The organism is Pseudomonas sp. B21-010, from assembly GCF_024749325.1.
GTDB classification, from domain to species: Bacteria; Pseudomonadota; Gammaproteobacteria; order Pseudomonadales; family Pseudomonadaceae; genus Aquipseudomonas; species Aquipseudomonas kilonensis.
Window position 1 is genome coordinate 1,489,559 of sequence record NZ_CP087198.1, and the last position, 56,490, is coordinate 1,546,048.

The 56,490-nt window shown below is 61.3% G+C and carries 52 protein-coding genes and 1 pseudogene; 32 read left to right on the forward strand and 21 right to left on the reverse strand.

Annotated features, from left to right (window positions below; genetic code table 11):
• Positions 1-38 precede the first annotated feature (38 nt).
• Positions 39-263, reverse strand: coding sequence for a hypothetical protein (locus LOY50_RS06535; protein WP_408980837.1), 225 nt, complete (start codon positions 261-263; stop codon positions 39-41).
• A 149-nt stretch (positions 264-412) separates the two neighbouring features.
• Complete coding sequence (locus LOY50_RS06540; RefSeq protein WP_258690503.1) at positions 413-1,444, reverse strand: LacI family DNA-binding transcriptional regulator; 1,032 nt, start codon at positions 1,442-1,444, stop codon at positions 413-415.
• A 216-nt stretch (positions 1,445-1,660) separates the two neighbouring features.
• Here LOY50_RS06540 and LOY50_RS06545 point away from each other — a divergent pair, with 216 nt between their 5' ends.
• Entirely contained in the window at positions 1,661-2,194 is a 534-nt protein-coding gene (locus LOY50_RS06545) for a gluconokinase (RefSeq protein WP_258690504.1), read from the forward strand.
• A 92-nt stretch (positions 2,195-2,286) separates the two neighbouring features.
• On the forward strand, positions 2,287-3,639 hold the full coding sequence (locus tag LOY50_RS06550; RefSeq protein WP_253472099.1) for a GntP family permease: 1,353 nt from the start codon (positions 2,287-2,289) through the stop codon (positions 3,637-3,639).
• Between the two features lie 152 nt (positions 3,640-3,791).
• On the opposite strand, the gene alaC is transcribed toward LOY50_RS06550, so the two are convergent.
• Complete coding sequence (gene alaC / locus LOY50_RS06555; protein WP_003198594.1) at positions 3,792-5,009, reverse strand: alanine transaminase; 1,218 nt, start codon at positions 5,007-5,009, stop codon at positions 3,792-3,794.
• A gap of 208 nt (positions 5,010-5,217) precedes the next feature.
• Between alaC and LOY50_RS06560 the strand changes: the two genes are divergently transcribed.
• Both LOY50_RS06560 and LOY50_RS06565 read left to right on the forward strand, forming a co-directional pair.
• On the forward strand, positions 5,218-5,880 hold the full coding sequence (locus tag LOY50_RS06560) for a LysE family translocator (RefSeq protein WP_258690505.1): 663 nt from the start codon (positions 5,218-5,220) through the stop codon (positions 5,878-5,880).
• A gap of 80 nt (positions 5,881-5,960) precedes the next feature.
• The gene (locus LOY50_RS06565; protein WP_253472103.1) at positions 5,961-6,449 is read left to right on the forward strand and encodes a GyrI-like domain-containing protein; all 489 of its coding nucleotides are present in this window, start codon (positions 5,961-5,963) and stop codon (positions 6,447-6,449) included.
• A 135-nt stretch (positions 6,450-6,584) separates the two neighbouring features.
• Here the strand turns inward: LOY50_RS06565 and LOY50_RS06570 are convergent, their stop codons facing one another.
• A complete protein-coding gene (locus LOY50_RS06570) occupies positions 6,585-7,070 on the reverse strand; it encodes an N-acetyltransferase (RefSeq protein ID WP_258690506.1) in 486 nt (161 codons plus the stop codon).
• 140 nt (positions 7,071-7,210) lie between these two features.
• Between LOY50_RS06570 and LOY50_RS06575 the strand changes: the two genes are divergently transcribed.
• The 4 genes and pseudogenes from LOY50_RS06575 to LOY50_RS06590 all read left to right on the forward strand — a co-directional run bounded on the left by LOY50_RS06575 (position 7,211) and on the right by LOY50_RS06590 (position 9,454).
• Positions 7,211-7,645 carry an SgcJ/EcaC family oxidoreductase gene (locus LOY50_RS06575; RefSeq protein WP_214511665.1) on the forward strand — a complete coding sequence of 145 codons (435 nt, stop codon included), beginning with the start codon at positions 7,211-7,213 and terminating at the stop codon, positions 7,643-7,645.
• 67 nt (positions 7,646-7,712) lie between these two features.
• Entirely contained in the window at positions 7,713-8,057 is a 345-nt protein-coding gene (locus tag LOY50_RS06580; protein WP_003198606.1) for a YciI family protein, read from the forward strand.
• Between the two features lie 27 nt (positions 8,058-8,084).
• A pseudogene (locus LOY50_RS06585) lies at positions 8,085-8,210 on the forward strand (polyketide cyclase); the annotation flags it as partial.
• 8 nt (positions 8,211-8,218) lie between these two features.
• Complete coding sequence (locus tag LOY50_RS06590; protein ID WP_258690507.1) at positions 8,219-9,454, forward strand: RNA polymerase sigma factor; 1,236 nt, start codon at positions 8,219-8,221, stop codon at positions 9,452-9,454.
• Positions 9,455-10,433: 979 nt separating this feature from the next.
• On the opposite strand, the gene LOY50_RS06600 is transcribed toward LOY50_RS06590, so the two are convergent.
• From LOY50_RS06600 to LOY50_RS06615, 4 genes are all read right to left on the reverse strand, one after another.
• Positions 10,434-11,777 (reverse strand): imelysin family protein, encoded by a 1,344-nt coding sequence (locus LOY50_RS06600; RefSeq protein WP_258690508.1) that lies wholly within the window; start codon positions 11,775-11,777, stop codon positions 10,434-10,436.
• 271 nt (positions 11,778-12,048) lie between these two features.
• Complete coding sequence (locus LOY50_RS06605) at positions 12,049-14,100, reverse strand: bifunctional diguanylate cyclase/phosphodiesterase (RefSeq protein WP_214511668.1); 2,052 nt, start codon at positions 14,098-14,100, stop codon at positions 12,049-12,051.
• Positions 14,101-14,395: 295 nt separating this feature from the next.
• Complete coding sequence (locus LOY50_RS06610; protein ID WP_024619656.1) at positions 14,396-14,992, reverse strand: superoxide dismutase; 597 nt, start codon at positions 14,990-14,992, stop codon at positions 14,396-14,398.
• A gap of 175 nt (positions 14,993-15,167) precedes the next feature.
• Complete coding sequence (locus LOY50_RS06615; RefSeq protein ID WP_253472112.1) at positions 15,168-15,770, reverse strand: LysE/ArgO family amino acid transporter; 603 nt, start codon at positions 15,768-15,770, stop codon at positions 15,168-15,170.
• A 97-nt stretch (positions 15,771-15,867) separates the two neighbouring features.
• Between LOY50_RS06615 and LOY50_RS06620 the strand changes: the two genes are divergently transcribed.
• From LOY50_RS06620 to LOY50_RS06635, 4 genes are all read left to right on the forward strand, one after another.
• Positions 15,868-16,767: a LysR family transcriptional regulator ArgP gene (locus tag LOY50_RS06620; RefSeq protein ID WP_253472114.1), complete on the forward strand. Its 900-nt coding sequence runs from the start codon at positions 15,868-15,870 to the stop codon at positions 16,765-16,767.
• Between the two features lie 85 nt (positions 16,768-16,852).
• Complete coding sequence (locus LOY50_RS06625; RefSeq protein ID WP_258690509.1) at positions 16,853-17,845, forward strand: NAD(P)-dependent oxidoreductase; 993 nt, start codon at positions 16,853-16,855, stop codon at positions 17,843-17,845.
• A 192-nt stretch (positions 17,846-18,037) separates the two neighbouring features.
• On the forward strand, positions 18,038-18,910 hold the full coding sequence (locus LOY50_RS06630; RefSeq protein WP_258690510.1) for an ATPase: 873 nt from the start codon (positions 18,038-18,040) through the stop codon (positions 18,908-18,910).
• 255 nt (positions 18,911-19,165) lie between these two features.
• Positions 19,166-20,008, forward strand: coding sequence for a cache domain-containing protein (locus LOY50_RS06635; protein WP_092144280.1), 843 nt, complete (start codon positions 19,166-19,168; stop codon positions 20,006-20,008).
• 285 nt (positions 20,009-20,293) lie between these two features.
• Here the strand turns inward: LOY50_RS06635 and rapA are convergent, their stop codons facing one another.
• Positions 20,294-23,140: an RNA polymerase-associated protein RapA gene (rapA, locus tag LOY50_RS06640; protein ID WP_253472122.1), complete on the reverse strand. Its 2,847-nt coding sequence runs from the start codon at positions 23,138-23,140 to the stop codon at positions 20,294-20,296.
• 229 nt (positions 23,141-23,369) lie between these two features.
• Here rapA and LOY50_RS06645 point away from each other — a divergent pair, with 229 nt between their 5' ends.
• From LOY50_RS06645 to ccoM, 3 genes are all read left to right on the forward strand, one after another.
• Positions 23,370-23,711 (forward strand): aspartate-semialdehyde dehydrogenase, encoded by a 342-nt coding sequence (locus LOY50_RS06645; RefSeq protein WP_230152715.1) that lies wholly within the window; start codon positions 23,370-23,372, stop codon positions 23,709-23,711.
• 94 nt (positions 23,712-23,805) lie between these two features.
• Positions 23,806-23,967 carry a hypothetical protein gene (locus LOY50_RS06650; RefSeq protein ID WP_003198631.1) on the forward strand — a complete coding sequence of 54 codons (162 nt, stop codon included), beginning with the start codon at positions 23,806-23,808 and terminating at the stop codon, positions 23,965-23,967.
• Between the two features lie 144 nt (positions 23,968-24,111).
• Positions 24,112-24,228 carry a cytochrome c oxidase subunit CcoM gene (gene ccoM / locus LOY50_RS28950; protein ID WP_025212288.1) on the forward strand — a complete coding sequence of 39 codons (117 nt, stop codon included), beginning with the start codon at positions 24,112-24,114 and terminating at the stop codon, positions 24,226-24,228.
• A 254-nt stretch (positions 24,229-24,482) separates the two neighbouring features.
• Here the strand turns inward: ccoM and LOY50_RS06655 are convergent, their stop codons facing one another.
• Both LOY50_RS06655 and LOY50_RS06660 read right to left on the reverse strand, forming a co-directional pair.
• Entirely contained in the window at positions 24,483-25,958 is a 1,476-nt protein-coding gene (locus tag LOY50_RS06655; RefSeq protein ID WP_253472123.1) for an inorganic phosphate transporter, read from the reverse strand.
• A gap of 365 nt (positions 25,959-26,323) precedes the next feature.
• Positions 26,324-26,524 carry a hypothetical protein gene (locus LOY50_RS06660; RefSeq protein ID WP_003184509.1) on the reverse strand — a complete coding sequence of 67 codons (201 nt, stop codon included), beginning with the start codon at positions 26,522-26,524 and terminating at the stop codon, positions 26,324-26,326.
• Between the two features lie 580 nt (positions 26,525-27,104).
• Here LOY50_RS06660 and pcaR point away from each other — a divergent pair.
• The 11 genes from pcaR to pcaC all read left to right on the forward strand — a co-directional run bounded on the left by pcaR (position 27,105) and on the right by pcaC (position 38,136).
• Positions 27,105-27,947: a pca regulon transcriptional regulator PcaR gene (pcaR, locus tag LOY50_RS06665; RefSeq protein ID WP_003184507.1), complete on the forward strand. Its 843-nt coding sequence runs from the start codon at positions 27,105-27,107 to the stop codon at positions 27,945-27,947.
• 140 nt (positions 27,948-28,087) lie between these two features.
• The gene (locus LOY50_RS06670) at positions 28,088-29,434 is read left to right on the forward strand and encodes an MFS transporter (protein WP_253472125.1); all 1,347 of its coding nucleotides are present in this window, start codon (positions 28,088-28,090) and stop codon (positions 29,432-29,434) included.
• 316 nt (positions 29,435-29,750) lie between these two features.
• Positions 29,751-30,611, forward strand: a complete 861-nt coding sequence (locus tag LOY50_RS06675) for a CoA transferase subunit A (protein ID WP_003198638.1) — start codon at positions 29,751-29,753, stop codon at positions 30,609-30,611.
• A complete protein-coding gene (locus tag LOY50_RS06680; protein ID WP_258690511.1) occupies positions 30,608-31,387 on the forward strand; it encodes a CoA-transferase subunit beta in 780 nt (259 codons plus the stop codon). Before LOY50_RS06675 ends, LOY50_RS06680 begins: the two co-directional genes overlap by 4 nt.
• Positions 31,384-32,589: a 3-oxoadipyl-CoA thiolase gene (gene pcaF, locus LOY50_RS06685; RefSeq protein ID WP_258691209.1), complete on the forward strand. Its 1,206-nt coding sequence runs from the start codon at positions 31,384-31,386 to the stop codon at positions 32,587-32,589. The genes LOY50_RS06680 and pcaF overlap by 4 nt, the downstream gene beginning before the upstream one ends.
• Before the next feature lie 37 nt (positions 32,590-32,626).
• Positions 32,627-33,331, forward strand: coding sequence for a protocatechuate 3,4-dioxygenase subunit beta (gene pcaH, locus LOY50_RS06690; RefSeq protein WP_024619588.1), 705 nt, complete (start codon positions 32,627-32,629; stop codon positions 33,329-33,331).
• A 1-nt stretch (position 33,332) separates the two neighbouring features.
• Positions 33,333-33,899, forward strand: coding sequence for a protocatechuate 3,4-dioxygenase subunit alpha (pcaG, locus tag LOY50_RS06695; RefSeq protein WP_024619589.1), 567 nt, complete (start codon positions 33,333-33,335; stop codon positions 33,897-33,899).
• A 316-nt stretch (positions 33,900-34,215) separates the two neighbouring features.
• Entirely contained in the window at positions 34,216-35,511 is a 1,296-nt protein-coding gene (locus LOY50_RS06700; RefSeq protein WP_258690512.1) for an MFS family transporter, read from the forward strand.
• A gap of 44 nt (positions 35,512-35,555) precedes the next feature.
• The gene (locus tag LOY50_RS06705) at positions 35,556-36,920 is read left to right on the forward strand and encodes a 3-carboxy-cis,cis-muconate cycloisomerase (RefSeq protein ID WP_258690513.1); all 1,365 of its coding nucleotides are present in this window, start codon (positions 35,556-35,558) and stop codon (positions 36,918-36,920) included.
• 12 nt (positions 36,921-36,932) lie between these two features.
• Positions 36,933-37,733, forward strand: a complete 801-nt coding sequence (pcaD, locus tag LOY50_RS06710) for a 3-oxoadipate enol-lactonase (RefSeq protein ID WP_253472131.1) — start codon at positions 36,933-36,935, stop codon at positions 37,731-37,733.
• A gap of 10 nt (positions 37,734-37,743) precedes the next feature.
• Entirely contained in the window at positions 37,744-38,136 is a 393-nt protein-coding gene (gene pcaC / locus LOY50_RS06715) for a 4-carboxymuconolactone decarboxylase (protein WP_014336968.1), read from the forward strand.
• 224 nt (positions 38,137-38,360) lie between these two features.
• Here the strand turns inward: pcaC and LOY50_RS06720 are convergent, their stop codons facing one another.
• Positions 38,361-39,614 carry an OprD family porin gene (locus LOY50_RS06720; protein WP_258690514.1) on the reverse strand — a complete coding sequence of 418 codons (1,254 nt, stop codon included), beginning with the start codon at positions 39,612-39,614 and terminating at the stop codon, positions 38,361-38,363.
• Between the two features lie 689 nt (positions 39,615-40,303).
• On the opposite strand from LOY50_RS06720, the gene LOY50_RS06725 reads away from it, so the two are divergent.
• Positions 40,304-40,654 carry a DUF6124 family protein gene (locus LOY50_RS06725; protein ID WP_027911689.1) on the forward strand — a complete coding sequence of 117 codons (351 nt, stop codon included), beginning with the start codon at positions 40,304-40,306 and terminating at the stop codon, positions 40,652-40,654.
• 213 nt (positions 40,655-40,867) lie between these two features.
• Here the strand turns inward: LOY50_RS06725 and adeC are convergent, their stop codons facing one another.
• Genes adeC through LOY50_RS06740 form a run of 3 tightly spaced genes read right to left on the reverse strand, consistent with a single transcriptional unit; the run spans position 40,868 to position 46,647 of the window.
• Positions 40,868-42,325 (reverse strand): AdeC/AdeK/OprM family multidrug efflux complex outer membrane factor, encoded by a 1,458-nt coding sequence (gene adeC / locus LOY50_RS06730; protein WP_258690515.1) that lies wholly within the window; start codon positions 42,323-42,325, stop codon positions 40,868-40,870.
• The gene (emhB, locus tag LOY50_RS06735; RefSeq protein ID WP_214512138.1) at positions 42,322-45,486 is read right to left on the reverse strand and encodes an efflux RND transporter permease subunit EmhB; all 3,165 of its coding nucleotides are present in this window, start codon (positions 45,484-45,486) and stop codon (positions 42,322-42,324) included. Before emhB ends, adeC begins: the two co-directional genes overlap by 4 nt.
• 3 nt (positions 45,487-45,489) lie before the next feature.
• Positions 45,490-46,647, reverse strand: coding sequence for an efflux RND transporter periplasmic adaptor subunit (locus LOY50_RS06740; protein WP_214512137.1), 1,158 nt, complete (start codon positions 46,645-46,647; stop codon positions 45,490-45,492).
• Between the two features lie 287 nt (positions 46,648-46,934).
• On the opposite strand from LOY50_RS06740, the gene LOY50_RS06745 reads away from it, so the two are divergent.
• A complete protein-coding gene (locus LOY50_RS06745) occupies positions 46,935-47,567 on the forward strand; it encodes a TetR family transcriptional regulator (protein ID WP_214512136.1) in 633 nt (210 codons plus the stop codon).
• A 378-nt stretch (positions 47,568-47,945) separates the two neighbouring features.
• Here LOY50_RS06745 and LOY50_RS06750 read toward each other — a convergent pair whose 3' ends face one another.
• The 4 genes from LOY50_RS06750 to LOY50_RS06765 form a co-directional block, all read right to left on the reverse strand.
• Positions 47,946-48,572, reverse strand: coding sequence for a hypothetical protein (locus tag LOY50_RS06750; RefSeq protein WP_258690516.1), 627 nt, complete (start codon positions 48,570-48,572; stop codon positions 47,946-47,948).
• Positions 48,573-48,739: 167 nt separating this feature from the next.
• A complete protein-coding gene (locus LOY50_RS06755) occupies positions 48,740-49,789 on the reverse strand; it encodes an alkene reductase (RefSeq protein WP_253472139.1) in 1,050 nt (349 codons plus the stop codon).
• A gap of 33 nt (positions 49,790-49,822) precedes the next feature.
• Positions 49,823-50,989 (reverse strand): MFS transporter, encoded by a 1,167-nt coding sequence (locus LOY50_RS06760; RefSeq protein WP_214512133.1) that lies wholly within the window; start codon positions 50,987-50,989, stop codon positions 49,823-49,825.
• 18 nt (positions 50,990-51,007) lie between these two features.
• Positions 51,008-51,310: a helix-turn-helix transcriptional regulator gene (locus tag LOY50_RS06765; protein ID WP_003198672.1), complete on the reverse strand. Its 303-nt coding sequence runs from the start codon at positions 51,308-51,310 to the stop codon at positions 51,008-51,010.
• A 157-nt stretch (positions 51,311-51,467) separates the two neighbouring features.
• Between LOY50_RS06765 and LOY50_RS06770 the strand changes: the two genes are divergently transcribed.
• Positions 51,468-52,052 carry an ACP phosphodiesterase gene (locus LOY50_RS06770; RefSeq protein WP_258690517.1) on the forward strand — a complete coding sequence of 195 codons (585 nt, stop codon included), beginning with the start codon at positions 51,468-51,470 and terminating at the stop codon, positions 52,050-52,052.
• A gap of 114 nt (positions 52,053-52,166) precedes the next feature.
• On the opposite strand, the gene LOY50_RS06775 is transcribed toward LOY50_RS06770, so the two are convergent.
• Complete coding sequence (locus LOY50_RS06775; RefSeq protein WP_253472143.1) at positions 52,167-52,961, reverse strand: 1-acyl-sn-glycerol-3-phosphate acyltransferase; 795 nt, start codon at positions 52,959-52,961, stop codon at positions 52,167-52,169.
• On the reverse strand, positions 52,961-53,716 hold the full coding sequence (gene olsB, locus LOY50_RS06780; protein WP_003198679.1) for an L-ornithine N(alpha)-acyltransferase: 756 nt from the start codon (positions 53,714-53,716) through the stop codon (positions 52,961-52,963). Before olsB ends, LOY50_RS06775 begins: the two co-directional genes overlap by 1 nt.
• Positions 53,717-53,860: 144 nt before the next feature.
• On the opposite strand from olsB, the gene LOY50_RS06785 reads away from it, so the two are divergent.
• From LOY50_RS06785 to LOY50_RS06795, 3 genes are all read left to right on the forward strand, one after another.
• Complete coding sequence (locus LOY50_RS06785) at positions 53,861-54,733, forward strand: acyl-CoA dehydrogenase family protein (RefSeq protein WP_253472145.1); 873 nt, start codon at positions 53,861-53,863, stop codon at positions 54,731-54,733.
• A 183-nt stretch (positions 54,734-54,916) separates the two neighbouring features.
• Positions 54,917-56,011 carry a serine hydrolase gene (locus LOY50_RS06790; protein WP_258690518.1) on the forward strand — a complete coding sequence of 365 codons (1,095 nt, stop codon included), beginning with the start codon at positions 54,917-54,919 and terminating at the stop codon, positions 56,009-56,011.
• Positions 56,008-56,319, forward strand: a complete 312-nt coding sequence (locus LOY50_RS06795) for an amidase (RefSeq protein ID WP_258690519.1) — start codon at positions 56,008-56,010, stop codon at positions 56,317-56,319. Before LOY50_RS06790 ends, LOY50_RS06795 begins: the two co-directional genes overlap by 4 nt.
• Positions 56,320-56,490: the final 171 nt, after the last annotated feature.

Sequence of the window (56,490 nt, forward strand, 5' to 3'; positions counted from 1 at the left end):
GCCAGCCCCAGCTCAAACGCTGCGCCATGTGCCGAGGCTCAAAGCGAGGCGAGAAACCTGTCAGTGGCCGAGGCTTTGTCGTCGGTGCGGCTCTGCTGGGCTTTTTCCACTTGTGCCATCGCCGACTTGTCCTGCATGCGCTGGGCAATCTCCTGGCTGACCGCCATCTGCTTCTGGGGCGGCATCGCCTCGAACTCTTCCTCGGTAATGCCCATCTCTTCGAGAATGCTGTCGCGCAGGCGCTCTTCGGGCGTCTTGCTCATGTAGTCCTTGAAATCTGCCGTCGCAGAACCTCCAAGCGTCGTGGTTTCTTCGGGCGCTGGTGAAGCTTGTGGGCAGGAACGCGGCGAGGGCGGCCAACCCTTGCCGGCGGACGGCATGGATCGACCGTATTGGCGTGTGACGGGCAGGCTCAGGTGCTTTCGCGGACCTTGAGCTCAAAGCCCATGTCCACCACCGGCTGCGCGATGCGGTTGCCGGCCATCAAGGTCAGCATTTGCTCGGCGGCGCGGCGGCCGATGGCTTCCCGTGGGGTGCTGATGCTGCTCAGGCGCGGCACAGTGTGGGCCGAGGCGGGCAGGTCGTTGAAGCCCAGCACCGAAACCTGCTCGGGAATCTTGATGCCGCAGCGAAGGGCCTCGAACAAGGCACCGTGTGCCAGGTCGTCGTTGCCGAAAAAGATCGCATCGACGTCCGGGTGGCTGTCCAGCAACTGCAGGAACAACTCGCCGCCCAGGCCTACCGATGACGGGCGTGGGGTCAGCAGTTCCAGGTCCGGGTCATACAGGCCGGCTTTCTGAAGGGCGCGGCGAAAACCTTCGCCACGCAGCAGGGTGCGTTGGTCCAGTTGCGCGCCGATGTAGGCCAGGCGCTTGCGGCCTTTGGAAATCAGGTGCTCAGCCGCCGTTTCGCCGGCCTTGAGCTGGGAAAAGCCGACGCAGTTGAGCCCGGCGCCCGGGTCCAGCTCCATCATGTACACGCAGGGAATGTTGCTGGCCTCGATCATGCGTCGGGCGCTTTCGGTGCGGTCGAAACCGGTCAGCAGCAAACCACGCGGCTGATAGGCCATGTAGTTGCGCAGCAGGTCTTCTTCTTCGTCCCGGGAGTAGTGATAGTTGCCGATCACCACTTCGAAACCCTTGGGTCGCAGCACCCGATGAATGGCTTCCAGGGTGTCGATGAACAACAAGTTGGACAACGACGGCACCAGCACCACCACCGAATGGCTCTGGGCCGAAGCCAGGGCGCGGGCGGCGGGGTTGACGACGTAGTTGAGCTCCACGGCGGCCTGGCGGACTTTTTCCACCAGGTCGACGGCTACGGTGCTGACGCCGCGCAGGGCACGGGAGGCGGTGATGGGGCTGACACCGGCCAGGCGTGCGACTTCGTTGAGCGTAGGGCGACCGGTGGTGCGAGTATTCTTATCGTTTTTAGGGACGGTCATCAGGGTGGCTTGCCAAACAAAAATCAAGGTACTAAGGTAGCGCTGTCTCGACGCGGCTGCAATTGCGTAAGTGGGGTTTGCCTGATCTCCCGTGTGCTGGTGTCGTGAACGAACATGCTGCAACCACAAAAATGACAAGAAGGCGTCGGCAACTTCTGCTTTTGCTGCGGTGTCATAACTGGCAAAGGTAGCGCTGTCTGCGCGCTGAGGTGTTACATGAATAATCCCATCACCGCCCTGGTCATCATGGGCGTTGCCGGTTGCGGCAAAACTTGCGTCAGCCAGGCGCTATGCGAGCTGAGCGGCGCCACTGCCATCGAAGGCGACACTTTCCACCCTGCGGCCAACATCCAGAAGATGAGCGCCGGTATTCCCTTGAACGACGACGACCGTGCCGGCTGGCTCGACAGCCTGTGCGACGAGTTGCGCCGTGTCGACGCCACGGGCGAGCGCCCGGTGCTGACCTGCTCGGCCCTCAAGCACAGTTATCGCGAGCGTCTGCGCAGTGCCTTGCCTGGCCTGGGCTTCGTATTCCTTGAATTGACCCCCGAAGTGGCCGCCGACCGCGTTTCCCATCGTCCCGGCCATTTCATGCCGTCGACCCTGATCGACAGCCAGTTTGCCACCCTGCAATCCCCTGTCGGCGAGCCCCTGACCCTGGCTCTGGATGCGTCCAGCCACAGCGTTGAAGAGTTGGCGCATCAGGCTTACGCCTGGTGGTTGGACCATGGTTTGAAGCTTGCCGGCTGAGTTTCAAAAAGTTTGCGTCAGAAAGATAGCGCTACCCCGACGGCTAACCAATAACTGCTTCAATAACAACAACAAATCAGGAGACACCTCCCATGTTCGGCATGTCCCACGAGACGTTCCTGCTGCTTGATGCAGTGGTCACGGTGATCGGACTCATCATCCTCATCACCAAGTTCAAATTCCACCCATTCATTGCACTGACCATCGCCGCCGCGTTCCTCGGCCTGACGTCGGGCATGCCGACCGGCACCATCATCAAGGCGTTCCAGGACGGCTTCGGTGGCGTGCTGGGCTTTGTCGGCATCATCCTGGCGCTGGGCACGATGCTCGGCAAAATGATGGCCGAGTCGGGCGGGGCCGACCAGATTGCCCAGACCCTGATCCGCGCCTTCGGCAAGGACAAGGTGCAGTGGGCCATGATGTTCGCCGCGTTCCTGGTGGGCATCCCGCTGTTCTTCGAAATCGGCTTCGTGCTGCTGATCCCGCTGGTGTTCATCGTTGCGCGCCGCACCGGTGTGTCGATCATCAAGATCGGTATCCCGCTGCTGGCGGGTCTTTCCGCGGTCCACGGCCTGGTGCCGCCACATCCGGGGCCGCTGCTGGCGATTGGCGTGTTTGGCGCCGACATCGGCAAGACCATTCTCTATGGCCTGATCGTAGCGCTGCCGACGGCCATTATTGCCGGGCCGATCTTCGGTACGTTCATTGCCAAGCACATCCCCGGCCATCCGAACCAGGAGCTGGTGGACCAACTGGCCCGTGAGACGGACTCCGCCGAACTGCCAAGCTTCAGCATCACCCTGATCACCGTGCTGTCGCCGGTATTCCTGATGCTGCTCAAGACCTTCGCTGACGTGGCGCTGCCCGATGGCAACCTCTTCCGCGCCTGGATGGACATGATCGGCCACCCGATCTCCGCGTTGCTGCTGGCGCTGCTGCTGTCGCTGTACACCTTCGGCTACAAGCAGGGCATCGGTTCCAGCCAGATGCTCAAATGGCTGGACGCCAGCCTTGCACCGACCGCCGCGATCATCCTGATCATCGGTGCCGGTGGTGGCTTCAAGCAGATGCTGGTGACCAGTGGCGTGGGCGATGTGATCGGTCACATGGCGGTGAGTGCGCAGATCTCGCCGATTCTGTTGGCGTGGCTGGTGGCTGCGGTGATCCGCATTGCCACAGGCTCGGCGACGGTGGCGACCATTACCGGTGCCGGGATCGTGGTGCCGGTGGTGGGGATGATGCCGGGTGTGAACCGTGAGCTGCTGGTGCTGGCGACCGGTGCCGGTTCGTTGATCCTGTCCCACGTCAACGACGCAGGCTTCTGGCTGGTCAAGCAGTACTTCAACATGACCGTGGCTGAAACCTTCAAGACCTGGACCGCGATGGAAACCATCCTGTCCGTGGTGGGGTTGATCTTTATCCTGCTGCTGTCGCTGGTGGTCTGAACCTGTGGGAGCGAGCTTGCTCGCGATGGCGGACTGACAGTCGACTCTTTCGCTGACTATTATGCCGCTATCGCGAGCAAGCTCGCTCCCACAGTGGTTTCTGGTGATCAGCAGAGCCAGGGTGGGAGCAAACTCCCACCGTTGGTCTTGAGTCAGGCGCCAGGTTTGTTTATCAACCCATCCGCCCGGAACATCCCGCGGATCCCGCGCACGGCCTGACGAATCCGGTCCTGGTTTTCGATCAGCGCGAAGCGCACGTGATCATCCCCATATTCCCCGAACCCCACCCCCGGCGAGACGCAGACCTTGGCTTCGGCCAACAGCTTCTTGGCAAACTCCAGTGAGCCCAGGTGGGCATAGGCTTCGGGAATCTTGGCCCAGACGTACATCGACGCCTTGGGGTTTTCCACCATCCAGCCCAGTTCATGCAGGCCCTTGACCAGTACGTTGCGGCGCTGGCGGTACTGCTCGGCGATGTCGCGCACGCATTGCTGGTCGCCTTCAAGGGCGGCGATGGCGGCCACTTGCAGCGGGGTGAAGGTGCCGTAGTCGTGGTAGCTCTTGATCCGTGCCAGGGCGTTGACCAGTTCCGGGTTACCCACCATGAAACCGATGCGCCAGCCGGCCATGTTGTAGCTCTTGGACAGGGTGAAGAACTCCACCGCGATGTCTTTCGCGCCGGGCACCTGCATGATCGACGGGGCTTTCCAGCCGTCGTAGACGATGTCGGCGTAGGCCAGGTCGTGGATCACCAGGACGTCGTACTGCTTGGCCAGGGCGATGACCCGTTCGAAGAAATCCAGCTCCACGCACTGGGCGGTGGGGTTGGAGGGGAAGCCGAGGATCATCATCTTTGGCTTGGGAATCGAGCCGCGGATGGCCCGCTCCAGTTCAGCGAAGAAATCCACCCCAGGCACCAGCGGCACCGAACGCACCTGGGCGCCGGCGATCACCGCACCGTAGATGTGGATCGGATAGCTGGGGTTGGGCACCAGCACCGTGTCGCCCTGGTCCAGGGTTGCCAGCATCAGGTGGGCCAGGCCTTCCTTGGAACCGATGGTGACGATGGCTTCGGTTTCCGGGTCGATGTCCACCTCATAGCGGTCCTTGTACCAGCGCGAAATGGCGCGGCGCAGGCGCGGGATGCCTTTGGAGGTGGAATAGCCGTGGGTGTCTTCCCGCTGGGCGACGGTGACCAGCTTTTCCACGATGTGCGGGGGCGTGGCGCCGTCGGGGTTACCCATGCTCAAGTCGATGATATCTTCGCCGCGCCGACGCGCAGCCATCTTCAGCTCGGCAGTGATATTGAATACGTAAGGGGGGAGTCGATCGATGCGCGCAAAGCGGCGCGGCGAACCTTGTTCGGCCATTGTTGCCTCGAGATACGTGAGCGCCCGGAACCGTCCGAGCGACGTTGGCCACTGCGGTGGCCTGCGGCGCAAGATAATCGGGCGGATGTGGGATTGTCCAGTAGCCGCGCGCAACTATTTTCGACGACACTGTCGACCTTGCCACGCAGCCATCAACGCCGGCTGTGGGCAGTTGAATTCGCTGTAGCCCAATCGAACGGAATGAACGATGGAATTTTCCAGCGGTTTCCTGCTGAGTCTCTCCCTGTGCCTGGACATTGGCGTGGCCAATATCGCGATGATCACCCTGGCGATGCAGCGTGGTTACTTCCAGGGTTTCGCCCTGGGCCTGGGCACCTGCGTGGGCGACCTGATCTACGCCGTCCTGGCCTTGGCGGGCATGACAGTCCTGCTGCAATACGAGGCGGTGCGTTGGGTGCTTTGGCTCGGTGGTTCGGTGCTGTTGCTGTATTTCGCGGCGAAGATGATCCATTCGGCGATCTATCACAGCGCCGTGCTCGCCGAAGCCGGGGAGGTGCAGGGCAACTCCTCGCGCCAGGAGTTCTTTCGCGGGATTTTCCTGGCCATGTCGTCGCCCAGTGCCATCCTCTGGTTCGCTGCGGTGGGCGGCACACTGATCGCGCGTTCGGGTGGCGGCACCTTGCTCAGCTCGGCGTTGTTCCTCAGTGGTTTTCTCTGCGCCGGGTTGTTGTGGTGCGCGGCCCTGTGCCTGGCGGCAACCCAGGGTGGCAAATTGTTGGGGGATAAACTGCTGCGTTACTCCTATTGGGCATCCGCCGCGATCTTCTGCTATTTCGCGGTGTACGTGATTGTTTCTGGCTACAACGAGTTTGTCGGAAAAGCCGTCACCAGCGCCTTGTCTGGAATCTGACAAGCGAAACGGGCCCGGCAATCACGGTTTGGCTTCTATACTGCCAAATCCAACTTCACGTTTTGCTGGAGTGTTGCCGGATGGAAAAGCCCAAACGCGATTACACCGTCGAACCACGCTTTGAACAGGGACGTTTTCAGCTTATCGCCGGCTTTGGTGCTCGGTTTACCCAGGACACTGCCCAGGACATCCCTTTGCTCTGGGAAAAGTTCCTGCCCTGGCTCGGCAAGGTGCCAGGGGAGAAAGATGAAGTGACCTACGGCGTGTGTTGCAACCCGGACGGGAAGGGTGGGTTCGAATACATCGCTGGTGTGGAAATCAGCCGGCTCGACGATCTGCCGGAGCAATACCGCTGGATCGAAATCCAGCCAGGGTATTACGCCGTCTTCGAACACAAGGGGCCGTTGAAACAACTACCGGACACGTTCCAATACATCTGGAACGAGTGGCTGCCACATTCCGGTCATACAGCCGCCGAGCTGCCGGAGTTCGAGCGCTACAGCGAGGATTTCAACCCCAGGACCGGCGAAGGCACCCTGGAGATCTGGATCCCGCTCAAGCCAAACTGATCGTCGCGGGTCCCTGTGGGAGCGAGCTTGCTCGCGATAGCGGCGGATCAGCCAACGTCGATGGCGACTGATATGCCCTCATCGCGAGCAAGCTCGCTCCCACATTTAGCATCTATTGATCGTTGACTCTGTTTGTCAAAACACCAACCCCATCCGCCGCTCGTAACCGATGCGGCCCTTGTAGGCCTCGCCACTGTCGACCCAGCCCAGCCGGGTGTACAGGCCGATGGCCGAGTCGTTATCGGCGTCAACCGACAGTTCCAGCCCGCGGATTTCCGGCCAGGCGGCTCGCGCCACGACGGGTAGCGCCTGCAGGCAGGCCTTGCCATAACCTTTGCCCTGGACCCGGTGATCGACTTGCAGGGCATGCAGGGTGGCGCTGTGTTCATTGGCCCAGGCGGGCAGTACCGGTGGGCGCTTGAGCAGCAGGAAGGCCACCGGCACCTCTTCAGCCAATAGTGCAAACCCTTTGACCCCCGGGCCGGGCTTGGACAGTAGCGTGTGCAGGGCACCGTGGATATCGCCAGCGAACTTGATCTGTTCGGGGTGGATTTCGATGGCGCTGACCTGTTCGCGTTGCAGCGGGGTCAGGTCTTCATAGGGTACGAGCTGAGCGGTCACAAGAACGTCCGTTGTTTGCCGACAGAATAGGACCTGGATTCTAGCGAATTTTTTCTTTGAATTATTTTTGTTGGGTTGTCGATTCGCTGTTTCTCCAAACGACAAAGGGTGTCTTCAACAAAAACCTGCGGAGAATCACCATGAATACCCAAGCCACTGAAACCGAAATCCAGGCCCTGATCGACACCTATCGCCAAGCGGTCATGGCCAAGGACGTTGAAAAGGTCATGGCACTCTATGACGAAGACATCGTCTCGTTCGATGCCATCCAGGCCTTGCAATTCAAGGGCAAGACCGCTTACCGGGCCCATTGGCAAGCCTGCATGGAAATGTGCCCCGGCCCGCACAAGTTCGACTTTCATCAGGTCAAGATTACCCCGGCAGAGAACATCGCCTTCGCCCACTGGCTGACCTATTGCGGCGGCACCAACGACAAAGGCGAGGAGCAGGCCTGTTGGATGCGTGTGACGGCCTGCTACCGGCGTGTAGCCGGGCAATGGCGGATCGTCCATGAACATTGGTCCGCGCCGTTCGACCCGATGGCCGGTACGACGCTGTTCGACCTGCAACCCTGATCGTCGGTTTTTTTGCTGAGCCTCATTCTGCCGTCCATAGTTGATCAGTCCGATCACGGAGCCTTCCATGAAGTACCTATGCCTGGTGTATAGCAACGAACACACGCTGCACAACTCGCCCGACAGCCCGGAGGACGCCGAGTGCATGGCCTATGCCGAGTCGATCCAGGGCAGTGGGCGGATGCTGGCCGCCGAGGCCCTGGAGTCGGTGCAGACCGCCACCACGGTGCGCATGCGCGGCGGCAAGCTGTCGATCACCGACGGCCCATTCGCCGAAACCAAGGAGCAACTGGCGGGCTTCTACCTGATCGATGCCAAGGACCTCAACGAAGCCATCCAGGTCGCCGGCAATATCCCGGCGGCCCGGGTCGGCTGCGTCGAAGTACGACCGGTACGCCAACTGAACCCCTGAACAACAAATACAAACAGGACTTCATTCATGAACCTTGCAACTGCTCCTTACGCGTTATCCATCAGCCGAATGATCGACGCCCCGCGTCAGAAGATTTTCTGCGCCTGGAATGAGCCGGCCTTGCTGGTCCAAGGGTGGGGCTTCCAAGGCATGCCCGACTGATGTCGGTCGAAGCGGTCAAGGCGCGGGTCGAGCAGGTTTATCGGCAAGACTCGCGGCGGATCCTGGCGACGTTGATTCGCCTGCTGGGGGACTTCGACCTCGCCGAAGAAGCCATGCACGAGGCCTTCTTCATTGCGGTCGAGCGCTGGCAGCGCGACGGGGTACCGGATAACCCGCGGGCCTGGCTGGTATCTGCCGGCCGTTTCAAAGCCATCGACAGTTTGCGCCGGCGCGCGCGTTTCGCCGCGTCCCGGCCGATGTTGATCGCCCAGCTCGAAGCGCTGGAGCAGGGCCAGTGGAGTGACGAAGACGTGGAAGACGATCGCCTGCGGCTGATTTTCACCTGTTGCCACCCGGCCCTGGCGGCGGACGCCCAGGTGCCCCTGACGCTGCGGGAAGTCTGTGACCTGACCACCGAGCAAATCGCCCGGGCGTTCCTCGCCGCCCCGGCAGCCATTGCCCAGCGTATCGTGCGGGCCAAGGCGAAAATCCGCGATGCCAGGATCCCCTACCAAGTACCGTCCCGCGCGGAACTGCCGGAACGGCTGGACAGCGTGCTGCGGGTGATCTACCTGGTGTTCAACGAAGGTTATTCGGCCTCGATGGGCGCCGAGCTGACCCGCGAAGACCTGACGCGCGAAGCCATCCGCCTCGGGCGTCTGCTGATGGAGTTGCTGCCCGAGGCTGAGGTCATGGGGTTGCTGGCGTTGATGCTGCTGCACGAATCCCGGCGCCCGGCGCGAACGTCATCGACCGGTGAGCTGATCCTGCTGGATGAACAGGCGCGATCCTTATGGGATGCCGAGCTGATCGCCGAGGGCTGTGCGTTGGTGGAAGCCGCGCTGAAAACCCGGCGGTTCGGGCCGTACTGCCTGCAAGCGGCGATTGCGGCGGTGCATGCCGAAGCCCCGACGGCGCAGGAGACCGACTGGCCGCAGATCGTCGGGCTTTATGATGTGCTGTTGCGGACCGTGCCGTCACCGGTGATCGAACTCAACCGCGCCGCCGCTCTGGCCAAGCGCGATGGGCCGGAAGTCGGCTTGCGCCTGGTCGAGGCGATCCTGGGGCGTGGGGAATTACTCGACTATCACCTGGCCTACTCGGCGAAGGCGGAGTTCTGTCGTCAACTGGGACGATTGGACGAGGCGAGGGCGGCGTATCGACGCGCGCTTGAGTTGACGCAGCAATTGCCGGAACGGCGGTTTATCGAAGGGCGGCTGGCGGGGTTGCGGTGATGACCACGAGCGACGAAATTCCTGTGGGAGCGAGCTTGCTCGCGAAAGCGTCGGCACAGTCAGCATCGCTGTTGCTTGACCCACCGCCATCGCGAGCAAGCTCGCTCCCACAAGGGAAGTGATGACTGACCACGCATTTTCGAACCACCGGAAACCACTGTGGGAGCGAGCTTGCTCGCGATAGCGGCGGATCAGCCAACATCAATGTCGACCGATAGACCCCAATCGCGAGCAAGCCCGCTCCTACAAGGGAAGTGATGACTGACCACGCATTTTCGAACCACCGGAAACCACTGTGGGAGCGAGCTTGCTCGCGATAGCGGTAGACCAGCCAACATCAATGTCGACCGATAGACCCCAATCGCGAGCAAGCCCGCTCCCACAAGGGAAGTGATGACTGACCACGCATTTTCGAACCACCGGAAACCACTGTGGGAGCGAGCTTGCTCGCGATAGCGGTAGACCAGCCAACATCAATGTCGACCGATAGACCCCAATCGCGAGCAAGCCCGCTCCTACAAGGGAAGTGATGACTGATCACGCATTTTCGAACCACCGGAAACCACTGTGGGAGCGAGCTTGCTCGCGATAGCGGTAGACCAGCCAACATCAATGTCGACCGATAGACCCCAATCGCGAGCAAGCCCACTCCCACAAGGGAAGTGATGACTGATCACGCATTTTCGAACCACCGGAAACCACTGTGGGAGCGAGCTTGCTCGCGATAGCGGCGGATCAGCCAACATCAATGTCGACCGATAGACCCCAATCGCGAGCAAGCCCGCTCCTACAAGGGAAGTGATGACTGACCACGCATTTTCGAACCACCGGAAACCACTGTGGGAGCGAGCTTGCTCGCGATAGCGGTAGACCAGCCAACATCAATGTCGACCGATAGACCCCAATCGCGAGCAAGCTCGCTCCCACAGGTGTGTGGCTTGGCTGGCTGCGTTAATCCGCTTCAGCCAGCCGGCGTTGATCAGAACTCGTGATCAGCGTTGTCCGGGTTCAGGTCGCTGATGCCCAGTTTGCCCGCAGCCTGTTCGATCGAACCGGTCTGCTTGACCAGTGCGGCGATGGCGTCGCGCACGATCTGGTTGCCCGCGGTGTTGCCGGCGGCGATCAGTTGGTCGTAGTGCTCACCTTTGTTGGCGTGATCGACCATGACCTGGATCTTGGCTTCGGTGTCGGCCAGGTCAGCCTTGAGCGCGGTGTCCGCGGCCGGATCGGCCTTGGCTACCAGGGACGACAGGCTCGCGCCGGTCATCTTGGTGCCGTCGGCGCGGGTGTATTCGCCCAGGTACACGTTACGCACGCCCTTGGCATCGTAGAAGTGCGAGTTGTGGGTGTTGTCGCTGAAGCAATCCTGCTCGTCTTCTGGCGAGTTGGCTTCCAGGGACACCTTCATGCGCTCGCCCGCCAGTTCACCCAGGGACAGGCTGCCCATGCCGAACAGCATCTTGCGCAGGCCGCTTTCGGCTGGCTCGGCTTCCAGGGTGGCGCGGTAGTTGTCGGCCACGTTCGGCTTCCAGTTGCCGACCATCTCTTCGAGGTCGTTGACCAGCAGTTGGGTCACAGACTTGAGGTAGGCACGACGACGGTCGTTGTGACCGCCGGTGGCGCCAGCACCTTGCAGGTAGTCCGACGCAGGGCGGTTGCCCGCACCCGGGCCGGTGCCGTTGAGGTCCTGGCCCCACAGCAGGAATTCGATGGCGTGGTAGCCGGTGGCGACGTTGGCCTCGGAACCGCCCAGCTCGTTCAGGCTGGCGAGTTTTTCCGGGGTGATGTCCTTCACGTCGACCTTGTCTTCGCCGACCTGGACTTCGGTGTTGGCGATGATGTTGGCGGTGGCGCCCGGGTTACCCAAGGCGTGCTCGTAGGATTTGTCGACGTAGTCGATCAGGCCCTCGTCCAGGGGCCAGGCGTTCACCTGGCCTTCCCAGTCGTCGATGATAGTGTTGCCGAAGCGGAACACTTCGCTTTGCAGGTAAGGCACGCGTGCGGCGACCCAGGCAGCCCGGGCGGCCTTCAGGGTCTCGGCGTTCGGCTTGGCCAGGAACGCGTCGACGGCGGTTTGCAGGGTTTTTGCCGTGGATTCGGCATCGCTGTAGACGGCATAGACGATGTCGGCATAGTGCGCGACAACGGCCTTGGCGGCAGCTTCGTCGACTTTGCCGGTGGCAGCAGGGGCGACCGGTGCCGCGGTGCTGGCGGCAGGCGTTGGCGCTTGCGGCGCGGGGGCCTTGTCTTTGCCTTCACCGCAACCGGCGAGGGAAATAGCGATAGCCAGCAGACTGGCGGTAGCCAGGGGCATACGAATCATGGCAAACATCCTGCTTCGATGATGGATGGGACAGGCGCGAGGGTGCGCAAAACTGCGACATAATGCGAAAGATTTGCATTATGTGTAAAGGGTTGCAGGTGTAAATATTTCTTATTTAATGATGGGAGATTGCCGCCTTCGATAGCGTCTGTAGGAGCTGTCGAGCGAAGCGAGGCTGCGATCTTTCCCTGGACGCTTGAGTCTCAAGCGAGCAAACCAAAGATCGCAGGCTTCGCCAGCTCCTACAGGGACGTGGCAGGTGGGGGAGAAATCAGATGATGGAAACCTTGCTGCGCTCGGCCTGCTTCAGGTAAAGGCCTAATTCCCGTGCCGGCAGCGGTTTGCTGTAGTAATACCCCTGACCTTCGTGGCAGCCCTCGGCGATGATGTAGGCTTCCTGCTCGACCGTTTCGACGCCTTCGGCAATGACCTGCATGCCCAGGCTCTTGCCCAACTGGATGATGGCCCGGACGATGGTTGCATCGTCCTCGTCGTCGAGCAGGTCCTGGACGAAGCTCTTGTCGATCTTGATCTTGTCCAGCGGCAGGCTCTTGAGGTAGCTCAGGGACGAATAGCCGGTCCCGAAGTCATCGATGGCAATCAGCGCCCCGGAGCGGCGCAGGCTCAGCAAATGCTGGGCAGCGGTTGTGATGTCCTCCATCAGGCCGGTCTCGGTGACTTCCAGCTCCAGGCTGCGCGGCGGCAGCCGGTACATTTGCAGGAGATTGTTCACCACCCTCGGCAGTTCGGCGTGGTGCAGTTGCACCGTCGACAGGTTGACCGCCATGCGCAGGTCGAGGAAACCCTGGTCGTGCCATTCGCGCAATTGCCTGCACGCCTGGTCCAGCACCCATTCACCAATGGCGATAATGGTGCCGTTCTGCTCGGCCAGGGGAATGAACAGATCCGGCGGCACCAGGCCGTGCTCGGGATGGTGCCAACGGATCAGGGCTTCGGTGCCCACCACCCGCAGGTCGCGGTAGCTGATCTGCGGCTGGTACACCAGGCTGAATTGCTCGCGGGCCAGGGCCTCGCGCAGGTCTTTTTCCAGTTCGCGACGGCGGCGCATCTCGCTGTCGACGCTGGCGATGTAGAACTGGTAGCGATTGCGCGAGCGGCTCTTGGCCAGGGTCATGGTCTGCTCGGCTTTCTGCAACAGTTTCTCGGTGCTGTCGCCGTCTTCGGGGAAGAGGGTGATGCCGATGGTGGCCCGCAGGCGGATTTGTTGATCGTCGATGGCGAACGGCGCTTCCAGGTCGTCGAGGATACTCTGGGCCAGTTCGGCGGCTTCGTAAGGCTGTTCGATGTCGGCCTGGACCAGGGCGAACTGATCGCCCCCCAGCCGCGCCAGTGCGCCGAGCCGGCCGCTGTGGGCCCGCAGCCGATCGGCCAGGGCCAGCAGCAGCTGGTCGCCGGTCTGATAGCTGAACTGTTCGTTGATGCCCTTGAAATCATCCAGCCCCACACACAGCACCGCCACCCGGCGTTGCAGGCGCCCGGCGTCCACCAGGATCTTGTCCAGTTGCTGTTGCAGCTGCTGGCGGTTGGGCAGGCCGGTGAGGAAGTCGTACTGGGCCATGCGCAGCAGGCTGTTTTCCGCTTCATGGCGCAGGTGCGTGTTGCGCTCGATGGATTCGAGCAGTTGGTTGGCCGTATTGATCCACAGGCCCAGCTCGTTTTGTTCGTGGCCGCGCAACTGCGGGATCTTGTGGGCGCTGGGGCGATCGGGGTTGATTTCGGTCAGGTGCTGGATGATCCGCGACAACGGTTTGGTCAGCAGCCAGTGATAGACCAGGTACAGCACCAGGCCCATGGCCAGGGCCCGCAGCATCCCGGAAATGAAAATGATCACCGAGCTGACGATGAAACCCTCGCCGTAGGTGGCGGTGTCGAGGGTAATGCTCAGGTCGCCGTAATATTCGCTATAGGGGCCGCGTCCCACCAGTTGCGTGGTGAAGGTGCGCTCCTTGCCCAGGATCAGGTCGGTCAGCCAGCGGCTTTCGGAGTGCTGCAAGGGCCGGGTTTTTTCGGCGAGCATGGTTTCGCGTGGATGGCCGATGGAAGCCATGCGTACGGCTTCGTCCTGGAACAGCCCCTCGATCACTTGCATGCCCATCTCCCGGTCCAGGCTGTAGACGGCCTGGGTCGAAGGATCGCGGAACATGTCGAGGATCCGTTGGGCGTCACTGGCGACGGCCTGGTTGGTTTTGTAGGCATCGAACACAATCTGGGCGCAGCTCAAGACCATGCCAACGATCAATGCCGAGAGGAGCACGACCCGGAGCAACTTCACAGACAAGCTGTTCTTGAGTTCCAGCTTCAAAGAGTGGTTCCTTGTTCCGTGCGGGTAGCGTCAAGTTGCCATGAGTATTGGCAATCCTGTGATGTCAGTCAAAGGGACAATCAAACACAAGGGTTTTCGCTTGAAACCTGACCGATGTACGTTCTTTCCAGAGTGATTGCTCTACGACCATTGTGTCGGTTGGAAGGGGCCGGAACTTGAGGCCTCCAGGGATTTTTTCTTGGGGTTCCAGACGCGAGGTATTTTGCCTGCGGTCATTTTTTTCCGGCAAAAAAAACCCGGCACGACGCCGGGTTTTCTTGTCTGGCATCGGCGCTTAGGCGGTGAAGGCTTTGCCTTCGAACTGCTCGGCGACGAATTTCCAGTTGACCAGGTTCCAGAACGCTTCGACGTATTTCGGACGAACGTTGCGGTAGTCGATGTAGTAGGCGTGTTCCCACACGTCGCAAGTCAGCAGCGGAGTGTCGCCGCTGGTCAGCGGGTTGCCGGCGCCGATAGTGCTGGCCAGGGCCAGGGAACCGTCAGCCTTTTTCACCAGCCAGCCCCAGCCGGAACCGAAGGTGCCGATGGACGTCTTGCTGAATTCTTCCTTGAACTTGTCGAACGAACCGAAGGCCTTGTTGATGGCTTCAGCCAGCGCGCCGGTTGGTTGACCGCCGGCGTTTGGCGCCAGGCAGTTCCAGTAGAAGGTGTGGTTCCAGACCTGAGCGGCGTTGTTGAAGATACCGCCCGAGGAAGTCTTGACGATTTCTTCCAGGCTCTTGCCTTCGAACTCGGTGCCAGGCACCAGGTTGTTCAGGTTCACGACATAGGTGTTGTGGTGCTTGTCGTGGTGGTATTCCAGAGTTTCTTTGGAGATGTGCGGCTGCAGTGCATCGTGTGGATAGGGCAGCGGCGGCAATTCGAAAGCCATGGTGATTCTCCTAATCAGGTCAGTTGCGGTGAGCGCAAGGCCGATCACGGGCGGCCAGACTAGCGCCGGGGAGTTTGTACTCTTTGCGGCGCAGGAGTCGGATCATAGCACCGGGGGTGCGGCATAACCACGCAACAACTGTGTGGAATAGAGGTTCCAGAGCGGTTTGGAATAATCAGCCGTTGACGATCAATTGCACCGCCACGGTCAACATCATCACTGCCACCAACAGGTCCAGGATCCGCCAGGTGCTTGGACGGGCCAACCAGGGGGCCAGCCATGCCGCGCCGATGGCCAGGGTGAGGAACCACAGCAGCGAGGCACTGGCCGCGCCCACGACATAGGCACCGGGTACGCTCTGCTGGGCACCGAGGGAACCGATCAGCAGCACGGTGTCGAGGTAGACGTGGGGGTTGAGCAGCGTCACCGCCAGGGCGCTGAGCAGCACCGCCCGCAGCGAGCGCACGGCCTGGTTCTCACCTTGCTGCAGGCTTTGTTTCGAACAAGCCCGACGCAACGCCTGGCTGCCGTACCAGAGCAGGAAAACCGCGCCACCCCAGCGGGCAATTGCCAGCAACATCGGGCTCTGGGCCAGCAGCGTTGCCAGTCCGAATACGCCAGCGGCCACCAGCAGTGCATCGCAGGTGATACACAATGCGGCTACCGGCAAGTGATGCTCGCGGCGCAGGCTCTGGGCCAGCACAAACGCGTTCTGCGCGCCGATGGCCATGATCAGCCCGAGGGCCACCAGCAGTCCGTTCACATAACTTTGCCACATGATTTTTACTCCCCATCGATACCTGAATGCTGGCCATTCTCCGGTGGCAAGCTGTATAAGAAAAACCAATCCTGCTGATTGCTCATTAGGAAAACTGATGTTCGATTACAAATTGCTTTCTGCCCTGGCTGCCGTGGTCGAGCAGGCCGGTTTCGAGCGCGCGGCCCAGGTGTTGGGTTTGTCGCAATCGGCCATCTCGCAACGGATCAAGCTGCTGGAGGCTCGGGTCGGCCAGCCGGTGCTGGTGCGTGCCACGCCGCCGGCACCCACGGAAATCGGCCGACGGCTGCTCAACCACGTGCAGCAGGTGCGTCTGCTTGAACGCGACCTGCAAAGCCTGGTGCCGGCGCTGGATGAAGAGGGCCTGCCGGAGCGTTTGCGCATCGCCCTGAACGCCGACAGCCTGGCGACCTGGTGGGCGGCGGCGGTGGGCGATTTCTGCGCCGAGCAGCATCTGTTGCTCGACTTGGTGGTGGAGGACCAGACCGTTGGCCTCAAGCGCATGCGCGCCGGTGAAGTGGCGGCGTGTGTCTGCGCCAGCGAACGCCCGGTGGCGGGCGCCCGCAGTGTTTTGCTGGGGGCGATGCGCTACCGGGCGCTGGCCAGCCCGGCGTTCATCGCCCGGCATTTCCCAGGCGGCGTGCGGGCCGATCAACTGGCCCGTACGCCGGCATTGGTGTTTGGCCCGGATGATTTCCTGCAGCACCGCTACCTCGCGTCCGTGGGCGTGGAGGGCGGTTTCGAGCACCATCTGTGCCCCTCGTCCGAAGGTTTCATTCGTCTTGCTGAAGTCGGGCTCGGCTGGGGGCTCGTGCCGGAGCTGCAAGCGCGCGAACAGCTGGAGCGCGGCGTGCTGGTGGAATTGCTGGCAGATAAACCGATCGATGTGCCGCTGTACTGGCATCATTGGCGCAATGGCGGGCAGTTGCTTGGCTTGTTGACCGAACAGTTGATCCGCGCCTCCCGGCAGTGTCTGGTGCCTTGGGAGGCGCCGTAGACGTCAAGCTGCAGGTAAAAGCGGCGCACAGATAAATTTGCAGGTTGTAGCGCGAGGCTCGTAACCGCATTTCTTAGGAGCATTCATGAAAATTCTGGTCACTGGCGCGAGCGGCTTCATCGGCGGGCGCTTTGCGCGTTTTGCCCTGGAGCAGGGCCTGGATGTACGGGTCAATGGTCGCCGGGCCGAGAGCGTGGAACACCTGGTGCGTCGCGGTGCACAGTTTGTCCAAGGGGATCTGAGCGACCCGCTGCTGGCCCGGGATTTGTGCCTGGATGTCGAGGCCGTGGTGCATTGCGCCGGCTCCGTGGGGCTTTGGGGTCGCTACCAGGATTTCCACCAAGGCAATGTCCAGGTCACGGAAAATGTCGTCGAGGCCTGCCTAAAGCAGAAGGTGCGCCGGCTGGTTCATCTGTCCTCGCCGTCCATCTACTTCGACGGTCGTGACCATCTCGGGTTGACCGAAGAACAAGTGCCCAAGCGTTTCAAGCACCCTTACGCCGCCACCAAGTACCTGGCCGAGCAGAAAGTCTTCGGCGCCCAGGAGTTCGGCCTCGAAGTGCTGGCCCTGCGCCCGCGTTTCGTGACCGGTGCCGGTGACATGAGCATTTTTCCGCGGCTGTTGAAAATGCAGCGCAAGGGGCGCCTGGCGATTGTCGGCAACGGGCTGAACAAGGTGGATTTCACCAGCGTGCAAAACCTCAACGAAGCGCTGCTCAGCAGCCTGCTGGCTACCGATTCGGCCTTGGGCAAGGCCTACAACATCAGCAACGGGGCACCGGTTCCGCTGTGGGATGTGGTCAATTATGTGATGCGCCAGATGGAAGTCCCACAGGTCCGGCGTTATCGTTCCTACGGCTTGGCTTATAGTGTCGCGGCCCTGAATGAAGGTTTCTGCAAATTGTGGCCGGGCCGCCCCGAACCAACGCTGTCGCGCCTGGGCATGCAGGTCATGAACAAGAATTTCACCTTGGACATCAGCCGGGCCCGGCATTATCTCGATTACGACCCGCAGGTCAGCCTGTGGACCGCCCTCGATGAATTTTGTACCTGGTGGAAGGGTCAGTGGCCTGTATGACTCGTCGCAGCGCCTTGGCTATGAATTTCTGGCATCCGAATTTGAACTAACGAACTAGCCATACAGGCCACCGAACACCCGCTGATCGGCCCGTCATGAACCGAGTGCCATGTTTGGGGTCAATCGGTGCGGCGGGCGAGGGGGTTATACTTGCCGTATCAAGCCATCACCGGTTTCCCAAAGGTTGAACCAATGCCCATGCGTAACGATGCCAACGACGACTTCGACGATGTACCGAGCCTGCGGATGCGGGCCGACATTCCCGATGACGATGACTTTCTGCCCAACCGCCAGCCCCCTGCGCAAGCCCGCTCTGCGCCCGCTGCCGCGGCGGCCAAGGTCAAGGGCCCCAGCACCGGGCCGCTGTGGGCATTGGTCGGTGCGTTGTTGTGTGCGTTCGGTTTCCTGGCATGGTGGAGCTTCCAGCAGATTTCCCTGATGGAACAGCAATTGGTGGCGACCCAGGAAAGCTTCGCTCGGATCAGTGAAGATGCGGCGGGGCGCTTACAGGAATTTTCCGGCAAGGTCGTCGCCGGCCAGTCCAATGTGATGAGCGACAGTGAGGCCTTGAAGCTGCAGATCAAGCAGTTGGAAAGCAAGCTGCAGGATCAGGGCAAGCAATTCGACAGCAAACTGCTGGAGCAGTACAAGCAACAGCAAGCTACCTTCGGTCCGTCCGCCGACCTGGACAAGGAACTGGCCCAGCTCATTGCCCAGGCCACTGAACAGCAGAACACCAACACCCAGTTGCAAGCGTCCAACAAGGAGCTCCAAGCCCAGGTCAAGACGCTGGTGGCTGAAGTTACCGCCCTGAAAAGCCAAGGCGAGGGTGGTGCCCTGGATGCTCAACTCAAGAGCATCGGTGCCGACATCACTGCCCTGAAAAGAGCCACCTCCAACTCGGCCATCGACCGCCTGGAGCAAGACGTGATCGTGCTCAAGAGCCAGCAGGACAAGGGCGGCAACACTGCCGAGTTCGACGCCTTCCGTGGCCAGGTCACCCGTAACATCAACACCTTGCAAGCGCAGATCCAGAACTTGCAGCAGCAACTGCGCAGTCAATAAGCCTGTTGGCGTTTGTTCGCGATAGTGGCGTGTCAGTGCGCATCATGCTGAATGTGCCGCCGCTATCGCGAGCAAGCTCGCTCCCACCGGGTAAGCACCTCCAGTGTGGGAGCGAGCTTGCTCGCGATGACGTCCTGTCAGTCAGTATCAATACCCACTGACGCCCCAGGCCTCCCCAGCAATTCCCTGAATACTCCAACATCACCCCACGCCGTCTACGCTCTTGAAACACCAACAAGAACGAGGGGCGCGCATATGGGTTTTTTTCACAGGATGGCCTGGCTGGGCGCAATGCTTGTGCTGGGGCTGGCACCGGTTCATGCAGCGACACCGGATGACGGCCAGGCGGCCCGCTCGCTGCTGGAAAAGGCCTTGGCCTACTACCACGACAACGGCGACAAAGCTTTTGCCGCCTTCAGTCGCCAGGGGGAATTCGTCGACAAGGATCGTTACGTATTCGTGGTGGATACCCAGGGTGTGATGCTCGCCAGCGGCGGGCCTTCCTCAGCGCTGATCGGGCGAGACGTGTCTGAAGTGCTGGGCCCGGACCTGCGCAAAGCCTTCAAGGACGCCTTGAAGACTCCCGAGGCCAGTGGCATCCAGCAAGCCGAGTACCGTTGGCAGAACTGGTCGGACGGCAAGGTCGAGCGCAAGCATGTGTATTTCCAGCGCGTTGGCGAGCGGATCCTGGCCGTCGGCTACTACCTGCCACGGGCTTCCGCCGAACAGGCCAGGGCGTTGCTGGACAAGGCCTCGAGCGACCTGCTGAAAAACGAGAAAGCCACGCTGACGGCGGTCAATTCCCTCAAGGGCGGTTATCTGCAGGATGACCTGTATGTCTTTGTCGTTGATCTCAATACCCGGCGGTATGTCGGCCATGGCACCAACCTGCGCTTGATCAATACCGATTTCGCCAAGGTCAAGGACCCCGATGGCAAGCCGGTGGGGGAGCCGATCCTGGCCATGATCGGCAAGCAGGATGTGGGGGAGTATGAGTATCGCTGGAAGAACCCGGTGACCGGGAAGGTCGAGGACAAGCATGCGTACCTGAAGAAGGTTGGGCATTTTCTGGTGGCGGTGGGGTATTACAGTCCTTGAGGGGGCTTCGTTTGGTGTGTATATCCGTTTCTGCGGTAACGGCGGCTTATGGTTCCGCCCTTACGGCGGGTCACTTTTGGAAGAGCGCCAAAAGTAACCAAAAACGCTCATGCCCCACCACTCGGTGCCTCGCCTAGGCTCGGCACCGAGTGGTGGGGTATGAAGCGTTTTGCTTACTTTTGCGCTTCTCAAAAGTGAGCCGCTGTAAGAGCGGAACCGTCAGCCGCCGTTACCGCAGCAACGGATATACACCCGATAAAACCACCACAACGGCCCCAGCCAAACTCAGCCCGCCACCAACACCCGAATCGCCTCCAAACGCAACGCCGCCTTCTCAAGCATCGCCAGCCCTTGCTCGCGCTGTTGGCGCAGGGCTACCAGTTCGCTGTCGCGCACGGTCGGGTTGACCGCTTGCAGGGCGGTCAGGCGGGCCAGCTCCTCGTCGGTATCGGCGGCCAGGCGACGCTGGGCCTCGGCCACGCGTTCGGAGTGACGCGGGGCGATCTTTTCTTCGCCGGCATTGATCCGTGGCGTGAGCTGGTCGCGCTGGGCCTGGATGAACTTGTTGGCGCTGGCGCGTGGCACGCTTTCGAGCTGGTCGTTCAAGGTTTCGAACGAAACCCGGGCGGCCAGGTCGTTGCCGTTGGCGTCAAGCAGGCAGCGCAGGGCGGCCGGCGGCAGGTAGCGGCCCAGTTGCAGCGAGCGCGGGGCCACTACCTCACTGACGTAGAGCAGCTCCAGCAACACGGTGCCGGGCTTGAGGGCCTTGTTCTTGATCAGCGCCACGGCGGTGTTGCCCATGGAACCGGACAGCACCAGGTCCATGCCGCCTTGCACCATCGGGTGCTCCCAGGTGATGAACTGCATGTCTTCGCGCGACAGCGCCTGGTTGCGGTCGTAGGTGATGGTCACGCCTTCGTCGTCGCCCAGCGGGAAGCTGGCGTCGAGCATTTTTTCGCTCGGCTTGAGGATCAGCGCGTTTTCCGAATGATCCTCGCTGTCGATACCAAAGGCGTCGAACAGGGTTTCCATGTAGATCGGCAGGGCGAACTGGTCGTCCTGCTCGAGAATGGCTTCCACCAGCGCATCGCCTTCACCGGCACCGCCGGAGTTGAGCTCCAGCAAACGGTCGCGACCGGTGTGCAGCTCGGCCTCCAGGCGCTCGCGTTCGGTGCGGGCTTCGTCGATCAGCGCTTGCCACTGGCCATCGTCGGCTTCTTCCAGCAATGGCAGCAGGCGCGGGCCGAACTGATGCTGCAAGGCGTTGCCGGTCGGGCAGGTGTTGAGGAAGGCATTCAGGGCTTCGTGATACCACTGGAACAGCCGCGCCTGTGGGCTGGTTTCCAGGTACGGCGCGTGCAGCTCGATGGTGTGCTTCTGGCCGATCCGGTCCAGACGGCCGATACGTTGCTCGAGCAGGTCCGGGTGCGCTGGCAGATCGAACAGCACCAGGTGATGGGCGAACTGGAAGTTGCGCCCCTCACTGCCGATTTCCGAACAGATCAGCACCTGGGCACCAAACTCTTCGTCGGCGAAATAGGCCGCTGCGCGGTCGCGCTCCAGGATGTTCATGCCTTCGTGGAACACTGTGGCCGGAATGCCGGAACGTACGCGCAGGGCGTCTTCCAGGTCCATGGCGGTTTCGGCGTGGGCACAGATCACCAGTACTTTGGTGCGCTTGAGCATCTTCAGGGTGTCGATCAGCCACTCGACCCGCGGGTCGAAACGCCACCAGCGTTCTTCTTCGCTGGCGTCCGGCTGGGCTTGGAAGCTGACTTCCGGGTACAGCTCGGGGTGATCGCCCAGGGGCAGCTCGAGGTACTCGTCCGGGCACGGCAGCGGGTAGGCGTGCAGCTTGCGCTCGGGGAAGCCCTGCACAGCGGCGCGGGTGTTGCGAAACAGCACGCGGCCGGTCCCGTGGCGGTCCAGCAGTTCACGCACCAGGCGGGCACTGGCTTCGACATCGCCATCATTGACGGCGGTCAGCAAGGCTTCGCCTTCGTTGCCCAAAAAGCCGTGGATGGTCTTGTGGGCCTCAGGCGAGAGACGGCCTTTGTCCAACAACTCCTGCACGGCTTCGGCCACCGGGCGATAGTTTTCGCTCTCGGCGCGGAAGGCCTTGAGGTCGTGGAAGCGATTCGGGTCCAGCAGGCGCAGGCGAGCAAAGTGGCTGTCCTGGCCCAGTTGTTCCGGGGTCGCGGTCAGCAGCAGCACGCCCGGGATCGTCTCGGCGAGTTGTTCGACCAGTGCGTATTGCGGGCTGGCCTGGTCTTCGTGCCACACCAGGTGATGGGCCTCGTCGACCACCATCAGGTCCCAGCCGGCGGCGAACAGCGCGTCCTGGGCCTTCTCGTCGTCCACCAGCCACTCCAGCGCCACCAGGGCCAGTTGAGTGTCTTCGAACGGGTTGCTGGCATCGCTTTCGATGAAGCGCTCTTCGTCGAACAGCGCGACTTGCAGGTTGAAACGTCGACGCATTTCCACCAGCCATTGGTGCTGGAGGTTTTCCGGCACCAGGATCAGGACGCGGTTGGCGCGGCCGGACAACAACTGACGGTGGATGACCAGGCCGGCCTCGATGGTCTTGCCCAGGCCCACTTCGTCCGCCAGCAACACCCGCGGCGCAATGCGGTCGGCTACTTCACGGGCAATGTGCAATTGGTGGGCGATAGGCTGGGCACGGACGCCGCCCAGGCCCCAAAGCGAAGACTGCAACTGGCGGCTGGTGTGTTCCAGGGTGTGGTAGCGCAGGGAGAACCAGGCCAATGGGTCGATCTGGCCGGCGAACAGACGGTCGCTCGCCAGGCGGAACTGGATAAAGTTCGACAGTTGGGTTTCCGGCAGGGTGACGACTTCGTTCTGTCCGTTGAGGCCGTGATAGACCAGCAGCCCGTCGACGTCATCGACTTCGCGCACGGTCATTTTCCAGCCTTCGAAGTGAGTGATCACATCGCCCGGCGAAAACCGTACACGGGTGAGCGGCGCATTCCGTAGCGCGTACTGGCGAGTGTCGCCAGTGGCCGGATAGAGCACGGTCAACAAGCGGCCGTCCTGTGCCAGAACGGTGCCTAAACCCAGCTCGGCTTCGCTGTCACTGATCCAGCGTTGCCCCGGTTGATACTGCTGCGCCATGCTGCCTGACTCCCGCCTTGAAAAAGCCGGTTATCTTAACGGAAGGATCCCTCAGACCAAAGGAATTACGTACGTTGATTAGTGAGCGACGGCACGGAACTTACGCGTGCCCAGCGATCAAACAAGCTCGGCCCTGGGGATCGCTGTAATGCCAACTGGGTCACAAGTTTCAGACCGGCGGTTCAAGCTGCCACTTTACCAGCCGACAACCTGAAGACAGGAGACCTTTATGTTGCCACCCATGCTCCCTTTGAGCGCCGTACCCATCACCGCTCAACAGGATCCGGTTCGCCAGCGACCGGACATACCGCCCGTGGTCCCGGTGCAGCAAAGCTCCAACGAAAGCACCATCGACCTGCAAAACCGCGACCCGGAAGAGGCCGCGCTGCTGTTGCGCGAGGAACAGCGTCGCCGGCAGGAGCGCGACAAGCGCCACCGCGAGGCCAATGAAGATCCTGAAGAACATCTGGCCGTACCGGGTACCGAACTCAACGCCGACAACACCGTGCCGGTGGTGCCGCTGATAGACGAAGAGTCGCGCCAGGGCTTGTGGGTCGATATCCAGATCTGATTCAGGCGTTTGCCGACGTACGCAGGCTGGTCAACGCCGCCGACAGCCCGCATCATGGGCGCATCCGCAATTCACTGCACGATGCCCACACGCCATGAGCCAAGACGACAAGCTGATCGACCTCAGTGCCGAGCGCGCCAAGCGCGTTCACGACCTCAACGAAAAACGCCTCAATGAAGTCCGCCAGGCTTTCGAGCAGGCCATGCCGTTGGGCAAGCCCAAGAAAAAGTCGAAAAACAAACCGAAAAAGCGCTGAACCCCCTCGATCCATTGATGCAGATCAGTTATTTCCCCACCTTTTCGCCCCGTTGCGGGCGTTATTGACCCCGGTCAATTTTCATCCAGGCCTGATTGGTTAACTTGAACCCATCGCAACAGGGGCAAGACCAGGAGGCCAGTCATGTTTTTCGATAATGTGGTGTTTGCCGGGGTGTTGACGGTCGGCCTCATGTTCGTATTTTTCGCAGGCTTTGGATTATTCATCTGGAAAGACGCACACAAGCGGAAAAAACCGTAGGTCTTTCCGGCTAAAACGAGCACGCAAGGCATTTTGGGCGACTTCGGTCGCCCTTTTTTTTGGGGCAAGTTTTCTGTTTTACACAAAGCCATTGTGGGAGCGAGCTTGCTCGCGATAGCGGTATGTCTGTAGATACATGTGTTGACTGACCCACCGCTATCGCGAGCAAGCTCGCTCCCACAGATGTCTGACGTCAGGGCATAAAAAAAGGTGCGAACCGCAAGGATCGCACCTTCTTTTTTGAGCCGCTGGAATCAGCTGCCCAAGGCCTTGGACGCCAGCCAGAACAGCCCGGCCGACAGCGCCACCGTTGCTGGCAGGGTCAGCACCCAGGCCAGCAGGATATTGCGCACGGTGCCACCTTGCAGGCCGCTCTTGTTCGCGACCATGGTACCGGCTACGCCCGAGGACAGTACGTGGGTGGTGGAAACCGGCAGGCTGAAGATGTTCGCCATGCCAATCATGCACGCGGTGGTGATCTGCGCCGACATGCCCTGGGCGTAGGTCATGCCTTGCTTGCCGATCTTCTCGCCGATGGTCAGTACCACACGCTTCCAGCCAACCATGGTGCCCAGGCCCAGTGCCAGTGCGACCGCCAGGATCACCCAGAACGGGGCGTACTCGGTGGTGCCGGTCAGGTCCTTGCGCAGTTTGTTCAGGTCGTCTTTCTCACGAGCTGCCAGGCCTGGCAACTTGCCGACCTTCTTCGCCGTGTCGTCCAGGCAGAGCAGGTAGCGACGCACTTCGATACGGCTTTCCGACGGCAGCGAATGGTAGTCCGCCACGCCCTTGAGGGTGCTGAGCAGGGCATCGATGGTGGGTTCGGTCTGCTGTGGGTTGCAACGGAATTTTTCCGGCAGATCGCCTTCCACGCTCTTGCCCAGTGCCAGGAATTCACCCAGGGATTCGTTGTTGCGCTGGTAGAACTGACTCAGGTGCAGGGTCGCGTCGCGGGTCCGCTCGATCTGATACGTGGTGCTGCTCAGGTCGAGTACGAACTGCGAAGGCACGATACCGATCAGCACCAGCATGATCAGGCCGATGCCTTTCTGGCCATCGTTGGAGCCGTGCACAAAGCTGACGGCCATGGCCGAAATCACCAGCACCAGGCGATTCCAGAACGGTGGGTGCTTCTTGTCATCGATCTTGCGGCGCTGTTCCGGTGTCTTGTGCATCTTCGACAGCGGACGCCACCATTTCAGGCCGATCAGCACCAGGGCAGCGATCAGGAAGCCGGCCATCGGCGAGAACACCAGGGAGGCACCGATATCGATCGCCTTCTGCCAGTTCACCCCATCGGCCAACGGGATATCGTTGATCAACGCGTTGGCCAGGCCCACGCCGAGGATCGAGCCGATCAACGTGTGGGAGCTGGACGCCGGGATACCGAAGTACCAGGTGCCCAGGTTCCAGGTAATGGCCGCTGCGAGCAGCGAAAACACCATGGCGAGCCCGTGTCCGGTGTTCACATTGATCAGCAGCTCTACGGGCAGCAAGTGAACGATGGCGTACGCCACCCCCACACCGCCCAGCAGCACGCCGAGGAAATTGAACACACCGGAAAAGAACACCGCCAGATGGGGCGGCATGGCTTTGGTGTAGATAACAGTGGCAACCGCGTTAGCGGTGTCATGAAAGCCGTTGATGAACTCGAAGGCGAGGACAAAAGCCAGGGCGAGCAAGAGGCTCACAAGCACCCAAGCATCCAGTCCGCTGAATAAATCGATCATGAAGGTTTTCTGACCCGGTCATAAGGGGGCGCGATTATGCCAGAAAACCATGGCAATCGATGCATTGCCTGCTCATCGGCAACATTCTTCAACGAAATAATTTGTAGGAATACCTCTGGCGCGAGGTTTTCCGTGGGGCGCGTAACCCTTTGATTCAGGGGCGCAAAGCCTCCCGGAACCTGATCGCCGCCCGCTGTAGAGCACTTCGAGCGGTTGTATGAAATATCTGAAAAGAAGGTCGGCCATGAGCCTTCCCGGCCGTCGGACGGGAGCGGATGGCGGCCCGCTCATGGCGGGCGTGCGCTGCGGTTTCCGGCCTGGGTGGCGGCCGGAGACCTCTTCACAAGAACATCAGGCCCAGAGCGTCACTGCTCTTCGGCTTTGAGTTCTTTTTCCATTTTCTGGAGTTCCTGGGTGAAGGCCTGGTCCTGAACGGTGGCGCGCTTACGCCAGGGTTTGCGTTCCGGTTCAGGTTGTGCGGCGTAGGTGGTGACTTCCCCGCCGTAAACTTCCTTGTAACGTTGTTCCTGGCGCTCAAGTTCCGCGCGCAGTTCGTCTTTCGTCACAGTTGTACCTAATTAATTGAAATTGAATCTGGTGATACGCACTGCATGTAGGCATGCAGACGGCCACGGCACCAGAGCTGACAGCTGACGTAGCATCAGGGCTTCGTGTTGTTGCCAATACAGGGGAAGCGACCCTAAAGGTGCTTCGGGCACCAGGGTATTAACCAAGGTGCCTGCGTACGGGAGCGGTCGATTGGCCGTACCGTCGCTGAGTTGCATTATAGCGGTCCAGCTGAATAACACTATCGGGAAATATTTAAAGGGGGCCTGTTGTTGTGTGAAACGATGTTTGTATGTGCAAACTTGTGTCAATCAGGTTTCAGAAGATGCTTGCTAGTGCCGATATCCTGATGCCGTTCAAGGCGACAAGTTCAATATCGCCGACGTCTTCACGTCAAATCGCTTGTCACTCTCGCTCAACTTGTTATGGCGCGTTCGACGGCTGGCGAACTCATGATGCCGGGCAGGATTGCGATTATCGGTTGCTGGTTCGATAATCGAACACTGTTGACGGTCCGAGCCTTGTCTGTCCGTCGGACAGCCGCTTGTAATAGCCGTCATTCCCGGGGAAGGATCAGACATGAACGACCAATTGCGCAATGCTTTCACTTCAGTCGCGCCACCGATCGTCGCCTCGCCGGCCAAGCGGATCCAGGCCCTGACCGGCGATCCTGATTTCATGACGTCCCTGGCCCGCGGGTTGGCCGTGGTCCAGGCCTTCCAGGAGCGCAAGCGGCACCTGACCATCGCCCAGATCAGCCATCGTACGGAAATCCCTCGCGCCGCCGTCAGACGTTGCCTGCATACCTTGATCAAGCTTGGCTACGCCACCACGGATGGACGGACCTACTCACTGCTGCCCAAAGTGCTGACCCTGGGGCACGCCTATCTGTCCTCGACGCCTTTGGCCGTTTCTGCCCAGCCGTACCTGGACCGCATGAGCGAGCAACTGCACGAAGCCTGCAACATGGCGACGCTCGAAGGCGACGACATCCTCTATATCGCCCGGTCAGCCACCACCCAGCGCCTGATTTCGGTCGACCTGTCGGTCGGCGGGCGTCTTCCAGCCTATTGCACTTCGATGGGCAGGATTCTCCTGGCGGCCCTGGATGATGCTTCGCTGCGCGACTACCTGGACCATGCCGACCTGCAAGCCAAGACCAGCCGCACCTTGCACACCCCCGAGGCATTGCTTGAATGCCTGCAACAGGTGCGGCAGCAAGGCTGGTGCATCGTCGACCAGGAACTGGAACAGGGCCTGCGTTCGATTGCCGTGCCGGTGTACGACGCTTCCGGTCAAGTGGTGGCCGCGCTCAACGTCAGCACCCATGCCGGGCGGGTCAGCCGCAATGAGCTGGAACAGCGTTTCCTGCCAGGCCTGCTGGGCGCCAGCCGCGACTTGAGCGCGCAACTGTTCACTTAAGCTGTTCGATAAACGCACACAGTCGGCGGCGATGAATTGACGGTATTTGCCTGCCCTCATTAATGTCGCGCAGCGTCATCCGGCGTGTTTCGCCGGTCCCTGATCGTTCGCCTGCGTTTATCGCGTGGAATAAAAATAAAATGAACCAGCCCCAGACCTCCGTAGGCAACTGCCTCGATGTGCAATCCTTCATCAATGCCCAACCCATTTCGCGGTACCAGTGGCGGGTGGTGATTCTCTGTTTCCTGATTGTTTTCCTCGACGGCCTTGATACAGCGGCCATGGGCTTCATCGCCCCGGCGCTGTCCCAGGATTGGGGCATCGATCGCGCCAGCCTTGGCCCGGTGATGAGCGCCGCGCTGATCGGCATGGTGTTCGGCGCGCTGGGCTCAGGGCCACTGGCTGACCGCTTCGGGCGAAAAGTCGTACTGGTGGGCGCGGTCCTGCTGTTCGGCGCGTTCAGCCTGGCGTCGGCCTACAGCACCAATGTCGATCAACTGTTGGTATTGCGTTTCCTGACCGGCCTGGGATTGGGCGCCGGGATGCCGAACGCCACCACCTTGCTCTCGGAATACACCCCGGAACGCAAGAAATCCCTGTTGGTGACCAGCATGTTCTGCGGTTTCAACCTGGGCATGGCCGGCGGTGGGTTCATCTCCGCCAAGCTGATACCGGCGTTCGGTTGGCACAGCCTGCTGCTGATTGGTGGGATCCTGCCGTTGATCCTGACCGTCGTGTTGCTGTTCTGGCTGCCGGAGTCGGCGCGTTACCTCGTGGTGCGCAATCGCGGCACCGACAAGGTGCGCAAGACCCTGGCACCGATCGAACCGAACACGGTGGCCCAAGCGGCGAGCTTCAGTGTGCCGGAACAGAAAACCGTGAAAGCCCGCAATGTGCTGGCGGTGATTTTTTCCGGCACCTACAGCGCTGGCACCTTGCTGCTGTGGCTGACCTATTTCATGGGCCTGGTGATCGTCTACCTGTTGACCAGTTGGCTGCCGACCCTGATGCGCGACAGTGGCGCGAGCATGGAGCAGGCCGCGTTTATCGGTGCGCTGTTCCAATTCGGCGGCGTGTTGAGCGCCGTCGGGGTGGGTTGGGCGATGGACCGGTTCAATCCGCACAAGGTCATCGGCCTTTTCTATCTGATGGCCGGGGTGTTTGCCTACGCGGTGGGGCAGAGCCTGGGCAACATCACCTTGCTCGCCACCCTGGTGCTGGTGGCCGGCATGTGCGTCAACGGCGCGCAATCGGCGATGCCTTCCCTGGCCGCGCGTTTCTACCCGACCCAGGGTAGGGCCACCGGTGTCTCGTGGATGCTGGGCATCGGTCGTTTCGGTGCGATCCTCGGCGCCTGGATGGGCGCGACCCTGTTGGGTCTGGGCTGGAACTTCGAACAGGTCCTGACCGCCTTGGTGATCCCGGCGGCCCTGGCGACCACGGCGGTGGTGATCAAGGGCATGGTCAGTCATGCGGATGCGACCTGAGCCCACGATCTAACTCCAGTGGAAACAAATCTGAGGGCATGCAGGGCACTTGTGGGAGCGAACTTGCTCGCGATAGCGGTGGATCAGACATGCATCCATCGCTGACACATTGCTATCGCGAGCAAGCTCGCTCCCACAGGGGGCTCTGTGTCCTTGGATGAATCGATAGCTCAACAACAATCTGTTCGATAAACGAACACTCAGTCGATTATCGGATTGTTTGGCTTTTCCCCCAGGCTTAATCTTCAGTCACTGCGGCGCTTAACCTCGCGCCTTTTTCTTCATGTCGGTCTACTGGAAAACGGGAGCCTGCCCCATGGCTGAAATCCTTTCGCTGCACGACGCGGTGAAGCAATTCGTCAACGACGGCGATACCGTCGCGCTCGAAGGCTTCACTCACCTGATTCCTACGGCGGCGGGTCATGAAATCATTCGTCAGGGAAAGAAAGATCTGACCTTGGTGCGCATGACACCTGACCTGATCTATGACCAGTTGATCGGCGCCGGTTGTGCTCGCAAGTTGATTTTCTCCTGGGGTGGCAACCCTGGCGTAGGGTCGTTGCACCGCTTGCGCGATGCCGTGGAGAAACAGTGGCCGCACCCGCTGGAGATCGAGGAACACAGCCACGCCGACCTGGCCAACGCCTACGTCGCCGGCGCTTCCGGCCTGCCGTTCGCGGTGCTGCGAGCCTACGCCGGTTCCGACCTGCCGAAGGTCAACCCGCTGATCAAGAGCGTGACCTGTCCCTTCACCGGTGAAGTATTGGCCGCTGTACCATCGGTGCGCCCGGACATCACGGTGATCCACGCCCAGAAAGCCGACCGCAAGGGCAACGTGCTGCTGTGGGGCATCCTCGGTGTGCAGAAAGAAGCCGCCCTGGCCGCCAAACGTTGCATCGTCACCGTGGAAGAAATCGTCGACGACTTGAACGCACCGATGAACGCTTGCGTACTGCCGACCTGGGCATTGAGCGCCGTGTGCCTCGTGCCGGGTGGCGCTCATCCGTCCTACGCCCACGGCTACACCGAGCGTGACAACCGTTTCTACCAGGCGTGGGATCCGATCGCCCGGGACCGTGAGACCTTTACCGCATGGATCAACGAATACATCCATGGCACTAAAGACTTCAGTGAATTCCAGGCCAGACTGGCAGCCGCTTCGCAGGTGAAACCATGACTTACTCCACCAACGAAATGATGACCGTCGCCGCGGCGCGTCGCTTGAAGAACAATGCCGTGTGCTTCGTTGGCATCGGCCTGCCGTCGAAAGCGGCCAACCTGGCGCGGCTGACGTCGTCGCCGGACGTCGTGCTGATCTACGAATCCGGCCCGATCGGTGCCAAGCCCAGCGTACTGCCGTTGTCCATCGGTGACGGTGAACTGGCGGAAACCGCCGATACTGTCGTGCCGACCGGTGAGATTTTTCGCTACTGGCTGCAGGGCGGGCGTATCGACGTCGGTTTCCTCGGCGCAGCCCAGGTCGACCGTTTCGGCAACATCAACACCACAGTGGTGGGCAACTACCATCAGCCGAAAGTCCGCCTGCCGGGTGCCGGTGGCGCGCCGGAAATCGCCGGTTCGGCCAAGAGCGTGTTGATCATCCTCAAGCAGTCGGCTCGCTCGTTTGTCGACAAGCTGGATTTCATCACTTCGGTCGGCCACGGTGAAGGCGGCGATTCGCGCAAACGCCTGGGCCTGCCAGGCGCCGGTCCCGTCGGTATCATCACCGACTTGTGCATCATGGAACCGGAAGCCGGCACTCATGAGTTCGTGGTCACTGCGCTGCACCCCGGCGTGACCCGCGAGCAAGTCATTGCGGCCACCGGGTGGGCGATCCGTTTCGCCGACCAGGTGCAAACCACCGCCGAGCCGACCGAAGTGGAGCTGCGCGCACTGCGCGACCTGGAAGCTCGTACCGCGGCGGCCCACGGCCAGGCACCGGGAGAAGCCTGATGCGCGACGTTTATATCTGTGATGCGATTCGAACCCCCATCGGTCGGTTTGGCGGCGGTTTGTCCGCCGTGCGTGCCGATGACTTGGCGGCCGTGCCGATCAAGGCGCTGATGGAGCGCAACCCATCGGTGGACTGGAGCGCGGTGGACGAAGTGTTTCTCGGCTGCGCCAACCAGGCCGGCGAAGACAACCGCAACGTGGCGCGCATGGCGCTGCTGCTGGCGGGCCTGCCGGAAAGCATTCCTGGCGTGACCCTCAACCGTCTTTGCGCCTCGGGCATGGACGCCATCGGCACCGCCTTCCGCGCCATCGCCAGTGGTGAAATGGAACTGGCCATCGCTGGCGGCGTGGAGTCGATGTCCCGTGCGCCGTTCGTAATGGGCAAGGCCGACGCGGCGTTTTCCCGCAACATGAAGCTGGAAGACACCACCATCGGCTGGCGTTTCATCAACCCATTGATGAAAGCCCAATATGGCGTGGACGCGATGCCGCAAACCGCTGATAACGTGGCTGATGACTACGCCGTGTCCCGCGCCGACCAGGACGCTTTCGCCTTGCGCAGCCAACAGCGCACGGCAGCGGCCCAGGCGGCAGGCTTTTTCGCCGAAGAAATCGTTCCAGTGCGCATCACCCATAAAAAGGGTGAAACCGTGGTCGAGCAGGATGAGCATCCTCGCGCCGACACCACGCTGGACACCTTGAGCAAACTCAAACCGGTCAACGGCCCCGACAAGACCGTCACTGCCGGCAACGCCTCGGGTGTCAACGATGGCGCGGCTGCACTGATCCTGGCGTCGGCCGAGGCGGTGAAGAAACACGGCCTGACGCCGCGCGGCAAAGTGCTGGGCATGGCCAGTGCCGGCGTGGCGCCCCGAGTGATGGGCGTCGGTCCGGTGCCGGCGGTGCGCAAGCTCATTGAGCGCTTGGGCCTGGCGGTCGCGGATTTCGATGTGATCGAACTCAATGAAGCGTTTGCCAGCCAGGGCCTGGCGGTGTTGCGCGATCTCGGCCTGGCGGACGATGCGCCCCAGGTCAACCCGAACGGCGGCGCCATCGCCCTCGGCCATCCACTGGGCATGAGCGGGGCGCGCTTGGTGATGACGGCGCTCCATCACTTGGAAAAGACCGGCGGCAAGAAAGGCCTGGCGACCATGTGTGTCGGCGTCGGCCAAGGGCTGGCGCTGGCGATCGAACGCGTCTGACGCGTCGTCCTACTAATAAGAAATCGAGGAACGCTGCATGACTGACAAGCCTGGTTATCGTCGCCCCCAAGCGGGCACCCAGCCGGAGTATCTGCATCCGCCGTACCAGTCCACCAACCTGCGCTCGCCGTCCAAGCCGTTGGTGTTCCTGCCTCATTCGCTGTCGGAAATTACCGGCCCGACTGTCGGTGCCGACCGCGTGCAAGAGAAGGACCACGACCTGACCGCCCAGCATGCCGGCGAGCCGCTGGGGGAGCGGATCATCATTCACGGGCGCGTGCTGGATGAGCATGGCCAGCCGGTGCCGGGCATTCTGGTGGAGATCTGGCAGGCCAACGCCGCCGGTCGCTACAACCACGACCGCGACAACCATGACGCGCCGCTGGACCCGAATTTCACCGGCACCGGTCGTACCGTCACCGACGCCGACGGCTGGTATCAGTTCCAGACCATCAAGCCTGGCGCCTATCCGTGGGGCAACCACCACAACGCCTGGCGCCCGGCGCACATCCATTTCTCACTGTTCGGGCCGAGCATCCTGACGCGCCTGGTGACGCAGATGTATTTTCCGGGCGATCCGTTGCTCGAATACGACCCGATCTACAACTGCGTGCCGGACACCCGTGCCAAGGAACGTCTGATCGCCAGTTTCGACCTGGAAAAAACCGTCCCTAACTATGCCCTCGGTTACCGCTGGGACATCGTCTTGCGCGGCCGCGATGCCACGCCGATGGAGAAATAAGATGACGCTCACCGCCACCACGTCCCACACCGTTGGCCCGTACTACCACATCGGCCTGACCTGGCTAAACCGCGAAGACCTGACCGACACACAAACCCTCGGCCAGCGCGTGGCGATCACCGGCCAGGTGGTCGACGGCAATGGCCAGTTCGTCAACGACGCGATGCTGGAAGTCTGGCAGGCCAACGCCGCCGGTAAATACGCCCACCCGGAAGACGACCAGGACAAACCCCTGGACCCGCACTTCGAAGGTTTCGGCCGGGTGCCGGTGGATGCCGAAGGGCGTTTCCGGTTCACCACCATCAAGCCGGGCACTGTGCCAGGGTTGAACGGTACGACCCAGGCACCGCACCTGGTGGTGCTGGTGTTCGCTCGCGGGCTGGTCAAGCATTTGCTGACGCGTATCTATTTCGACGGCGAACAGGCCAACGAAACCGACCCGCTGCTGGCCTGCGTACCCGAGGAGCGTCGCGCCACGATCGTGAGCAAGCCTGATGCATCGGGCGTGTATCAGTGGAACGTGATCCTGCAGGGCACAGATGCCGAGACGGTGTTCTTCGATTACTGAGCCGCGGCTTCTTGTGGCGAGGGAGCTTGCTCCCGCTCGGCTCTGTAGGCGCTGGCGAAGCCTGCGATCTTTTGATCTTTCACTTGAAACTCAAGTGATTGGGAAAAGATCGCAGCCTCGCTTCGCTCGACAGCTCCTACGGGCGCAAGCCAGCGGGAGCAAGCTCCCTCGCCACAGAGATGACACACGCCCTGTGGGAGCGAGCTTGCTCGCGATGGCGACGGTACAGGCGCTGCTGCTTGAAAGTCTGTTTGTGGAACGGGGCTGTTACTAAGTGTGTCTAGACTTTGTTAAGTCCCCAACGAGTGAATAACCCATGACCACCCCAATCAGCCACTACACCGGTGAAGAACGCAGCAAGCGCATCTTCGCCATCGTCGGTGCTTCATCCGGCAACCTGGTCGAATGGTTCGACTTCTACGTCTACGCGTTCTGCGCGATTTATTTCGCGCCAGCGTTCTTCCCCTCGGACAACCCTACGGTGCAACTGGTCAACACGGCCGGTGTGTTCGCCGCCGGGTTCCTGATGCGACCCATCGGCGGCTGGATTTTCGGCCGGGTGGCGGACCGTCATGGGCGCAAGAATTCAATGATGATCTCGGTGCTGATGATGTGCTTCGGCTCGTTGCTCATCGCCTGCCTGCCCACCTACAAGGACATCGGCGTCTGGGCGCCGCTGTTGCTGTTGTTTGCGCGTTTGCTGCAGGGCCTGTCGGTGGGTGGCGAATATGGCACCACTGCCACCTACATGAGCGAAGTCGCCCTCAAGGGCCAACGCGGCTTTTTCGCCTCGTTCCAGTACGTGACGCTGATCGGCGGGCAATTGCTGGCGGTGTCGCTGGTGGTGATCCTGCAACAGTTCCTCAGTGAAGACGAACTGCGTGCCTATGGCTGGCGGATTCCATTCGTGGTGGGCGCCGTGGCTGCATTGATTTCCCTGTTCCTGCGGCGCTCCCTGAAGGAAACCAGCAGCAAGGAAATGCGCGAGAACAAGGACGCCGGCAGCATCATGGCGTTGTTTCGCAATCACAAGGCCGCGTTCATCACCGTGCTGGGCTACACCGCCGGCGGCTCGCTGATTTTCTACACCTTCACCACCTACATGCAGAAATACCTGGTGAACACCGCTGGCCTGCACGCCAAGACCGCCAGCTACATCATGACCGGCGCGCTGTTCCTGTATATGTGCATGCAGCCGTTGTTCGGCATGTTGGCGGACAAGATCGGCCGGCGTAATTCCATGCTCTGGTTCGGAGCCCTGGGAGCGTTGTGCACGGTGCCGATCCTGCTGACCCTCAAAAGCATCAGCAGCCCGTTCCTGGCGTTTGTCCTGATTACGTTGGCGCTGGCGATTGTCAGTTTCTACACCTCCATCAGTGGCCTGGTGAAAGCGGAAATGTTTCCACCTGAAGTGCGGGCGCTGGGAGTAGGGTTGGCTTACGCGGTGGCCAATGCGATTTTTGGCGGTTCGGCGGAGTACGTTGCCTTGAGCCTGAAGGCCCAGGGCATGGAGAACACTTTTTACTGGTATGTCACGGTGATGATGGTGGTGGCGTTCCTGTTCAGCCTGCGCCTGCCCAAGCAGCCGGCGTATTTGCACCACGACCTTTGACCCTACCGCGCCGGCCGTGAGGCCGACGCACCCAAGGACTGTTTATGAGCGAACGACCGGGCAATCAGCTGTTCGATGCCTATTTCACGGCCCGCGACATGCGCGAGGTGTTCTGCGATGCGGGGCGGGTCCAGGCCATGCTGGATGTCGAGGCCGCGCTGGCCCGGGCCGAGGCGCGGGTAGGATTGATCCCCCGGGATGCGGTGGCGCCGATCGAGAACGCCTGCCGTGCCCAGTTGTACGATTTTTCGGCATTGAGCGAAGCGATTGCCAGTGCCGGCAATTCGGCGATCCCGTTGGTCAAGGCATTAGGCAAGCGCATCGCCACCGAGAACGCCGAGGCCGAGCGCTATGTGCACCTGGGCGCGACCAGCCAGGATGTGATGGACAGCGGGCTGGTGCTGCAACTGCGCCAGGCGTTGGGCTTGATCGAGGCAGAGCTGGCGCAACTGGCCGGCACCCTGGCCCGACAAGCCGAACGCTACGCCGCTACGCCGCTGGCCGGGCGCACTTGGCTGCAACACGCGACGCCGGTGACCCTGGGCATGAAAATCGCCGGTTGGCTGGGGGCGATCACCCGCAGTCGCCAACGTTTGAAAGAACTCAAGCCGCGCTTGCTGGTACTGCAATTCGGCGGCGCCTCCGGGACGCTCGCCGCCTTGGGTGAACAGGCCTTGCCCATCGCCGAAGCCCTGGCCGCCGAGTTGCAACTGAACCTGCCGGAACAACCGTGGCATACCCAGCGCGATCGCCTGGTGGAGTTCGGCGCGGTGCTGGGTTTGATTGCCGGTAGCCTGGGCAAGCTGGGCCGCGACATCAGCCTGTTGATGCAGACCGAGGCCGGCGAAGCGTTCGAGCCGTCGGCGCCGGGCAAGGGCGGTTCGTCCACCATGCCGCACAAGCGCAACCCGGTGGGTGCGGCAGTGCTGATCGGCGCGGCGACGCGGGTGCCCGGTTTGTTGTCGACGCTGTTCAGCGCCATGCCCCAGGAACACGAGCGCAGCCTGGGCCTGTGGCACGCCGAATGGGAAACCCTGCCGGAGATCTGCTGCCTGGTGTCCGGTGCCTTGCAACAGGCGCGGCTGCTGGCCGAAGGGCTGGAAGTGGACGCGGCGCGCATGGCCCGCAACCTGGAACTGACCCAGGGGTTGGTGCTGGCCGAAGCAGTGAGCATCGTCCTGGCCCAGCGTGTCGGGCGCGACACGGCGCACCATCTGCTGGAGCAATGTTGCAAGCGCGCCGTGGCCGAGCAACGGCATTTGCGTGATGTGCTGGGGGATGAACCTCAGGTCACTGCGCAGCTATCCGCGACCGAGCTTGATTATCTGCTCGACCCGGCGCACTACCTCGGACAAGCCCAGACCTGGGTCGCCCGGGCCGTGGCCGAACACCTTGCCTTGAATGCCTGAAAGGAGATTGTTGTGGGATTCGTCAAACTCGCCGAGGGCGATCTGAACTATCGTTTTGATGGGCCGCAAGACGCCCCTGTGTTGGTGCTCTCCAATTCCCTGGGCACCGATCTGCACATGTGGGACGAGCAGGTCGCGGCCTTCAGCGAACACTTTCGCGTGTTGCGCTTTGACACGCGCGGCCATGGCCAGTCGCTGGTCACCGAAGGACCGTACAGCATCGAACAACTGGGCCGCGATGTGCTGGCGATGCTTGATCAGTTGAACCTCGACAAGGTGTATTTCTGTGGCTTGTCCATGGGCGGTTTGATCGGCCAGTGGCTGGGGATCAACGCTGGCGAGCGCCTGCACAAACTGGTGGTGTGCAACACCGCGGCCAAGATCGGCGATCCGTCGGTGTGGAACCCGCGCATCGAAACCGTGCTGCGCGACGGCAAGGCGGCGATGGTAGCGTTGCGCGATGCCTCGATTGCCCGTTGGTTTACCCCTGACTTTGCCGAAGCCCAGCCTGCGATGGCAAAAAAAATCACCGACATGCTCGCCGCCACTTCGCCTCAGGGCTATGCCGCCAACTGTGCGGCGGTGCGTGATGCCGATTTTCGCGAGCAGTTGTCGTCGATTCGCGTACCGTTGCTGGTGATCGCTGGCACCGAAGATGCCGTGACGCCGCCGTCGGGTGGGCACTTTATCCAGGAGCGGGTCCGTGGGGCCGAGTACGCCGAGTTCTACGCCGCGCACCTGTCCAACGTCCAGGCCGGCGCCGCGTTCAGCGCGCGGGTGCTGGATTTCCTGCTTGATTCTGGCCGTGCCTGAGGAGTTTTTTGTGGACGAGAAACAACGTTACGACGAAGGCATGCAAGTACGCCGCGCGGTGCTGGGCGATGCCCACGTCGATCGCAGCCTCAATGCCCTGACCGAGTTCAACAGCGAGTTCCAGGAGATGATCACCCGCCACGCCTGGGGCGACATCTGGACCCGCCCGGGCCTGCCGCGCCACACCCGCAGCCTGATCACCATTGCCATGCTGATCGGCATGAACCGCAACGAAGAACTCAAGCTGCACCTGCGCGCCGCCGCCAACAACGGTGTGAGCCGCAGCGAGATCAAGGAAGTGATCATGCAGAGCGCCATCTACTGCGGCATCCCGGCGGCCAACGCCACCTTCCACCTGGCCGAGTCGGTGTGGGATGAATTGGGCGTCGAATCGCGGGCTTGAGAACCACCGCCAATCCCTGTGGGAGTCAATGCTGTGGGAGCAAAGCTTGCTCGCGATGCAATGCCACACTCACCAGAAATGCCACTGACCCACCGCGATCGCGAGCAAGTTTTGCTCCCACACGGGATCTTCAGTGAGCACAGGTTTTGTGCTCGGCACCGATTCCCTGTGGGAGCGAGCCTGCTCGCGATGACGGTGGTACAGCCTCCATCCAGGTTTGGCTTTTACAGCAAGCTGATCGGATAGCTGATGATCAACCGGTTCTCATCGAACTCATTGGTGCTGTAATCCCGACGCATCGTCGAGTTGCGCCACTTCACATTGAGGCTCTTCAGCGCGCCGCTCTGCACGGTATAGGCCAGCTCACTTTCACGGCCCCATTCCTTACCGTCGTCGACCGTGGCGGTGTGCACGTTGTCACCGCTGATATAGCGGTTCATCAGGGTCAGGCCCGGCACGCCGACGGCGGCGAAGTTGAAGTCGTGGCGCAGTTGCCAGGACTTTTCCTTGGCATTGTCATAACTGGAGTTGTAACTGTCGTTCGCCAGGGTGCCGCCGCTGGTGCCGTTGACGCGCATCCAGGCATCGTCACCACCGACTTTCTGCAGGCCGACATAGAAGGTGTTGCCGCCGTATTTGGCCGAGAGCATGGCGAACGCGGTCTTGTTGTCCAGGTCGCCGGCCAACGCACTGCCGTTTTCCTTGCCGGTGAAGTAACCGAGGTTGGCGCCCAGGGTCCAGTCGCCGATGGGCTGGCTGTGGGTCAGGTTGAAATATTGCTGCTGGTAGATGTCGGACAGTTCCGCGTACCACACGCCGACCTGGGTGCGTTTTTCGTTGAAGGCGTATTCACCGCCGCCAAAGTTGAAACGGTCGGAGGTGAACGCGCCGCGGCCGTTCATGGACATGTCTTCCATGCTCGCGTCGTTGCGCGGGCTGTTGCCACGGAACTGGCCGCCGTAGAGGCTCAGGCCGTTGATTTCAGTGGAAGTGACCTGGCCGCCGCGGAAGGTCTGCGGCAGGGAACGGCCGTCGTCGGAGCGCAGGATCGGCAGCACCGGCATCCACTCACCGACTTTCAGTTCGGTCTTCGACACCTTGGCCTTGAGGGCGACGCCCAGGCGACCGAAGTCATCGGCTGGACGACCGTCATCGTGCACCGGCAGCAGTTGCGTACCGGCCGTACCACGACCGCCGTCGAGCTTGACCGAGTACAGGCCCAGCACGTCCACGCCGAAACCGACCACACCCTGAGTGAAACCGGACTTGGCGTCGAGGATGAAACTCTGGGTCCATTCCTCGGCTTTACCTTGGGTGGCGTTCGAGTTGGTGAAGTTGCGGTTGAAGTAGAAGTTGCGCAGGTTGAGGTTGACCTTGGCATCTTCGACAAACCCCGATTCCGCGGCCAGGACGGGCAGGGCGGTACTGGTCAGGGCGACGGCAATGAGGCTGGGGATAAAGTGCTGTGTGGGCTTCATGGGCGTTGTCTCTATTTTTTGTGGACGAAGCGAGTTGCTGCCGCACGTTTGAGGTGCAGGCGCTAAGGGTGGAGCCAGGGTCGTCAGGGCGATTGGGGATCAGCCGGGTGAGGCGGGGTGTAGGGGCATGGCGTCGAACCTGTTGTTATTGGTTTTGTGCGAGCGATGGTGAAGGGCCGCCCGGGATTGGTTCAATTGGCGTTTGCGGGTTTTGGGCGATTATCGAACGGCAAAACAACTGATTGAATGGACGCATTCCACTGTGGGAGCGAGCTTGCTCGCGATGGCGGCCTGTCAGCTGTCGAGTACATATCCATTGCTGCGGTAACGGCTACTTATGGTTCCGCTCTTACAGCGGCTCACTTTTGCGCTCTTCAAAAGTGAGCCTCCGTCAGGGCGGAACCCTAAGTCGCCGTTACCGAGAAAATGGATATGTACTCAGTCAAAAACATCCTGGCCGACTGACAGGCCGCCATCGCGAGCAAGCTCGCTCCCACAAGATTTGTGGCCGGTCTGACAGACGCGACGACTTTTCCGACGAGGTTTTAAGGTTGCTGCTCGGAAGCGGTATCTCTAGCTTGTTCGGGTCGCTGCCCATTCAGCGATCGGGACTGCAAGCCCGCCGAATTCGTTAGGCGCCAGCGCCCGGACCCAATGTCTCGGGCTCCAATTGATGCAGGAGCGCCGTTATGAAAAAACATCATCCTTCTTCGCCATCAGAGAGCACCTTCCCCTACAACGACCCCGATCCAGAAAAGCTCCAAGAGGCCGCAGACCGAGCACTCGATTACCATCTGGGCACCCACCCTGATCCCAAACCCAAAACCTCAACTCAAGTTTTCACCGTCATCGATACCCTCGACACCGAGTGCCTACTGGCAAATCTCAGCGAAACCCTGGCCTCGGCCAGTGCCATGGTCAATGACCTGGCGTTCGATCTGAAAGGCTCTCGGCGGCATGTCGCATTAGGCGTGGCGCAGATGATTGACTTGAGTGAGTTGTTGGCCAATCGAGCGCTGGATCTCGTCGACCCGCGTTAACCAAGTGTGGCGAGGGGATTTAGCGAAGCGTCGCATCGCCCCGCTGGGCTGTGGGAGCAAAGCTTGCTCGCGAAACAGGCGCCTCGGCTCCTGAAAGCCCGCATCGCCTCCATCGCGGGCAAGCCTTGCTCCCACATAGGCCAGCGTTAAAGCGCACACAAACAAAAAGCCCACCTTTCGGTGGGCTTCGTGTTTCAGTCTTCAGGCATCAAATCAGAACAATTTCATCTTCGGCGCTTCTTCTTTCACCGGTTCGCTCTTGCCCGTCTCGGCATTCCAACCACCGCCCAGAGCCTTGTACAAATTGACCTCACTGGTCAGTTGCGCAAGACGGTCAGTGATCAGCGATTGTTGCGCGCTGAACAACTGGCGTTGGGCGTCGAGGAAGGTCAGGTTGCTGTCGACGCCGATGCGGTAGCGACGCTCAGCCAGGCGGTAGTAGTCCTGGTTGGCGGCGACAAAGTCAGTCTGGGCCTGCAACTGTTCGTTGTAGGTCTGGCGCGCGGCCAGGCCGTCGGAGACTTCCTGGAACGCCGTCTGAATCGACTTCTCGTACTGCGCGACGTTGATGTCTTTCTGGATCTTGGCGTAGTCCAGGCTCGCACGCAGGCTACCGGCGTTGAAGATCGGCAGGTTGATTTGCGGCGCGAAGGTCCAGGTGCCCGAACCACCCTTGAACAGGCCGGACAGGTCCGGGCTCAGGGTGCCAGCGTTGGCCGTCAGGCTGATGCTCGGGAAGAACGCGGCCCGTGCGGCGCCGATGTTGGCGTTGGCAGCCAGCAGGTTGCGTTCGGCCTGGAGGATATCCGGACGACGCTGCAGCAGGTCCGACGGCAGCCCGGCCGGCACTTCGCTGAGCAGGTCATCGCTCAGCGGTTGCGAGTTCAGGTTGGCCGGCAGGCCGGTGCCCAGCAGCAGGGTCAGGCTGTTTTCGTCCTGTGCGACCTGGCGGGTGTAGCGGGCCAGTTGCACACGGGCGTTTTCCACGGCGGTGCGGGCCTGGCTCAGGTCCAGGGCCGAGGCCACGCCGACTTCGGCGCTGCGCGAGGTCAGCTTGAAGCTTTGTTCGTAGGCACCGAGGGTTTCCTGGGTCAGCTTGAGCAGTTCCTTGTCGGCTTGCCAGGTCAGGTAGGCATTGGCGACGTTGGCCACCAGGCTGATCTGGGTGCTGCGACGGGCTTCTTCGGTGGCGAAGTAGCTTTGCAGCGCTTGCTCGCTCAGGCTGCGAACCCGACCGAACAGGTCCAGTTCATAGGCGCTGATGCCCAAGGTCGCCGAATACGAACTGCTGATCGCCGCTTCACCGGTTTGCGAAGCCCGTGCCGGTACCCGCTGGCGGCTGCCGGAGCCGGTGGCCGAGACCGCCGGGAACAGGTCCGCGCGCTGGATGCGGTACTGCGCGGCATAGGCATCGATGTTCAGCGCCGCGACACGCAGGTCGCGGTTGTTTTCCAGGGCGACCTGGATCAGCTGTTGCAACGCCGGGTCATGGAAAAACTGTTTCCAGCCTTGCTCGGCGGCGGCCTGGCCGGGCGCATTGGCCGCCTCGTAGGCCGGCCCTTGCGGGTATTGCGCCGCGACCGGTGCTTCGGGCCGCTGATAGTCGGGGATCAGCGAGCAACCGCTGAGCACGACGGCGGCGATGGTCAGGGAGAGTAGCGACTTGCTCATTGGCCAGCCTCTTTGGAAGTTTCAGGAGTGTCGTGCTCGTCGGTGTTTTTTCGACGGCCTATCGACGACACGGTCACGAAGAACAATGGCACCCAGAAGATCGCCAGGATGGTAGCGGTGATCATACCGCCAATCACCACGGTACCGATGGCGTGTTGGCTTCCCGAGCCGGCACCCGTGGAAATGGCCAGTGGCACCACCCCGAGAACGAAGGCCAGGGACGTCATGATGATCGGGCGCAAACGCATGCGGCAGGCCTCAATGGCGGCCTCCTGCAAACTCCTGCCCTGTTCATGCAGGTCTTTGGCGAACTCGACGATCAGAATGGCGTTTTTCGCTGCCAGACCGATGGTGGTCAACAGACCTACCAGGAAGTACACGTCGTTGGAAAGACCACGCAGGCTGGTCGCCATCAACGCACCGACAATCCCGAGTGGCACCACGAGCACGACCGCAATCGGAATCGACCAGCTTTCATACAGCGCCGCCAGACACAGGAACACCATCAGAATGGACAGCGCGAACAACGCTGGTGCCTGAGAGCCTGCCAATCGTTCTTCGTAAGACAGGCCTGTCCAGGAAATACCAACACCGGCTGGCAGCTTCTTGGCCAGTGCTTCGACTTCGGCCATGGCTTCACCGGTGGAGTAACCTGGTGCCGGAGTCCCGAGGATTTCCATGGCTTCCACGCCGTTGTAACGAGCCAGCTTCGGCGATCCGTAGACCCACTCACCCTTGGCGAATGCGGTGAACGGCACCATGGTCCCGGCGCTGTTGCGTACGTACCACTTCTTCAGGTCTTCGGGGCTCATGCGCGCGCCTGGCTGGCCTTGCACGTACACCTTCTTCACCCGACCACGGTCGATGAAGTCGTTCACATAGCTACTGCCCAGGGCAATCGACAGGGTGTTGTTGATGTCCGACAAGGTGATGCCCAGCGCGCTGGCCTTCTCGTCATCGATCTCCAACTGGTATTGCGGTTCGTCGTTCAGGCCGTTCGGACGCACCTGGGCCAGCACCTTGCTCTGGGATGCCATGCCCAGGAACTGGTTACGGGCTTCCATCAACTTGTCATGACCGATACCGGCACGGTCCTGCAGGAATACGTCGAAACCGGTGGCGTTACCCAGTTCCATCACCGCCGGCGGTGCGAAGGCGAACACCATTGCGTCGCGGAAGGTGAAGAAGTGTTGCTGGGCGCGGCCAGCGATCTTGAACACGGAGTTGTCAGCGTTACGCTCTTCCCACGGTTTGAGCATGATGAATGCCAGGCCGGAACTCTGGCCTCGACCGGCGAAGTTGAAGCCGGTCACGGTGAACACCGAGGCCACGCCATCACCTTCACCGCCGTCCTTGCTCGGACGCAGCAGGAACTCCCGCATCTTGTCCACCACCACCTGGGTACGCTCGGCGCTGGACCCGGCCGGTGTCTGCACTTGGGCAAACAGCACGCCCTGGTCTTCTTCCGGGAGGAACGAGGATGGGATGCGCATGAACAGCCAGATCATGCCGGCGAAGATGATCACGTATACCAGCAGATACGGCGCCTTGTTGCGCAGAATATTGCCAACGCCACGTTCGTAGCTCATCACGCTGCGATCGAAGTTGCGGTTGAACCAACCGAAGAATCCGCGTTTTGGTACGCCGTGCTCGCCTTTTGGAATGGCTTTAAGCATGGTGGCGCACAGGGCAGGAGTGAAAATAAGCGCCACCAGTACCGACAGGGCCATGGCCGAGACGATGGTGATGGAAAACTGCTTGTAGATCACACCGGTGGAGCCGCCGAAGAACGCCATCGGCAGCAGTACTGCCGAGAGCACCAGGGCGATACCCACCAGTGCGCCCTGGATCTGCCCCATGGATTTCTTGGTGGCTTCCTTGGGCGACAGGCCTTCTTCGCTCATCACCCGTTCGACGTTTTCCACCACGACGATGGCGTCGTCCACCAGCAAACCGATGGCCAGCACCATGCCGAACATGGTCAAGGTGTTGATGCTGAAACCGAACGCCGCGAGGATCCCGAAGGTCCCCAGCAGTACCACCGGCACGGTCATCGTGGTGATGATGGTGGCGCGGAAATTCTGCAGGAACAGGAACATCACCAGGAACACCAGCGCGACCGCTTCGACCAGGGTTTCAACCACACCCTTGATCGACTCGCTCACTACCGGCGTGGTGTCGTAGGGGAACACCACTTCCAGGCCTTGCGGGAAGAATGGCTTGAGGTTTTCCACGGTCTGGCGCAGGGCCTTGGCCGTATCGAGGGCGTTGGCACCGGTCGCCAGTCGCACCGCCAGGCCGGAGGCCGGGGCGCCGTTGAACTGGGCATTAATGGCGTAGCTCTCACCGCCCAGGCCAACATCCGCCACATCGCCGACGCGCACTTGCGAGCCGTCCGGATTGACCTTGAGCAAAATGGCCTTGAACTGCTCGGCGGTCTGCAGGCGGGTCTTGCCGATGATGGTGGCGTTCAATTGTTGACCGGGCATGGCCGGCAGGCCGCCGAGTTGGCCGGACGAGACCTGGACGTTCTGCGCGGAAATGGCCGTGCTCACATCCACCGGGGTCAGGTTGAAGTTGTTCAACTTGGCCGGGTCGAGCCAGATCCGCATCGCGTATTGGGCACCGAAGACCTGGAAGTCACCAACGCCCTTGGTGCGCGAGATCGGGTCCTGCATGTTGGACACGATGTAGTTGGACAGGTCTTCCCGGGTCATGCTGCCGTCGCGCGACACCACGCCGATCACCATCAGGAAGTTTCTCACTGACTTGGTCACGCGGATGCCCTGTTGCTGCACTTCTTGCGGCAGCAGCGGGGTGGCCAGGTTCAGCTTGTTCTGGACCTGGACCTGCGCGGTATCGGAGTTGGTGCCTTGCTCGAAGGTGGCAGTGATGGTCATGCTGCCGTCGGAGTTACTTTCCGACGATACATAACGCAGGTTGTCGATGCCGTTGAGCTGCTGCTCGATCACCTGCACCACGGTGTCCTGCACGGTTTGCGCGGACGCGCCCGGGTAGGTCACCTGGATCGCAATGGCCGGCGGCGCAATGCTCGGGTACTGGTTGATCGGCAACTTGAGAATCGATAGAGCCCCGACCAGCATGATCACCAGGGCGATCACCCAGGCGAAAATCGGACGGTCGATAAAGAATTTCGACATGGTTTACTCCCCTTTGCCGCCGGCGGCTTTTTCAGCTGCCTGTGCGGGGGCCGGGTTCTTGGTATCGACGTTGGTGGCCTCGGTGGCTTTGACTTCCACGCCCGGGCGTACGAACTGCAACCCTTCGGTGATCAGGCGATCGCCGGCCTTGAGCCCGTCTTCGATCAGCCATTGGCTGCCAACGGTGCGGCTGGCCTTGAGCTGACGCAGTTCGACCTTGTTGTCAGCGCCAACGACCAAGGCGGTCGGCGTACCCTTGAGGTCACGGGTCACGCCTTGCTGCGGGGCGAGGATCGCCGCGCTGTTCACGCCGGCCTGCAGTTGTGCATGGACGAACATGCCCGGCAGCAGGGTGTGGTCAGGGTTGGGGAACACGGCGCGCAAGGTCACCGAACCGGTGGTCTGGTCAACCGACACTTCGGAAAATTCCAGCTTGCCCTCGTGCGGGTACAGGCTGCCATCTTCCAGGGTCAGCTTGACCATGGCGGCGTTATCGCCAGCCTTTTGCAGACGGCCGCTTTCCAGCTCACGGCGCAGTTGCAGCAACTCGACCGAACTCTGTGTCACGTCGACGTAGATCGGGTCCAGTTGCTGGATGGTTGCCAGGGCATCGGCCTGACCATTGCTCACCAACGCGCCCTCGGTCACCGAGGAACGACCGATGCGGCCGGAGATCGGCGCGTAGACTTTGGTGTAGCGCACATTGATCTGGGCAGTTTGCAGATTGGCTTCCGACTCCAGGCGGTTGGCCACGGCGGTGTCGTATTCCTGACGGCTCACCGCCTGTTCGTCCACCAGTTGCTTGTAGCGATCGGCAATCGACTTGGTGGAACGCAGGTTGGCCTCGGCGCTCTTGAGAGTCGCTTCATAGACGGCTGGGTCGATCTGGTACAGCTGCTGGCCGGCCTTGACGTCGGCGCCTTCCTTGAACAGGCGCTTGAGAATGATGCCGTTGACCTGTGGCCGCACTTCCGCGACGCGGAACGCGCTGGTGCGCCCCGGAAGCTCCGACGTCAGGGTGAAAGGCTGGGTCTTGAGGGTTACGACGCCGACCTGAGGAGGCGGAGGAGCAGGTGCAGCCTCTTCCTTTTTGCATCCGCTGAGCAGCGATGCCAGGGCGATGGCAGTAACCAGGGCAGTAACAGCTGGCTTGAATTGCATGGAAATCCTCGGGTCCAGGCGCGCAACTGGCGCACTCGAAAGGTGGAAAGGTAAAAAGGCGCACTATTTCAATTAGTAGGATGCTAAGAAATATACTTACGTACATGGTTGTTTGTAAACAGCCAAATTGCGTAACATCCGGATTTACAAAAGCCTGACAAAGGCCAGCGTAGATCGGGGACGCGTTCCAAGAGACGTCGCCTCATATTTTGTTCCGTTGATTCTTACGCATTGCTGACGTGTTGCTGTCGCGTTGCTGACGCATCCTGATTGAGGTGTTTACTGCCATGGTCCGTCGTACCAAAGAGGAAGCCCTGGAGACTCGCAGCCAGATACTCGAAGCCGCCGAAAAGGCGTTTTTCGAGCGAGGCGTGGCGCGTACGACCCTGGCCGACATCGCGACACTGGCCGGAGTGACGCGCGGCGCCATCTATTGGCATTTCAGCAACAAGGCGGACCTGCTCCAGGCCATGCTCGATACCCTGCACGAGCCGCTCGATGAGTTGGCCCGTGCCAGTGAGAATGAGGAGGAGCTTGACCCGCTGGGCTGTATTCGCAAGCTGCTGGTCCGGTTGTTCCAGCAAGTGGCCCTGGACCCGAAAACCCGGCGCATTAATGAGATCCTGTTCCATAAGTGTGAATTCACCGATGAAATGTGCGATTTGCGCCAGCAGCGACGCGAGGTCAGCCTCGACTGCAATGTGCGCATCGCCCTGTCGTTGCGCAATGCGATGAAACGCGGCCAGTTGCCGGATGATCTGGATCCCGAAAGGGCGGCAGTTGCCATTCATGCCTACATCGACGGCATCTTGTACCAATGGCTACTGGCCCCCGACAGCTTCGCCCTGGCGGCTGAGGCCGAGCGCTGGGTGGAGATCGGGCTGGACATGCTGCACTTGAGCCCCAGCCTGCGCAAATGAAACAAAACGCGTAATTGCGTCGGTTTGTGTCAATACGTCCGCGTAAGGATGCTTTTATAAACCGACACTGGCGCGGTTGGTAGGCAATTGGCGGCGAATTTTGTAGGAAATTTGTTTCGCGCGGGTGAATGTGCAGGAAGAATCCGCTCGGCAAGGTCATCCGACCGGGCCGCCAGATGCCTCGCCAGACGGCCCTGGCGAGGCTGTAATACTGTTCTTAAGAAAAACTATGAACCTGTGGCGAGGGAGCTTGCTCCCGCTTGAGTGCGAAGCGCTCACAAGAAAGGGCTGCTACGCAGCCCAGCGGGAGCAAGCTCCCTCGCCACAAGGATTCAGGCAAGCCTTAAGTGAACAGCATTACGGGCGAGGCCGAATGGTTTAGCTCAGCGTGAGTTCCACAGTAAAACCATAGGGCTCTTCACTGGCGGTGCGAGTGATTCGAGTCGTGCATTGGATCGGGCTTGTTCCAATAGAAATCAATATGTGGGTCCGGACGGGTGTCAGCGTCGGTGAAATAACACCGAAGGATGTATTGACGCGCAAACCAAAGTCAAAGCGAAAGCCAAACTCTTTATCGCCGAATACAATGAAGTGTTTGAACATCTCCCTACTGGGGCTGCCCAGGCGTCGGGTATAAGCGAAGTCGAACTTCCAGGTTTGGATATCCCAGGGAAGAATCAGTGTGGGGTGTTGCTCGTGCGCATTCAACGGCAAGTTGTGTTCGCCGACTTCAAAATCCAAATCGGTATGATTGATCAACTTTACGATGAGACGGGTGCGGTTTGGGTTGATGCGCTCCTGTTCCCAGGCTTGAACCTGCTCGTTGACCTTGTCGTTCAGGTTCGCTTTCTCTATCAGTGCCGTGAGCATCGGCATGTATTCTTGCGTATCGAGTGACTTGAGGTATTGGTACAACACGGCCAACGGTGCCCAACTGAATTGAGAGGCGATGAGTTCATAAATGCCATTGTTGGTCTGTTGACTGTTTTCAGGGGAGGCGTTCATTTGAAATCCTTTTCAAAGAGAGTGACTGCAAGCAAGACGTTTTGTCTTGTTGCTGGCGATAATAGGAAGGGTTGAACGGCTTTTAGAAGTTTGGATGTTTGACTGGATATTTAGCGCAAATAAAAAAGCCCTGGCTCTTTCGAGGCAGGGCTTTTGTTTTTTACGACTTACATCACGGGATAATCGATATAACCCACCGGACCTTTACCATAAAAGGTTTCCGGATGCGCCTCGTTCAACGGTGCATCGGCTTGCAAGCGTGCTGGCAGGTCCGGGTTGGCAATGAACGGCACACCGAAGGCCACGGCATCGGCCTTGCCCTCGGCCAGCCAGGCATTGGCGCTGTCCTTGGTGAAGCGTTCATTGGCGATGTACGGGCCGCCGAAAGCCTGCTTGAGTTGCGGGCCGATGCTGTCGTCGCCTTCCTTCTCACGGGAGCAGATGAAGGCGATGCCACGCTTGCCCAGCTCGCGAGCCACGTAGCTGAAGGTTTCCAGGCGGTTCTCGTCACCCATGTCATGGGAGTCGGCGCGCGGTGCCAGGTGCACGCCAACCCGGCCGGCGCCCCAGACTTCAATGGCCGCGTCGGTCACTTCCAACAGCAGGCGGGCACGGTTTTCCAGGGAGCCGCCGTAGCTGTCGGTGCGCTGGTTGGTGCTGCTTTGCAGGAACTGGTCGAGCAGGTAGCCGTTGGCGCCATGGATTTCCACGCCGTCGAAACCGGCAGCCTTGGCGTTCTCGGCACCGACTCGGTAGGCGTCGACGATGTCGGCGATTTCAGCGGTTTCCAGTGCGCGTGGGGTCGGGTAGTCGGCCAGCGGACGCACCAGGCTCACGTGGCCCTTGGGCTGGATCGCGCTGGGCGCCACCGGGGTTTCGCCGTTCAGGTACGACGGGTGGGAGATCCGGCCCACGTGCCACAGTTGCAGGAAGATCTTGCCGCCAGCGCCGTGGATCGCCTTGGTGACGTTGGACCAGCCGCGCACCTGGTCGTTGGACCAGATGCCCGGGGTGTCCGGATAGCCCACGCCCATCGGCGTGACCGAAGTTGCTTCGCTGAGGATCAGGCCGGCGGACGCGCGTTGCACGTAGTACTCGGCCATCAGCGCGTTGGGCACGCGACCTGCGTCGGCGCGGCAGCGGGTGAGCGGGGCCATGATGATGCGGTTCTTCAACTCGACGTCGCCGAGTTTGATGGGGTCGAAAATAGTCGCCATGAAATACAACCTCGAAAGTGGAAGGATTAAAAGTCAGTGAGTTGCCGGGGCCAGATCGGCATTGCCGCCCTGACGGAAAGTGATGAGGGTGACCAGCAGCGCCAGCACGGCCAGTGCGCCGGCGGCCAGGGGCACGGAGGTCAGGCCCAGGCCATGGTCGATGACACTGCCGCCGACCCAGGCGCCCAGGGCGTTGCCGATGTTGAAGGCGCCGATGTTCAGGGTGGAGACCAGGTTGGGCGCATCTTTGCCGAAGGTCACCACGTTGACTTGCAGGGCCGGCACGGCGGCGAAGCAGGCGGTGGCCCAGAGGAACAGGGTGATTTCGCTGGGGATCAGCGCCACGCTGGTCCAGCTCAATACGGTGGACACCACGGCCATGGTGAGGAAGACGCCCATCAGCGTGTTCGCCAGGCTCTTGTCCGCCAGCTTGCCGCCGATGATGTTGCCCAGGGTCAGGCCCAGGCCGATCAGCACCAGGGTCCAGGTCACGCCGCGGGGCGATACGCCGGTCACTTCACCCAACAGCGGGGCGACATAGGTGAACAGGGTGAACACCGAGGCGGAGAACAGCGCGGTCATGCTCAGGGACAGCCACAGGCCGGCCCCCTTGAGCGCCATCAGTTCCGAGCGCATATCGAGCGTTTCTTCATCGCGCTTGGCCGGCAGGAAGCGGATCAGGCCGATCAGCGCAATTACGCCAATGACAGTCACTGCCCAAAAGGTCGAACGCCAGCCGGCTTCCTGGCCCAGTGCGGTGCCCAGCGGTACGCCGAGTACGTTGGCCAGGGTCAGGCCGGTGAACATCAAGGCCACGGCTGAAGCGCGCTTGTTGGGCGCCACCAGACCGGCAGCCACCACCGAACCGATACCGAAGAACGCGCCGTGGCACAGGGCCGTGACGACCCGGGCAAACATCAGCACGTTGTAGTCGCTGGCAATGGCGCAGAGCAGGTTGCCGACGATGAAAATCCCCATCAACACCACGAGGGCGGCCTTGCGCGGCAGTCGCGCAGTGGCCAGGGCCATGAACGGCGCACCGATGGCCACGCCCAGGGCGTAGCCGGTCACCAGCCAGCCGGCGCCAGGAATCGACACGCCCAGGTCGGCCGCCACGTCGGGCAACAGGCCCATGATGACGAACTCGGTGGTGCCGATGGCGAAGGCGCTCAGGGCCAGGATCAGGAGTGAGAGGGGCATGATGAGGTCCTTGTCAGGTCAGAGCTCTTGGCTCATTTGCTTGAGGAACTGCTGGATCACTTCCTCGTTGCGCTTGAAGAAGTGCCATTGACCGACCTTCTGGCTGGTGATCAGCCCCGCCCGTTGCAACACCGCCAAATGCGCAGACACCGTCGATTGCGACAGGCCGCAACGCTGGTCGATCTGTCCGGCGCAAATGCCGAATTCGTGGTTGTGCAACTGTTCCGGGAACTGGACCTTGGGGTCTTTGAGCCAGTTGAGGATGTCTCGCCGTACTGGGTGCGCCAGGGCTTTTATTATTTCGTCGAGGTCAAGGGTCATGGGTGGCAAGCTCGGGGTTGATAAAACGCTATATCGCGATGGAACGAACCTTAAATCGTTATTTCACGATATACAAATATGGATTTGATCTGAATGCCGAACAAATCGCTATATCGGGTTATAACGATATTGGCGGGGTGGTGCTAAGCTGCGGGCCATGAACTATCTCGCGCACCTGCACCTCGGCGGCCCTGGCCGGGAACAACTGCTCGGCAGTCTCTATGGCGATTTCGTCAAGGGACCGCTGCAAGGGCTCTACGACCCACGGATCGAAGCGGCGATTGCCCTGCATCGGCGCATTGACATGTACACCGACCGCCATCCCTTGGTGGACATCGCCCTGTCGCGCTTTTCCACGGTGCGACGGCGCTATGCCGGAATCGTGCTCGACGTGTTTTTCGACCACTGCCTGGCCCGGGACTGGGCGTTGTACGGCGAAGGGCCGCTGGTGGATTTCACGGCCCGGGTGTACCAGGTGCTCGGCACCGAACCGCAGTTGCCGGGGCGCCTGGCGCACATCGCACCGCATATGGCGGCGGATGACTGGCTGGGGTCTTATCAGGAGTTCGAGGTGCTTGGGCAGGTGCTGCGCGGCATTTCCCGCCGGCTGTCCCGGCCCGAGGAACTGGCCGGGGCGATGCCGGAGCTGATCAGGCTCTATGAGCCGTTGAACGAGGATTTTCGGTTGTTCTACCCACAGCTGCAGGATTTTGCTCAAAACCAAGTCACGCCGCAGGACTAATTGTGGGAGCGAGCTTGCTCGCGATAGCGGAGTATCAGCCAGCGCATCTGCTGAATGTTAAGCCGCTATCGCGAGCAAGCTCGCTCCCACAAGGGGGGCTGCGCTGAGATCGGATCAGGCCGCAATCGCAGCAGGTCGCATCGGCGCTTGCTGTTTCTCTGGAAGCACCCCGAACAATGCCTTGTGCACCGCCTGTTGCGCCTGGAATGCCAGTGCCGCGCGTTCCTGGCCGTGGCAGGCAATCGGTTCCAGCAGATGGATTTCCACCTCACCCCGATCATTGGCAAACAAGCGCATCAGGTGCGACAGCAAATCATCATCGCCAATGAACGGTGCCAGCGAATCCGGTTCACCGTTGCGCAGGTAACGGATCGCCACCGGCTGCAGCGCGACATCGGCGTCGATGGCCGCTGACAGCAGGCGACCGTGGAAGGTGCGCAAGGTCTGGCCATCGGTGGTGGTCCCTTCGGGGAACATCAACAGCGAATGGGCCTGTTCCAGATGGCGGCTCATCTGCTTGCGGATCAATTGGCTGTCACCCGAACCGCGCCGGATAAACAGGCTGCCGGCCTTGGCTGCCAGCCATCCGGCCACCGGCCAGGTGCGCACTTCGGCCTTGGACAGGAACGACAGTGGCGTGAGCATCCCCAGCAACGGGATGTCGGTCCAGGACACATGGTTGCTGACCCACAGCATCGGCCGTTGCGGCAGGTGACCGTGGACGGTGACTGAAAAGGGCAGGGCACGGCTCAGCCGTGCCATGAAGAACCGCGACCAGCGCTGGCGGCGGACCATCGAGTTGGCGATCCCCAGGCGTTCGAACAGACCGAAGACACTGGCCATGCTCAGGCCCAGCGCCACCACCAGCAATACTCGCGCGATTCGCGCGTACACCCGCAGCCGGCTCATCAGACCGCTGCCTTGAAGTGGCGGGCGTAGCGCGGGCAGAGCTCGTCGCGCTTGAGCAGGATGAACACGTCGGCCACCTGGAAATCCTCGTCCCAGCACGGCTCGCCGCAAATCTTCGCGCCCAGGCGCATGTAGGCCTTGAGCAGCGGTGGCATCTCGGCGATGACGTTGGACGGCACGTCCAGGGTCGGCAAGGGTTTTTTCGGTACGGCTTGCAGGTGTTCGGTGCACAGGTAGCGTTCGCGCAGGCGCTGCATGATCGCCTGGGCCTGGATCCCGCCGTCCTGCATCGGAATGCTCGCGCAGCCCATCAGGTAGCTGTAGCCGCCTTCGTTCAGGACTTCGGCCAGCTCGCCCCAGAGCACCGCGATGGTGCCACCGTTGCGATAGGCCGGGTCGACGCAGGTACGGCCGATTTCCAGGATCGGGCCCTTGAGATGGACCAGGCCGTGGAGGCTGAATTCTTCTTCGCTGTAGAACCGACCCAGGCTGCTGGCGGCCTGGTGGTCGAGCAGGCGAGTGGTTGCCACGAGGCGGCCGGTGTTCAGGTCGCGTACGCCGATGTGGGCGCAGTGAACATCATAGTCATCCATGTCCAGACCCATTTCCGCGCCCTTGAGCTTGGCGTTGAATTCGCCGCTGAAGACGTTGAAACGCAGGGCCTGTGCTTCTTGCAAGGCTTGGGCGCCGATCAGGCGTTCGGCTTGCAGGCGGCGTTCATTGCCGGTGTCGCTGATGCGGGCGATCTGGGTCATAGCGAATCTCCGTGCGGGCTGTTCAGTTGCAGCCAATCGACTTTCTTTATGCAGCCATGTTGTGCAAAGTCAGGCTATGTAGCCCCGGTGTCATCGCCATGAAGCTTTGGTGATGCTTATATGACAGCCCTCGAGGAGCTCCCCATGCCCTGGCACACCCTGATCGAACGCGGCGAGCGCCTGCCCGCCCATCCGGACCTGGCCGAAGGTTATGCCGCGTTGTTGCAACGCCTGGGGCCGGTGACGCCGTTCGAGCTGGCCGTAACCGGAGCGCGGTTGATGGCGACACCGGGGCTGGCGTTCCTGGTGGGGTATCAGGCGGCGCTGCGGGTGCTTTGGCCCAGTGCGCCGCAGAGCCTCGGCGCCTTGTGTGCCACCGAACAGCGCAGCCTGCGCCCGGCGGACATGCAAACCCGCCTCGACGACTTGCGCCTGAGCGGACGCAAGGATTTCGTCACCGCGGGCGATGCCGCCGAGTGGCTGTTGATTGCCGCTCGCTGCGAAGCACCCGGTGAAACGCCACGGCTGAACCTGGCAGTGGCCTATGCGGGCGAGCCCGGCGTGACCCTGGAAAAACTCCCCGCCATTGCCCTGATGCCGGACATCAGCCATGGCCGCGTGCTGCTCGACGGCGCGTTGTGCGAGTTGCTGGCAGGCGACGGTTGGGACGCCTACGTCAAACCGTTCCGCACCCTGGAAGACCTTTATGTGCTCAGCGCGATGACTGCCTGGTTGTATGGCGTCGGGCAGGAATGTGCCTGGCCCCAGGCGTTGCAATTGCGCCTGCTGGCGTTGCTCGCCGGCTGCGCGCAGGTGAGTCGGCATAACCCGTCCAGCGCTGCCGGGCACGTGCTGCTGGGCGGGTTGTTCGCTCAGTTCCAGGGGCTCGACGGCGAACTCAACGTTGCCCTGGCCGCCGGACCTGCGGCGTGGCGCGAGATGTGGACACGGGATAAAGGGGTGATGGAGATTGGAGCGGGGGCGCGGGCCAAGCGGCTGGCCAAGGCGTTGGGCTAGTCCCTCAAGCGACTGCCCCCTGTGGGAGCGAGCTTGCTCGCGATAGCGGAGTGTCAGCTAAGCATATGGCGACTGACAAACCGCCATCGCGAGCAAGCTCGCTCCCACAGGGGAGCACACAAGCCTCGAAACTGTCATCAAGTCTGAATAGGCTCTGAAGGTTCAATCCTGCGAGCCCCGAGCATGTCCAAAGGCTGGTTCCTGATCCCGCTGCTGTTGCTCAACCTGAGCGCCCACGCCGAAGACTGGCCCGGCGAGCAATGGCCAAGTGGCCCGACCCCGAGCGGGCCGGCCATCGAAGCCTTGGAGCGATACGCCTTCCCGCCCCGGGACGATGCGAGCCGCGAAGGCATCCGCACCGATGCGCTGCTGGTGATCCAGGACGGTCGGCTGGTCTACGAACGCTACGCCGGGCCGACCACTGCCCAGACCCCGCACCTGACCTGGTCCATCAGCAAAAGCCTGCTGGCGACGGTGTTTGGCGTGGCCTACGGGGAAAAGCTGTTTGGCCTGCAAGACCCGGCCGCCAAGTACTACCCACCACTGAGCCGGCACCCGGGCCTGACCCTGGCCGATCTTTTCCACTGGGCCTCGGGCCTGGATTGGCAGGAAGACTACGAATACGCGCCGCTCAACTCTTCGGTGGTGGCGATGCTCTATACCCGCGGGCGTCATGACATGGCGGCGTTCACTGCGCAGCATGAAAGCGCCAGCCCGCCGGGGCAGGCGTTCCGTTATTCCAGCGGTGACAGCAACTTGCTGGCGGCGGCCTTGAAAACCATCGTCGGCCCGGTGCGCTACCCCGACTTCCCCTGGACGGCCTTGTTCGAGCCCCTCGGTATCCGCCACGCCATCTGGGAAACCGACGCCAGCGGCACGTTCGTGGGATCGTCCTATGCCTACCTCACCGCGCGAGACCTGGCGCGTGTCGGGTTGTTGATGCAACGGGACGGTCGCTGGGGCGAACGGCAACTGCTACCCAAGGCATGGGTCGCGTTCAATCGCCAACCTTTTGCCCACTTCCAGGCCGGCCAGGACGAAGCCGTGCCCGGCGGGCATTGGTGGCTCAACCGCGCCGCCGATCCGGCAATCCAGCCTTGGCCCGATGCGCCGCCGGATACCTTTGCCGCGTTGGGTCATTGGGGCCAGGCGTTGTACGTCATCCCCAGCGCCAAACTGGTGATCGTGCGCTACGGCGACGACCGCGACGGCAGCTATCGCCATAACGAACTGCTCAAGCGCGCCATGGAGGCGTTCACCGGGACGGTGCAGCCATGAAGCGCAGAGTGTTGCTTACCCTGTTGTCGATGCTGCTCATCGCCCTGTTCACTTGGGTCTGGCTGGAGCGGGTGGCATTGCGGGCCTTCCCCGACATCATCAGCGCCTACACCGCCAAGGAATATTGCTCATGCCGCTATGTGATGGAGCAATCGGCGGACTACTGCCGTGGCTATGTGAAGCAGTCGGTGCCTATCAGCGAATTTCTCGAGACCGCTGAAGCGAAACGCATCACCGTCAGCGGGTTGGGGCGTAGCAACAGCGCGCGGTGGATGGGGGAGCGGAAGGGGTGTCGGTTGGTGCCCTGAACTAACCGTTGGCAACAAGGCCTGTGGGAGCAAGGCTTGCCCGCGATGGCATCCTTGAGGCCGCCATCGCGGGCAAGCCTTGCTCCCACAGATAAACCCCTTCATCTCAGGTTCTCTGTATTCCTGATCGTTGTTGCAACAGACAGTTTGCAAGCGCCCTCGGCCCGGTTA

Bases quoted from the DNA above. Each gene is read 5' to 3' on its own strand.
- olsB (WP_003198679.1), bottom strand. From the start codon at position 53,716: ATGACCCAGATCGCCCGCATCAGCGACACCGGCAATGAACGCCGCCTG.
- LOY50_RS06625 (WP_258690509.1), top strand. From the start codon at position 16,853: ATGAAAATTCTGGTCACTGGCGCGAGCGGCTTCATCGGCGGGCGCTTT.
- LOY50_RS06635 (WP_092144280.1), top strand. From the start codon at position 19,166: ATGGGTTTTTTTCACAGGATGGCCTGGCTGGGCGCAATGCTTGTGCTG.
- emhB (WP_214512138.1), bottom strand. From the start codon at position 45,486: ATGTCGAAATTCTTTATCGACCGTCCGATTTTCGCCTGGGTGATCGCC.
- LOY50_RS06650 (WP_003198631.1), top strand. From the start codon at position 23,806: ATGAGCCAAGACGACAAGCTGATCGACCTCAGTGCCGAGCGCGCCAAG.
- LOY50_RS06675 (WP_003198638.1), top strand. From the start codon at position 29,751: ATGGCTGAAATCCTTTCGCTGCACGACGCGGTGAAGCAATTCGTCAAC.
- pcaR (WP_003184507.1), top strand. From the start codon at position 27,105: ATGAACGACCAATTGCGCAATGCTTTCACTTCAGTCGCGCCACCGATC.
- LOY50_RS06575 (WP_214511665.1), top strand. From the start codon at position 7,211: ATGAATACCCAAGCCACTGAAACCGAAATCCAGGCCCTGATCGACACC.
- LOY50_RS06590 (WP_258690507.1), top strand. From the start codon at position 8,219: ATGTCGGTCGAAGCGGTCAAGGCGCGGGTCGAGCAGGTTTATCGGCAA.
- LOY50_RS06760 (WP_214512133.1), bottom strand. From the start codon at position 50,989: ATGCCCCTCTCACTCCTGATCCTGGCCCTGAGCGCCTTCGCCATCGGC.
- LOY50_RS06600 (WP_258690508.1), bottom strand. From the start codon at position 11,777: ATGATTCGTATGCCCCTGGCTACCGCCAGTCTGCTGGCTATCGCTATT.
- LOY50_RS06615 (WP_253472112.1), bottom strand. From the start codon at position 15,770: ATGTGGCAAAGTTATGTGAACGGACTGCTGGTGGCCCTCGGGCTGATC.
- LOY50_RS06700 (WP_258690512.1), top strand. From the start codon at position 34,216: ATGACCACCCCAATCAGCCACTACACCGGTGAAGAACGCAGCAAGCGC.
- LOY50_RS06770 (WP_258690517.1), top strand. From the start codon at position 51,468: ATGAACTATCTCGCGCACCTGCACCTCGGCGGCCCTGGCCGGGAACAA.
- LOY50_RS06775 (WP_253472143.1), bottom strand. From the start codon at position 52,961: ATGAGCCGGCTGCGGGTGTACGCGCGAATCGCGCGAGTATTGCTGGTG.
- adeC (WP_258690515.1), bottom strand. From the start codon at position 42,325: ATGAGCAAGTCGCTACTCTCCCTGACCATCGCCGCCGTCGTGCTCAGC.
- LOY50_RS06545 (WP_258690504.1), top strand. From the start codon at position 1,661: ATGAATAATCCCATCACCGCCCTGGTCATCATGGGCGTTGCCGGTTGC.
- LOY50_RS06560 (WP_258690505.1), top strand. From the start codon at position 5,218: ATGGAATTTTCCAGCGGTTTCCTGCTGAGTCTCTCCCTGTGCCTGGAC.
- LOY50_RS06580 (WP_003198606.1), top strand. From the start codon at position 7,713: ATGAAGTACCTATGCCTGGTGTATAGCAACGAACACACGCTGCACAAC.
- pcaH (WP_024619588.1), top strand. From the start codon at position 32,627: ATGACTGACAAGCCTGGTTATCGTCGCCCCCAAGCGGGCACCCAGCCG.
- LOY50_RS06540 (WP_258690503.1), bottom strand. From the start codon at position 1,444: ATGACCGTCCCTAAAAACGATAAGAATACTCGCACCACCGGTCGCCCT.
- LOY50_RS06705 (WP_258690513.1), top strand. From the start codon at position 35,556: ATGAGCGAACGACCGGGCAATCAGCTGTTCGATGCCTATTTCACGGCC.
- LOY50_RS06670 (WP_253472125.1), top strand. From the start codon at position 28,088: ATGAACCAGCCCCAGACCTCCGTAGGCAACTGCCTCGATGTGCAATCC.
- LOY50_RS06680 (WP_258690511.1), top strand. From the start codon at position 30,608: ATGACTTACTCCACCAACGAAATGATGACCGTCGCCGCGGCGCGTCGC.
- LOY50_RS06655 (WP_253472123.1), bottom strand. From the start codon at position 25,958: ATGATCGATTTATTCAGCGGACTGGATGCTTGGGTGCTTGTGAGCCTC.
- LOY50_RS06630 (WP_258690510.1), top strand. From the start codon at position 18,038: ATGCCCATGCGTAACGATGCCAACGACGACTTCGACGATGTACCGAGC.
- rapA (WP_253472122.1), bottom strand. From the start codon at position 23,140: ATGGCGCAGCAGTATCAACCGGGGCAACGCTGGATCAGTGACAGCGAA.
- alaC (WP_003198594.1), bottom strand. From the start codon at position 5,009: ATGGCCGAACAAGGTTCGCCGCGCCGCTTTGCGCGCATCGATCGACTC.
- LOY50_RS06740 (WP_214512137.1), bottom strand. From the start codon at position 46,647: ATGCAATTCAAGCCAGCTGTTACTGCCCTGGTTACTGCCATCGCCCTG.
- LOY50_RS06565 (WP_253472103.1), top strand. From the start codon at position 5,961: ATGGAAAAGCCCAAACGCGATTACACCGTCGAACCACGCTTTGAACAG.
- ccoM (WP_025212288.1), top strand. From the start codon at position 24,112: ATGTTTTTCGATAATGTGGTGTTTGCCGGGGTGTTGACGGTCGGCCTC.
- pcaG (WP_024619589.1), top strand. From the start codon at position 33,333: ATGACGCTCACCGCCACCACGTCCCACACCGTTGGCCCGTACTACCAC.
- LOY50_RS06725 (WP_027911689.1), top strand. From the start codon at position 40,304: ATGAAAAAACATCATCCTTCTTCGCCATCAGAGAGCACCTTCCCCTAC.
- LOY50_RS06720 (WP_258690514.1), bottom strand. From the start codon at position 39,614: ATGAAGCCCACACAGCACTTTATCCCCAGCCTCATTGCCGTCGCCCTG.
- LOY50_RS06745 (WP_214512136.1), top strand. From the start codon at position 46,935: ATGGTCCGTCGTACCAAAGAGGAAGCCCTGGAGACTCGCAGCCAGATA.
- LOY50_RS06610 (WP_024619656.1), bottom strand. From the start codon at position 14,992: ATGGCTTTCGAATTGCCGCCGCTGCCCTATCCACACGATGCACTGCAG.
- LOY50_RS06765 (WP_003198672.1), bottom strand. From the start codon at position 51,310: ATGACCCTTGACCTCGACGAAATAATAAAAGCCCTGGCGCACCCAGTA.
- LOY50_RS06795 (WP_258690519.1), top strand. From the start codon at position 56,008: ATGAAGCGCAGAGTGTTGCTTACCCTGTTGTCGATGCTGCTCATCGCC.
- LOY50_RS06620 (WP_253472114.1), top strand. From the start codon at position 15,868: ATGTTCGATTACAAATTGCTTTCTGCCCTGGCTGCCGTGGTCGAGCAG.
- LOY50_RS06645 (WP_230152715.1), top strand. From the start codon at position 23,370: ATGTTGCCACCCATGCTCCCTTTGAGCGCCGTACCCATCACCGCTCAA.
- LOY50_RS06790 (WP_258690518.1), top strand. From the start codon at position 54,917: ATGTCCAAAGGCTGGTTCCTGATCCCGCTGCTGTTGCTCAACCTGAGC.
- LOY50_RS06755 (WP_253472139.1), bottom strand. From the start codon at position 49,789: ATGGCGACTATTTTCGACCCCATCAAACTCGGCGACGTCGAGTTGAAG.
- LOY50_RS06750 (WP_258690516.1), bottom strand. From the start codon at position 48,572: ATGAACGCCTCCCCTGAAAACAGTCAACAGACCAACAATGGCATTTAT.
- LOY50_RS06550 (WP_253472099.1), top strand. From the start codon at position 2,287: ATGTTCGGCATGTCCCACGAGACGTTCCTGCTGCTTGATGCAGTGGTC.
- LOY50_RS06535 (WP_408980837.1), bottom strand. From the start codon at position 263: ATGAGCAAGACGCCCGAAGAGCGCCTGCGCGACAGCATTCTCGAAGAG.
- LOY50_RS06785 (WP_253472145.1), top strand. From the start codon at position 53,861: ATGCCCTGGCACACCCTGATCGAACGCGGCGAGCGCCTGCCCGCCCAT.